The organism is Cytobacillus spartinae (genome assembly GCF_042865285.1).
In the GTDB taxonomy this organism is placed as follows: domain Bacteria; phylum Bacillota; class Bacilli; order Bacillales; family Cytobacillaceae; genus Robertmurraya_A; species Robertmurraya_A spartinae.
Genome location: NZ_JBIACK010000009.1, coordinates 57,672 through 115,342, shown reverse-complemented (window position 1 = coordinate 115,342; position 57,671 = coordinate 57,672). Strand labels below are relative to the sequence as shown.

Annotated in this window: 60 protein-coding genes and 3 riboswitches (2 of these 63 cut by a window edge); of the genes, 13 read left to right on the top strand and 47 right to left on the bottom strand. The window is 37.3% G+C overall.

What is annotated here, in order from left to right; genetic code table 11:
- Nucleotides 1-752: the 5' portion of an NAD(P)/FAD-dependent oxidoreductase gene (locus ACFYKX_RS17315; protein WP_389362328.1), read on the bottom strand. 463 nt of this gene lie to the left of the window's left edge; 752 of the gene's 1,215 nt are visible here — the first part of the coding sequence; it begins with the start codon at nucleotides 750-752; its stop codon lies off the left edge, out of view.
- A 499-nt stretch (nucleotides 753-1,251) separates the two neighbouring features.
- Here ACFYKX_RS17315 and ACFYKX_RS17310 point away from each other — a divergent pair, with 499 nt between their 5' ends.
- Complete coding sequence (locus ACFYKX_RS17310; protein WP_389362327.1) at nucleotides 1,252-2,247, top strand: NAD(P)/FAD-dependent oxidoreductase; 996 nt, start codon at nucleotides 1,252-1,254, stop codon at nucleotides 2,245-2,247.
- Nucleotides 2,248-2,337: 90 nt separating this feature from the next.
- Here ACFYKX_RS17310 and ACFYKX_RS17305 read toward each other — a convergent pair whose 3' ends face one another.
- Nucleotides 2,338-3,309 carry a sodium-dependent bicarbonate transport family permease gene (locus tag ACFYKX_RS17305; RefSeq protein WP_389362326.1) on the bottom strand — a complete coding sequence of 324 codons (972 nt, stop codon included), beginning with the start codon at nucleotides 3,307-3,309 and terminating at the stop codon, nucleotides 2,338-2,340.
- Between the two features lie 190 nt (nucleotides 3,310-3,499).
- Entirely contained in the window at nucleotides 3,500-3,862 is a 363-nt protein-coding gene (locus ACFYKX_RS17300) for a HesB/IscA family protein (protein WP_389362325.1), read from the bottom strand.
- A gap of 264 nt (nucleotides 3,863-4,126) precedes the next feature.
- On the opposite strand from ACFYKX_RS17300, the gene ACFYKX_RS17295 reads away from it, so the two are divergent.
- The gene (locus ACFYKX_RS17295; RefSeq protein ID WP_389362324.1) at nucleotides 4,127-4,837 is read left to right on the top strand and encodes a DUF2225 domain-containing protein; all 711 of its coding nucleotides are present in this window, start codon (nucleotides 4,127-4,129) and stop codon (nucleotides 4,835-4,837) included.
- A gap of 49 nt (nucleotides 4,838-4,886) precedes the next feature.
- Here ACFYKX_RS17295 and ACFYKX_RS17290 read toward each other — a convergent pair whose 3' ends face one another.
- A complete protein-coding gene (locus ACFYKX_RS17290) occupies nucleotides 4,887-5,126 on the bottom strand; it encodes a YuzB family protein (RefSeq protein WP_389362323.1) in 240 nt (79 codons plus the stop codon).
- Between the two features lie 326 nt (nucleotides 5,127-5,452).
- Here ACFYKX_RS17290 and ACFYKX_RS17285 point away from each other — a divergent pair, with 326 nt between their 5' ends.
- On the top strand, nucleotides 5,453-6,520 hold the full coding sequence (locus ACFYKX_RS17285; protein WP_389362322.1) for an NAD(P)/FAD-dependent oxidoreductase: 1,068 nt from the start codon (nucleotides 5,453-5,455) through the stop codon (nucleotides 6,518-6,520).
- A gap of 211 nt (nucleotides 6,521-6,731) precedes the next feature.
- On the opposite strand, the gene ACFYKX_RS17280 is transcribed toward ACFYKX_RS17285, so the two are convergent.
- Nucleotides 6,732-7,055, bottom strand: a complete 324-nt coding sequence (locus ACFYKX_RS17280; protein WP_389362321.1) for a YuzD family protein — start codon at nucleotides 7,053-7,055, stop codon at nucleotides 6,732-6,734.
- Between the two features lie 275 nt (nucleotides 7,056-7,330).
- Here ACFYKX_RS17280 and ACFYKX_RS17275 point away from each other — a divergent pair, with 275 nt between their 5' ends.
- Nucleotides 7,331-7,564, top strand: coding sequence for a NifU family protein (locus ACFYKX_RS17275; protein WP_389362320.1), 234 nt, complete (start codon nucleotides 7,331-7,333; stop codon nucleotides 7,562-7,564).
- Nucleotides 7,565-7,603: 39 nt separating this feature from the next.
- Here the strand turns inward: ACFYKX_RS17275 and thrB are convergent, their stop codons facing one another.
- The 6 genes from thrB to yutH all read right to left on the bottom strand — a co-directional run bounded on the left by thrB (nucleotide 7,604) and on the right by yutH (nucleotide 13,849).
- Nucleotides 7,604-8,521: a homoserine kinase gene (gene thrB / locus ACFYKX_RS17270; RefSeq protein WP_389362319.1), complete on the bottom strand. Its 918-nt coding sequence runs from the start codon at nucleotides 8,519-8,521 to the stop codon at nucleotides 7,604-7,606.
- A complete protein-coding gene (gene thrC / locus ACFYKX_RS17265; RefSeq protein ID WP_389362318.1) occupies nucleotides 8,521-9,579 on the bottom strand; it encodes a threonine synthase in 1,059 nt (352 codons plus the stop codon). Before thrC ends, thrB begins: the two co-directional genes overlap by 1 nt.
- A complete protein-coding gene (locus ACFYKX_RS17260; protein WP_389362317.1) occupies nucleotides 9,576-10,874 on the bottom strand; it encodes a homoserine dehydrogenase in 1,299 nt (432 codons plus the stop codon). Before ACFYKX_RS17260 ends, thrC begins: the two co-directional genes overlap by 4 nt.
- A gap of 230 nt (nucleotides 10,875-11,104) precedes the next feature.
- Nucleotides 11,105-11,755, bottom strand: coding sequence for a Type 1 glutamine amidotransferase-like domain-containing protein (locus tag ACFYKX_RS17255; protein WP_389362316.1), 651 nt, complete (start codon nucleotides 11,753-11,755; stop codon nucleotides 11,105-11,107).
- 19 nt (nucleotides 11,756-11,774) lie between these two features.
- Nucleotides 11,775-12,755, bottom strand: a complete 981-nt coding sequence (locus ACFYKX_RS17250; RefSeq protein ID WP_389362315.1) for a 2-hydroxyacid dehydrogenase — start codon at nucleotides 12,753-12,755, stop codon at nucleotides 11,775-11,777.
- Nucleotides 12,756-12,838: 83 nt separating this feature from the next.
- Nucleotides 12,839-13,849, bottom strand: coding sequence for a spore coat putative kinase YutH (gene yutH / locus ACFYKX_RS17245; protein WP_389362314.1), 1,011 nt, complete (start codon nucleotides 13,847-13,849; stop codon nucleotides 12,839-12,841).
- A gap of 189 nt (nucleotides 13,850-14,038) precedes the next feature.
- Between yutH and ACFYKX_RS17240 the strand changes: the two genes are divergently transcribed.
- Nucleotides 14,039-14,539 (top strand): phosphatidylglycerophosphatase A family protein, encoded by a 501-nt coding sequence (locus ACFYKX_RS17240; RefSeq protein ID WP_389362313.1) that lies wholly within the window; start codon nucleotides 14,039-14,041, stop codon nucleotides 14,537-14,539.
- Between the two features lie 40 nt (nucleotides 14,540-14,579).
- On the opposite strand, the gene ACFYKX_RS17235 is transcribed toward ACFYKX_RS17240, so the two are convergent.
- The 3 genes from ACFYKX_RS17235 to ACFYKX_RS17225 all read right to left on the bottom strand — a co-directional run bounded on the left by ACFYKX_RS17235 (nucleotide 14,580) and on the right by ACFYKX_RS17225 (nucleotide 17,275).
- Nucleotides 14,580-15,344 carry a TIGR01457 family HAD-type hydrolase gene (locus tag ACFYKX_RS17235; protein ID WP_389362312.1) on the bottom strand — a complete coding sequence of 255 codons (765 nt, stop codon included), beginning with the start codon at nucleotides 15,342-15,344 and terminating at the stop codon, nucleotides 14,580-14,582.
- Between the two features lie 173 nt (nucleotides 15,345-15,517).
- Complete coding sequence (hepT, locus tag ACFYKX_RS17230) at nucleotides 15,518-15,955, bottom strand: type VII toxin-antitoxin system HepT family RNase toxin (RefSeq protein WP_389362311.1); 438 nt, start codon at nucleotides 15,953-15,955, stop codon at nucleotides 15,518-15,520.
- A gap of 18 nt (nucleotides 15,956-15,973) precedes the next feature.
- Nucleotides 15,974-17,275, bottom strand: coding sequence for an EAL domain-containing protein (locus ACFYKX_RS17225; protein WP_389362310.1), 1,302 nt, complete (start codon nucleotides 17,273-17,275; stop codon nucleotides 15,974-15,976).
- Nucleotides 17,276-17,560: 285 nt separating this feature from the next.
- On the opposite strand from ACFYKX_RS17225, the gene glpX reads away from it, so the two are divergent.
- From glpX to ACFYKX_RS17210, 3 genes are all read left to right on the top strand, one after another.
- Nucleotides 17,561-18,529 (top strand): class II fructose-bisphosphatase, encoded by a 969-nt coding sequence (glpX, locus tag ACFYKX_RS17220; RefSeq protein WP_389362309.1) that lies wholly within the window; start codon nucleotides 17,561-17,563, stop codon nucleotides 18,527-18,529.
- Nucleotides 18,530-18,615: 86 nt separating this feature from the next.
- The gene (locus ACFYKX_RS17215) at nucleotides 18,616-18,882 is read left to right on the top strand and encodes a DUF3055 domain-containing protein (RefSeq protein ID WP_389362308.1); all 267 of its coding nucleotides are present in this window, start codon (nucleotides 18,616-18,618) and stop codon (nucleotides 18,880-18,882) included.
- 89 nt (nucleotides 18,883-18,971) lie between these two features.
- Nucleotides 18,972-19,277, top strand: coding sequence for a cytosolic protein (locus ACFYKX_RS17210; RefSeq protein ID WP_389362307.1), 306 nt, complete (start codon nucleotides 18,972-18,974; stop codon nucleotides 19,275-19,277).
- Between the two features lie 42 nt (nucleotides 19,278-19,319).
- Here ACFYKX_RS17210 and ACFYKX_RS17205 read toward each other — a convergent pair whose 3' ends face one another.
- Nucleotides 19,320-19,610 (bottom strand): YutD family protein, encoded by a 291-nt coding sequence (locus ACFYKX_RS17205; RefSeq protein ID WP_389362306.1) that lies wholly within the window; start codon nucleotides 19,608-19,610, stop codon nucleotides 19,320-19,322.
- A gap of 116 nt (nucleotides 19,611-19,726) precedes the next feature.
- On the opposite strand from ACFYKX_RS17205, the gene ACFYKX_RS17200 reads away from it, so the two are divergent.
- Entirely contained in the window at nucleotides 19,727-20,473 is a 747-nt protein-coding gene (locus ACFYKX_RS17200; RefSeq protein WP_389362305.1) for a YhcN/YlaJ family sporulation lipoprotein, read from the top strand.
- A 56-nt stretch (nucleotides 20,474-20,529) separates the two neighbouring features.
- On the opposite strand, the gene lipA is transcribed toward ACFYKX_RS17200, so the two are convergent.
- Nucleotides 20,530-21,453 (bottom strand): lipoyl synthase, encoded by a 924-nt coding sequence (gene lipA, locus ACFYKX_RS17195; RefSeq protein WP_389362304.1) that lies wholly within the window; start codon nucleotides 21,451-21,453, stop codon nucleotides 20,530-20,532.
- A 329-nt stretch (nucleotides 21,454-21,782) separates the two neighbouring features.
- Between lipA and ACFYKX_RS17190 the strand changes: the two genes are divergently transcribed.
- Nucleotides 21,783-22,745 carry a M23 family metallopeptidase gene (locus ACFYKX_RS17190; RefSeq protein ID WP_389362421.1) on the top strand — a complete coding sequence of 321 codons (963 nt, stop codon included), beginning with the start codon at nucleotides 21,783-21,785 and terminating at the stop codon, nucleotides 22,743-22,745.
- Between the two features lie 92 nt (nucleotides 22,746-22,837).
- Here the strand turns inward: ACFYKX_RS17190 and ACFYKX_RS17185 are convergent, their stop codons facing one another.
- The 30 genes from ACFYKX_RS17185 to ACFYKX_RS17040 all read right to left on the bottom strand — a co-directional run bounded on the left by ACFYKX_RS17185 (nucleotide 22,838) and on the right by ACFYKX_RS17040 (nucleotide 55,180).
- Complete coding sequence (locus ACFYKX_RS17185) at nucleotides 22,838-22,945, bottom strand: methionine/alanine import family NSS transporter small subunit (protein ID WP_389362303.1); 108 nt, start codon at nucleotides 22,943-22,945, stop codon at nucleotides 22,838-22,840.
- Entirely contained in the window at nucleotides 22,945-24,459 is a 1,515-nt protein-coding gene (locus tag ACFYKX_RS17180; protein WP_389362302.1) for a sodium-dependent transporter, read from the bottom strand. The genes ACFYKX_RS17185 and ACFYKX_RS17180 overlap by 1 nt, the downstream gene beginning before the upstream one ends.
- Before the next feature lie 357 nt (nucleotides 24,460-24,816).
- Entirely contained in the window at nucleotides 24,817-26,373 is a 1,557-nt protein-coding gene (locus ACFYKX_RS17175) for a Na+/H+ antiporter NhaC family protein (protein ID WP_389362301.1), read from the bottom strand.
- A gap of 213 nt (nucleotides 26,374-26,586) precedes the next feature.
- Nucleotides 26,587-26,769: riboswitch (Lysine riboswitch) on the bottom strand.
- A gap of 75 nt (nucleotides 26,770-26,844) precedes the next feature.
- The gene (yunB, locus tag ACFYKX_RS17170; protein WP_389362300.1) at nucleotides 26,845-27,603 is read right to left on the bottom strand and encodes a sporulation protein YunB; all 759 of its coding nucleotides are present in this window, start codon (nucleotides 27,601-27,603) and stop codon (nucleotides 26,845-26,847) included.
- 133 nt (nucleotides 27,604-27,736) lie between these two features.
- Nucleotides 27,737-28,831 (bottom strand): HD-GYP domain-containing protein, encoded by a 1,095-nt coding sequence (locus ACFYKX_RS17165; RefSeq protein ID WP_389362299.1) that lies wholly within the window; start codon nucleotides 28,829-28,831, stop codon nucleotides 27,737-27,739.
- A 431-nt stretch (nucleotides 28,832-29,262) separates the two neighbouring features.
- A complete protein-coding gene (locus ACFYKX_RS17160) occupies nucleotides 29,263-29,565 on the bottom strand; it encodes a YunC family protein (protein ID WP_389362298.1) in 303 nt (100 codons plus the stop codon).
- 81 nt (nucleotides 29,566-29,646) lie between these two features.
- Nucleotides 29,647-31,014: a bifunctional metallophosphatase/5'-nucleotidase gene (locus ACFYKX_RS17155; RefSeq protein ID WP_389362297.1), complete on the bottom strand. Its 1,368-nt coding sequence runs from the start codon at nucleotides 31,012-31,014 to the stop codon at nucleotides 29,647-29,649.
- Nucleotides 31,015-31,026: 12 nt separating this feature from the next.
- Nucleotides 31,027-31,851: a sulfite exporter TauE/SafE family protein gene (locus ACFYKX_RS17150; protein WP_389362296.1), complete on the bottom strand. Its 825-nt coding sequence runs from the start codon at nucleotides 31,849-31,851 to the stop codon at nucleotides 31,027-31,029.
- A gap of 14 nt (nucleotides 31,852-31,865) precedes the next feature.
- On the bottom strand, nucleotides 31,866-32,711 hold the full coding sequence (locus ACFYKX_RS17145; protein WP_389362295.1) for a DUF72 domain-containing protein: 846 nt from the start codon (nucleotides 32,709-32,711) through the stop codon (nucleotides 31,866-31,868).
- 345 nt (nucleotides 32,712-33,056) lie between these two features.
- Nucleotides 33,057-34,454 carry a Fe-S cluster assembly protein SufB gene (sufB, locus tag ACFYKX_RS17140; RefSeq protein WP_389362294.1) on the bottom strand — a complete coding sequence of 466 codons (1,398 nt, stop codon included), beginning with the start codon at nucleotides 34,452-34,454 and terminating at the stop codon, nucleotides 33,057-33,059.
- Between the two features lie 51 nt (nucleotides 34,455-34,505).
- Nucleotides 34,506-34,946, bottom strand: coding sequence for a Fe-S cluster assembly sulfur transfer protein SufU (gene sufU / locus ACFYKX_RS17135; RefSeq protein ID WP_389362293.1), 441 nt, complete (start codon nucleotides 34,944-34,946; stop codon nucleotides 34,506-34,508).
- Nucleotides 34,936-36,165, bottom strand: a complete 1,230-nt coding sequence (locus tag ACFYKX_RS17130) for a cysteine desulfurase (RefSeq protein ID WP_389362292.1) — start codon at nucleotides 36,163-36,165, stop codon at nucleotides 34,936-34,938. Before ACFYKX_RS17130 ends, sufU begins: the two co-directional genes overlap by 11 nt.
- The gene (gene sufD, locus ACFYKX_RS17125; RefSeq protein ID WP_389362291.1) at nucleotides 36,165-37,475 is read right to left on the bottom strand and encodes a Fe-S cluster assembly protein SufD; all 1,311 of its coding nucleotides are present in this window, start codon (nucleotides 37,473-37,475) and stop codon (nucleotides 36,165-36,167) included. Before sufD ends, ACFYKX_RS17130 begins: the two co-directional genes overlap by 1 nt.
- An 18-nt stretch (nucleotides 37,476-37,493) precedes the next feature.
- A complete protein-coding gene (gene sufC / locus ACFYKX_RS17120; RefSeq protein WP_389362290.1) occupies nucleotides 37,494-38,279 on the bottom strand; it encodes a Fe-S cluster assembly ATPase SufC in 786 nt (261 codons plus the stop codon).
- 1,417 nt (nucleotides 38,280-39,696) lie between these two features.
- Nucleotides 39,697-39,933 carry a hypothetical protein gene (locus ACFYKX_RS17115; RefSeq protein WP_389362289.1) on the bottom strand — a complete coding sequence of 79 codons (237 nt, stop codon included), beginning with the start codon at nucleotides 39,931-39,933 and terminating at the stop codon, nucleotides 39,697-39,699.
- Between the two features lie 184 nt (nucleotides 39,934-40,117).
- Complete coding sequence (locus tag ACFYKX_RS17110) at nucleotides 40,118-40,489, bottom strand: carboxymuconolactone decarboxylase family protein (RefSeq protein WP_389362288.1); 372 nt, start codon at nucleotides 40,487-40,489, stop codon at nucleotides 40,118-40,120.
- A gap of 203 nt (nucleotides 40,490-40,692) precedes the next feature.
- Nucleotides 40,693-41,526: a MetQ/NlpA family ABC transporter substrate-binding protein gene (locus ACFYKX_RS17105; RefSeq protein WP_389362287.1), complete on the bottom strand. Its 834-nt coding sequence runs from the start codon at nucleotides 41,524-41,526 to the stop codon at nucleotides 40,693-40,695.
- Between the two features lie 18 nt (nucleotides 41,527-41,544).
- Nucleotides 41,545-42,210, bottom strand: coding sequence for a methionine ABC transporter permease (locus tag ACFYKX_RS17100; protein ID WP_389362286.1), 666 nt, complete (start codon nucleotides 42,208-42,210; stop codon nucleotides 41,545-41,547).
- A complete protein-coding gene (locus tag ACFYKX_RS17095) occupies nucleotides 42,203-43,228 on the bottom strand; it encodes a methionine ABC transporter ATP-binding protein (protein ID WP_389362285.1) in 1,026 nt (341 codons plus the stop codon). Before ACFYKX_RS17095 ends, ACFYKX_RS17100 begins: the two co-directional genes overlap by 8 nt.
- Nucleotides 43,229-43,421: 193 nt before the next feature.
- Nucleotides 43,422-43,533, bottom strand: a riboswitch (SAM riboswitch).
- Between the two features lie 126 nt (nucleotides 43,534-43,659).
- Complete coding sequence (locus tag ACFYKX_RS17090; protein ID WP_389362284.1) at nucleotides 43,660-44,976, bottom strand: O-acetylhomoserine aminocarboxypropyltransferase/cysteine synthase family protein; 1,317 nt, start codon at nucleotides 44,974-44,976, stop codon at nucleotides 43,660-43,662.
- A gap of 100 nt (nucleotides 44,977-45,076) precedes the next feature.
- Nucleotides 45,077-45,180: riboswitch (SAM riboswitch) on the bottom strand.
- Between the two features lie 96 nt (nucleotides 45,181-45,276).
- Nucleotides 45,277-45,627: an SCP2 sterol-binding domain-containing protein gene (locus tag ACFYKX_RS17085; protein WP_389362283.1), complete on the bottom strand. Its 351-nt coding sequence runs from the start codon at nucleotides 45,625-45,627 to the stop codon at nucleotides 45,277-45,279.
- Between the two features lie 309 nt (nucleotides 45,628-45,936).
- A complete protein-coding gene (locus ACFYKX_RS17080) occupies nucleotides 45,937-47,208 on the bottom strand; it encodes an MFS transporter (protein ID WP_389362282.1) in 1,272 nt (423 codons plus the stop codon).
- A gap of 145 nt (nucleotides 47,209-47,353) precedes the next feature.
- Entirely contained in the window at nucleotides 47,354-47,662 is a 309-nt protein-coding gene (locus tag ACFYKX_RS17075; protein ID WP_389362281.1) for a thioredoxin family protein, read from the bottom strand.
- A gap of 4 nt (nucleotides 47,663-47,666) precedes the next feature.
- Nucleotides 47,667-48,032 carry a toprim domain-containing protein gene (locus ACFYKX_RS17070; protein WP_389362280.1) on the bottom strand — a complete coding sequence of 122 codons (366 nt, stop codon included), beginning with the start codon at nucleotides 48,030-48,032 and terminating at the stop codon, nucleotides 47,667-47,669.
- A 172-nt stretch (nucleotides 48,033-48,204) separates the two neighbouring features.
- Entirely contained in the window at nucleotides 48,205-48,444 is a 240-nt protein-coding gene (locus tag ACFYKX_RS17065; RefSeq protein ID WP_389362279.1) for a YusG family protein, read from the bottom strand.
- 108 nt (nucleotides 48,445-48,552) lie between these two features.
- Nucleotides 48,553-48,936: a glycine cleavage system protein GcvH gene (gcvH, locus tag ACFYKX_RS17060; RefSeq protein WP_389362278.1), complete on the bottom strand. Its 384-nt coding sequence runs from the start codon at nucleotides 48,934-48,936 to the stop codon at nucleotides 48,553-48,555.
- Nucleotides 48,937-49,003: 67 nt separating this feature from the next.
- Nucleotides 49,004-49,360, bottom strand: a complete 357-nt coding sequence (locus ACFYKX_RS17055; RefSeq protein ID WP_389362277.1) for an arsenate reductase family protein — start codon at nucleotides 49,358-49,360, stop codon at nucleotides 49,004-49,006.
- 241 nt (nucleotides 49,361-49,601) lie between these two features.
- Nucleotides 49,602-51,386 (bottom strand): acyl-CoA dehydrogenase family protein, encoded by a 1,785-nt coding sequence (locus tag ACFYKX_RS17050; protein ID WP_389362276.1) that lies wholly within the window; start codon nucleotides 51,384-51,386, stop codon nucleotides 49,602-49,604.
- 72 nt (nucleotides 51,387-51,458) lie between these two features.
- Entirely contained in the window at nucleotides 51,459-52,634 is a 1,176-nt protein-coding gene (locus tag ACFYKX_RS17045; RefSeq protein ID WP_389362275.1) for an acetyl-CoA C-acetyltransferase, read from the bottom strand.
- 143 nt (nucleotides 52,635-52,777) lie between these two features.
- Nucleotides 52,778-55,180, bottom strand: coding sequence for a 3-hydroxyacyl-CoA dehydrogenase/enoyl-CoA hydratase family protein (locus tag ACFYKX_RS17040; RefSeq protein WP_389362274.1), 2,403 nt, complete (start codon nucleotides 55,178-55,180; stop codon nucleotides 52,778-52,780).
- A 440-nt stretch (nucleotides 55,181-55,620) separates the two neighbouring features.
- Here ACFYKX_RS17040 and ACFYKX_RS17035 point away from each other — a divergent pair, with 440 nt between their 5' ends.
- Nucleotides 55,621-55,752 (top strand): YuzL family protein, encoded by a 132-nt coding sequence (locus tag ACFYKX_RS17035; RefSeq protein ID WP_389362273.1) that lies wholly within the window; start codon nucleotides 55,621-55,623, stop codon nucleotides 55,750-55,752.
- Between the two features lie 262 nt (nucleotides 55,753-56,014).
- Here the strand turns inward: ACFYKX_RS17035 and ACFYKX_RS17030 are convergent, their stop codons facing one another.
- Nucleotides 56,015-56,932, bottom strand: a complete 918-nt coding sequence (locus tag ACFYKX_RS17030) for a proline dehydrogenase family protein (protein WP_389362272.1) — start codon at nucleotides 56,930-56,932, stop codon at nucleotides 56,015-56,017.
- 259 nt (nucleotides 56,933-57,191) lie between these two features.
- Between ACFYKX_RS17030 and ACFYKX_RS17025 the strand changes: the two genes are divergently transcribed.
- Nucleotides 57,192-57,470: a hypothetical protein gene (locus ACFYKX_RS17025; RefSeq protein WP_389362271.1), complete on the top strand. Its 279-nt coding sequence runs from the start codon at nucleotides 57,192-57,194 to the stop codon at nucleotides 57,468-57,470.
- Nucleotides 57,471-57,483: 13 nt separating this feature from the next.
- Nucleotides 57,484-57,671, top strand: the 5' portion of a protein-coding gene (locus ACFYKX_RS17020; RefSeq protein WP_389362270.1) for a spore coat protein. 160 nt of this gene lie beyond the right edge of the window; only the first 188 of its 348 coding nucleotides appear in the window; the start codon lies at nucleotides 57,484-57,486; its stop codon lies off the right edge, out of view.

Genomic DNA, 57,671 nt, shown 5'->3' with positions numbered 1-57,671 from the left:
TCTACTTCATCTTCGCCTTTTCCTACGATGATACCTGTTTCCGTAGCTTCTTTAATAGCAGTTCCAATCATGAAAGTAACGCCTTTTCTTTCAAGTTGAGCTACCGCATAATTAACTAATTCCGGATCGAAACCTGGTAACACCATTGGCGCAGCTTCTACACAGATAATTTTTACCTTATGAATATCGATATCATATTCACGACATAATTCAGGAACTCTATTTGTTAGCTCTCCAATAAATTCAATACCAGTGAATCCAGCACCACCAACAACGATTGTTAAGCGGTCATCTCTTTTCTCTTCTTCCATATTATACGTAGCGAAGTTATATTCAATATGCTCTCTAATTTGACGAGCAGCATTAACATTAATGATTGAAAATGCATGTTCTTTTAGACCTTTGATACCGAATGTTTCAGGCTCCGCTCCAACCGATACAACTAGGTAGTCATAGCTAATTTCGCCTGTTTCGGTAATCACTTTCTTATCATCTTTATTAATTTCAAGTACTGTGTCTTGAACGAATTCAACCTTGCTACCATCAATCACATCACGAATATCATATCTCACACGGTCATGATGAAGAGTTCCAGCGGAAGCCTCATGCAACCATGTTGTTTCATAATGATAGTCATTTTTATTAACAAGCACGATTTCTACTTCATTTACACCAACGGCCTTTTGAAGTCTTGTAGCCGTCATTAATCCGCCATATCCGGCACCTAAAATAACGATTTTTGGCTTTCTCAAGTGTACCACTTCCACCTTTTTGTATATTTTTTATTTGATCGCTTTTTCTTATCTTCCACAGCTTTATTAATTTTTATCTATGGTAAAGCTGTCTGATGAATATTTGTGTTACCAAAAGTAATGATAAAGAAATACAAACGTACTTTAGGGGGATCTTTTCCTAATTTTTAATAATAACAATAATCTTACATGAAAAGGCCCTAATAGTAAAAAGTATGTGATGTTCTTCACGAAAGAAGACAAAAAAATGTAATAAATTTGACACAAAATATTAACAATAATGCCTACATTCCATAATATTCTTTTTCCCATTCTTTTTCAATACAAAATCTTACTTTAGAAACCTTGTGAAAATTGTGAACTTTTTACGACAATTCTCTAAAATGCATATAAACACCGTTTTGACAGTATTATTAATATATGATTAATGTGAGTATTTTTTTTATTTATGTTAAAATATTAAATGGAATTATAGAGTATATAGTTGGGGGGATTTGGAGTGAAAGAAGATCAAAAGGTTTATGACATAACCATTATTGGTGGGGGTCCCGCAGGATTATTCACTGCTTTTTATGGTGGAATGAGACAAGCATCTGTTAAAATCATAGAAAGCTTACCACAGCTTGGCGGCCAACTCTCTGCACTTTATCCGGAAAAGTACATATATGATGTAGCTGGTTTTCCTAAAATCCGTGCACAAGAATTAATCAACAATTTAAAAGAGCAAATGGCAAAATTTGAGCAAACTGTCTCTCTAGAACAATCTGTTGATAAAATTGAAAAGCAAGAAGATGGTGTCTTCAAATTAACAACTGATAAAGAAATTCATTACTCTAAAGCAATTATTATCACTGCTGGAAATGGAGCTTTTCAACCGCGCAGACTAGAAATTGAAGGTTCTAACCAGTACGAAGGGAAAAACCTTCACTACTTTATCGATGATCTTAATCAATTTGCGGGTCAAAAAGTAGTTGTATTCGGAGGAGGAGACTCAGCTGTTGACTGGGCGTTAATGCTTGAACCAATTGCTGAACAAGTTACCATTGTCCACCGTCGTGATAAATTCCGTGCACATGAACATAGTGTTGAGAACCTTGAAAATTCCAAAGTCGTCATTAAAACTCCATATGTCCCTGCTGAATTAATTGGTGACGATAACGGGATTAAGCAAGTTGTACTAGAAGGGGTAAACGGTGGAGACAAAGAGACACTTGATGTCGATGCTGTCATCTGTAACTATGGTTTCGTATCTTCTTTAGGTCCAATTAAAGAATGGGGTCTTGAGATTGAAAAGAACTCTATCGTCGTAAACTCCAAAATGGAAACAAACATCCCTGGCATTTATGCTGCAGGTGATATTTGTACTTACGATGGAAAAGTTAAATTAATTGCTTGTGGTTTCGGAGAGGCTCCAGTAGCAGTTAATAATGCTAAAACTTATATTGACCCTAAAGCAAAAGCACAGCCACTACACAGTTCTTCTATGTTTAAATAATATTTAAAAGCAAAGTACCAGAAGCGGTACTTTGCTTTTTTGTTTGTTTGACTTGAGAAATTAAGAGTCCTTCTGCACAATTTCCCACGGCTAAATATTATTGGCAAGCCAGAAATAAAAAGGAATCCCCACCACAAGGTTAAATGGCAGAGTTAGTCCAAGTGATGACCCTAGAGCAAGACCAGCGTTTGCTTCTGGAATGGAGTGACTAATGGCAGCTGGTGCAGCGATATAAGAAGAACTCGCTGTTAGGACTCCAAGCATAAATGCGCCACCCGGTGACATTCCAATAAGGCTTGCAACAACAACACCTAATACACCGCCAATAAGCGGTAATACAAATGCGAATGCGAACGAATAAAACCTAATCCCCTTAAAGTTTCGAATTTGTTGAGTGGCAACAATACCAACATGGAGTAAGAAAATACAAAGGATGCCGTAAAATAAATCACCGAAAAACGGCTTAATTTTTAATAGACCTTCCTCATGGGCAATCATTCCGATAATGATACCACCGATTAATAAAAAGATACTCTTCCCAAAAAAAGCTTCCTTCACAACAGCACCGATTTGAGTTTCAGCTGCTTTGTTCTTGTTCATCATTTTATAGATGATTATTGCCACAATGATTGCTGGTCCCTCCATCACGACCAGTATGGCCGAAATGTAACTCTCATAAGAGACTCCCATTTTTTCAATAAACGCAATCCCTGCGGTAAATGTTACTGCACTAACCGAACCGTAATGAGCAGCTGTTGCTAAAGAATCAACTTTAGAATATTTAAATATGTACTTTAAGACAAAATAAGCAATAAATAACATGATAAGACTAAGTAAAATGGCTGTTAACATCGGTATCACAACACTGGATAAGGGGATACTTCGCAATTCTGTTCCACCCTTAATTCCAATGGTAAATAGGATAATCATCGTGTAACCTGTGTAAAATGCCTCTGGAACCTTTAAGTCAGAGTTAACCAAAACAGCAATAATTCCAAGAATAAAAAATAATATCATGGGGGATAACAAGTTAGCGTATACGATGTCTATAACTACATTCATTAGTTTTACACTCCATGTCTATAAATTATTGTTCATACTAAAATCATGAAATGGCATCATAGTTTTAAAAGAATCTAACCTTTGAAATGTTACTTCCTAAATATTTTCTTTTTGGACTCGTAAACCCGTAATTACTTATGTATATAAGAAAAGGACCGAGAATTGCTCCCCTGTCCTTAGAAATCTAATCTTAGCACTCTTCAGGAGTACCAGAATTAGTTGCTGTTCGGAAAGATGATCCACACCCGCATGATGCAATTGCATTCGGATTATCAATAGTAAATCCGCCGCCCATCATTGACTGTTTATAGTCAATTTTAGTGCCTTTTAGTGCAGGGGCACTTTCTTTATCTATTAATACTTTAATGCCATGTAACTCAAGCTCGGTATCCCCTTCTTCTAGTTCATGTGCAAAGCCCATTCCATAGGATAAGCCACTACACCCTCCACCTTGAATGGCTACTCGTAAAAAGGCGCCCTCTTCTTCGTTTTCTTTCATCATATCTTTTATTTGAAGAGCAGCCGCTTCAGTAATCGTAATAATTTCTTCCATTCTCTTCCCTCCTAACAAGAATTCTTTTACTACTTCTATAGAGTATCTTAGAAGAGCTTTAATTATAGTATATACAGCACGTTCTTTTTACTCAACTGAACAAACTCAATTTAATACCTTTAGTTCTATATTCACGAATTAACCACATAATTATAATAATAATAGTTCTTTATTCACAAAAATTACGTTATAATTATAGTAATTATACACTAGTACCAATAAAAAATATCGTGCCATATTTCCTATGTGTAGAGGTGAAAAAACATGACCGAACTAACACCACTATTTGATAAAAAGTATGAATGTTTAATATGTAAGAAAAGCTTTACGTCAAAAAAAATTCGATCACGTTTTATTAAGGTGATTGATTATGATAGTGATTTTTGTCCAAACTATTCATCTGATGAAAACAATCCTATGTTATATCATGTAAATGTATGCCCTCATTGTGGCTATTCATTTTCAGATGATTTTAATCCTTACTTTCCACCTAGTAGCATCGAAGCTATTAAAAACAAGGTTTGTGAACAATGGGTACCTCATAATTTTAGTGAGACTAGAACGAGAGAAGATGCAATCAAAACATATAAAATTGCAGTATATTGCGGGACATTAAAGAAAGAAAAGCATATCTCAATAGCTGGTTTATATATGAGACTAGCGTGGATTTACCGTTCTCTTAAAAATGATCAACAAGAGATTAGATTTCTAAAGCTTGCAGCCCATGAGTACATGGAATCGTATATGGCTGATGATTATCGTGGAACACAAGTCTCTGATGTTAGAATTTTGTATTTAATTGGTGAAGTATCTCGAAGAATTGGAAATACGGAGCAAGCAGTCAAATACTTATCTAAAGTAATTGAAAAACAAAGAAGTACGGTTGAAACAAAAATTGTGGAAATGGCTAGGGAAAGCTGGTACGAGATCAGAGAAGCTCAAAAAGTGGAAAGTTCAATGACAGAAGCAACATAAAAGGGGCCATATATGGCCCCTTCTTTTATTTGCAAACTTTTACTTTTTCTTAGAACATAGGGTTTTCTTCAAGGTATTTATACACATTTTCTACTAATTCATCAGGAGTGTTTCCTGTTACGACCTCGCCATTCACCAGAACATATAGGGATGCAGCACATTTTCCACAGTATCCGAGGCAACCATATTCAATGACATCAAGATCATAATCTTTTTCAAGTTGCTCCTTTGCTCTTTGAGCTCCACTTGCAAGATTACTTATACAAAATTCAACTATTGGTTTAATCATGTTCTCACCTCTTACTAATTGTCTATCCTACCTTGTTTGTTTAAAATGTGCAAGCATCATGTACAGTTTAAACGAATTGTGTCTAAAACTTTATTCTTAGATGTAAAATACGAATAAATATCACTTCTATTTATGTTTTGTCAAGTTTTTGACTTGAATGTGTTGTGATTTTGTCACAATTTCGTTATACTTTTTTATGGTGTTTTACTGATATAACTTTTGTTATTTATGATGTTTATTTTGCTGTCTTTTTATCGTTAGTATCAAAGACTTAGATATAGATGTACTTTACGGAAATCGAGTGAAATTAAAAGGGGAAATCCATTATGAAAAACCTAGTGATTTTAGGTGGAGGTTATGGAGGTATGCGCATACTTTCCAAACTTTTACCAAATGCACTACCTGAAGATGTTTCCATTACGCTGATTGACAGAACGCCTTACCATTGTTTAAAAACCGAATACTACGCTCTTGCTGCCGGGACTATATCAGATCAACATATTCGTGTAGCGTTCCCTGAGCATCCTAGATTACAGATTAAATATGGAGAAGTTTCAGGAATTGATCTAGAAGCAAAGAAAGTTTTAATGAAAGAAAATAGCTTTGTTTCTTATGATGATTTAATTATCGGTTTAGGTTGCGAGGATAAATACCATAACGTGCCTGGGGCTGAAGAATTCTCTTACAGTATCCAATCGATTGAAAAGTCACGAACTACTTATCAAGCTTTAAACAACCTAGCACCTGGTTCTGTAGTAAGTATTGTTGGAGCTGGTTTAAGTGGAGTGGAACTTGCAAGTGAACTAGTTGAGAGTCGTCCGGACCTAAAAATTAAGTTATTTGATAGAGGCAATCACATTTTATCAGCTTTTCCAGTTCGTTTAAGTACCTATGTTGAAAATTGGTTTGACAATCATGGTGTTGAGATCATTAATAATTCTAATATCACTGCTCTTGAGAAAAGTACGATATACAATCATAATAATCCCATTCATAGCGATGCTATTGTATGGACTGCTGGGATTCAACCGAATATGGTTGTACGTGAGATGGACGTAGAAAAAGATCCACAAGGAAGGGTCGTGTTAACGATCCATCATAATCTTCCAAATGACGAGCATGTTTATGTGGTTGGTGACTGTGCGAGCTTACCTCATGCACCAAGTGCTCAATTAGCTGAAGGTCAAGCAGAGCAAATTGTTCAAATCCTTTTGAAACGTTGGAACAATGAACCACTACCTGAAAGCTTGCCGGCTATTAAGCTAAAGGGTGTACTTGGATCACTAGGTAAAAAGCATGGATTTGGTTTAGTTGCTGAACGACCTATTACAGGACGTGTAGCTAGACTACTAAAATCGGGTATTCTTTGGATGTATAAGTATCATAATGGGTAATTAGAAAAGCGCAAGCGCCTTGGTCAGCTCCGTATAAACTGGAGCCCCATCGTATGAGATAAAGGAAACACGAAGAGCGTAGCGATTCGATGTTGACTTATCGTAAGGAGATGGGGTGAAGTTTACTAGGTGCTAGGCGCTGGAGCTAGACACCTCTCTAACTTCTAGAAGCAAAGAAGGAAGCGTGCTAAATTTAGCAGCTTCCTTCTTTCTATTCCGCCTTATAACCGTATTTCTCTAATTCAGCATAAATCGTTTTTAACTTTGGATTTCCTTCGCCAACAACTTCTTGCTCTACTAATACGACTGGATAAAACATATCTTCCTCAATTACCCTTTCAGCAAACAACTTTTTATCTTCATCATTTGGAGGGTTGTATATATCAATATAAGATATCTTAAACGGTTGATTTGGAAACTTCCTACTGATAGCTGCCTCAAGCCATTCAAAAGTTTCTTTTGATGATGGGAGATTAACACAGCTTGGACAGAGTACTTCTGCCCCATAAACACTTACTTCTACTTCTTTTACCATTATTTAAATTCCTCCCCTTTATTCCTAATTTCATTTTACAATACAAAGACGGTAAAAATAAATAAAGTGAATTGAGATGAAGTGTTCACAAAATTTACAATTAGAAAATTGTCCCATCGCTAGTGGATTCATTTGCAATTTAAAGTCCAAAAGCCTATACTGATAAGCGTTCTCACTTGTATTTTGTCTGAATCTCGATTGTTGAGAATCAGATTCAAACAATAGATTTTTCTGACGAATATGATTATAATAAGGATAGGAAAGGAGCGATTTAGATGGCTGAAGATATGAAAGTACAAGTTCAAGAAGTATTAAATAAATTACGTCCATTTCTTCTTCGTGATGGAGGGGACTGTGAATTAGTAGATATTGAAGAAGGTATCGTAAAGCTACGTTTATTAGGTGCTTGCGGAAGCTGCCCAAGTTCTACTATCACTTTAAAAGCAGGTATTGAGCGTGCTTTATTAGAAGAAGTACCTGGCGTAGTTGAAGTAGAGCAGGTATTCTAATAACTTACTTAAAAAGCGATTCCACCTTTGGAATCGCTTTTACTTTGTTAATTCGGAGTGTACTTTGACCGTACTTCCTACTTGATCAATCCTCAAACGAAAAATATTCATTTCTGGAAGCTGCTGTGTAAGTGCCTCTAATAAATTTTCTTCATAATTATTTTCTACACAGCAAATAACTGTTGGGCCTGCACCACTAAGTGCAACACCAAATGCACCATGTTCTTCTGCAAACTTTTCAAGGAATGGTAGTTGTGGCACAAAATGCTTCCGGTAAGGTTGGTGAAATAAATCTTTCTTCATTACTTTTCCTGCTAAGGGATAGTTTTTGCTTAGTAAAGCAGCAACAAATACATTAGAAACTGCACTAGCTTTTACAGCTTCATCAGAAGAATATTGCTTTGGCAAAACTTCTCGTGATTCTTTCGTTAAGAGCTCTTGATGGGGCACAACTGCTACAACATCAAAATCAAGATTGTGGTAAACAATCGCTTCCACTTCTCCGTCCATTTGGCTTCCTATGACTAACCCCCCATATAACGAAGCACCGACATTGTCCGGATGTCCTTCGATTTCGGATGCTACCTTAAACTTTTCCTCATTTGTTAGATTAAGATTCCCAACCACGTTAGCTAGTTCAATTCCAGCAATAATAGCGGCCGCACTTGAACCCAGCCCCCTTGCGAGCGGAATGTCACTTTTCATTGTAATTTTGCATGGAGACAAGGATTTATTATACTTATCAGCTGTTTCTATTGCGACTTTTATAATAAAATTGGTTTCATCCGTTGGAAAAGCACGCAACTCCTCTGACTGCATAACCACTTCCCAGCTGTCGGATATTTCAACATCTAAAGTAAGATAAAGACTTAAGGCTAGCCCAAGCGAATCAAACCCTGGGCCTAAATTTGCTGTACTTCCCGGAACCCTTATTTGGAGCATGTCCCCTTCGATCATTAATGTACAACTCCCTTAATATGTTCAGCAACCACACGCTCATCATTCGGCAATAAAATGGGTTTAATCAAACTACAATCAATAGCCGTGTTCGGGTCTTTTAAACCGTTACCTGTTAAAATGGCTACGATTCTACTTCCTCGTTGTATTTGTCCATTTTGAATTTGTTTATATACTCCTGCTAGAGATGCACAGGAGGCAGGTTCAGCAAAAATTCCTTCCGTCGAAGCGACTTTTTTATAAGCAGCTAAAATCTCTTCGTCGCTGACCTCGTCAATTTTCCCTCTTGATTGTTCTACAGCAGCTGTAGCTAAATGCCAGCTTGCCGGGTTGCCGATTCGAATAGCTGTTGCAATCGTCTCTGGATTTTCAAAGACCCGGTTATGCACGATTGCAGCTGCCCCTTCTGCTTCAAAGCCATGCATTTGAGGTAAACCTGTCTGCTTCATATCATTATATTCTTTAAACCCTTTCCAGTAAGCACTAATATTTCCCGCATTTCCGACTGGGATAGCTAAAATATCAGGTGCCCCACCTAGTTGATCACAAACTTCAAATGCTGCCGTTTTCTGCCCCTCCAAACGGTATGGATTCACAGAATTCACGAGAGTGATCGGTTCTGTTTCGCTAATATTTCGTACCATTTTTAGCGCCTCATCAAAATTCCCTTCGATGGAAAAAATCTCTGCTCCGTACATGACTGCCTGAGCAAGCTTTCCCATGGCAATTTTGCCTTCTGGAATTACAATAATACTCTTTAAGCCAGCCCTTGCTGCATAAGCAGCTGCTGCTGCAGAAGTATTACCCGTTGAAGCACAAATAACGGTGTCGCTTCCCTCTTCTTTCGCTTTCGCTACAGCCATAACCATCCCTCTGTCCTTAAAGGAGCCAGTTGGATTCGTCCCCTCTGTTTTTACATATAATTCTACTCCCCATTCCTCTGAAAGACGATCTAACTTTATTAGAGGTGTATTCCCTTCATTCAAGGTAAGCAATGGTGTCTTCTCATTAATTGGTAAATATTCTTTATATGCTTTTAGCAGACCTTCCCATCTCATACTCTGCTACTCCCTTCAACGCGATAAGAGCTTTTTAGTTCTTTAACTGCATGTAAATCTCTAAGTTTCACTAAAATATCTTCATAGTCTTGTAAAGATGCGTGGTGAGTAACCAATACAATCTCAGCAGTTCCCTTTTCTTTTACAGGTAGTTGAAGGATTTTCTCAAAGCTTACCCCATGTTCAGAGAAAATCGTTGTAATGTTAGCAAATACTCCAACTTCATCCTTTACATGAAGCCTCAAGAAGTATTTAGAGTTAATTTCACTAGGCTCTTTTAATTTCTTTGGATACTGAGGCGTAACTGCACTTTTTCCGTTTACGCCAAGGCGCATATTTTTCATGACACCCACTAGATCTGATACTACAGCTGTTGCAGTAGGGAGGCTTCCAGCTCCTGGACCGTAGAACATCGTTTCTCCTACTGCTTCTCCATAAACATAGACAGCATTGTATTCATCGTTAACTGCAGCAAGCGGGTGCGAGTCAGCTAACAGAGTTGGCTGGACACTAACATCAACCTTTTCTCCCTCACGATGAGCGATTCCAATGAGTTTCATTGTGTACCCAAGCTGTTTGCCATACTGCAAATCCTCTTCAGTAATTTGCGTAATTCCTTTTACTTTCACATCATCTAAATCTATTTTCATCGAAAAACCAAGAGTTGAAAGAATCGCCATTTTCCTTGCCGCATCCAAGCCTTCAACGTCGGATGTAGGGTCAGATTCAGCATATCCTAGTTCTTGAGCTTCTTTTAATACTTCCTCATACGCACTACCTTGCTTACTCATTTTGGTTAGGATAAAGTTCGTTGTTCCATTTACAATCCCCATCATTTTTGTAATACGGTCTGAAGCTAACCCATCTACTAAACTTCTAAGAATCGGGATACCACCTGCTACGCTTGCTTCATAAAATAGATCACAGCCGTTCTCTGATGCGACTGTTAGCAGCTCAGAGCCGTATACAGCCATGAGATCTTTATTGGCAGTTACAACATGCTTTCTATTTTTCAAAGCAGCTAAAAGGTGTTTACGAGTCTCTTCGACTCCCCCCATTACCTCAATAATGACATCGATCTCAGAATCGTTAATAATATCCTCTGCATTAACAGTGAGCTTTTCTGGGTGAATGTCAACCGCTCGCTCTTTATTTAAGTCTTTTACAAGAACTCTTTTAACTTCTACAGGGCAACCAATTTGATGCATAAGCTTATCTTGATGATTTTCAATAATCTTTACAACCCCAGAGCCAACTGTCCCTAATCCTAATAGTCCTATTGAGATAACTTCCATCTAAATTCCCTCCCGAACACTTCTGTTGTTCTCTCTAAATGAACAAATGTTTTTGTATAGTAGACATTATAGAATGCATACCTCATTTTTACAATAGTAAAAATTTATAAAACTTATATTGGAAACGGTTACTCACTTGCTATAACAGGGGTAGTTAATCGGTAAAAAAATTTATAAGCTTCTGTATATTCATAAGCCTATAGAAAAAAGGTAAGCGATCGCCTACCTTTTTAGGTTAAGTGTTTTTTGATGTTCCCTGCATTTATTTCGTGTATCTGACCATAAACTTCTACTTTATGATCGGTAACAACAATCCCATCCCCATCCTGACAAGTATAGATCTTCTTATTCATCGCTTTTGAGTAGATCATGAGTTCATCCAAACTAAAATGTTCTTCCCAGTGGGGCATAAATTCAAACTCAACTAAGTGTAGAGCTTTTAAATTATCAAGCTCTACCTCATTTTTATCGATTAGTTCTGCCATCTTAATAGTCTCTGACATCATAATGCTTCCAGCACTCAAGCCAATTAACAATTTTCCAGCATGAACCATCTCTTTAATTAACGGGATAATGTTTCTTTTCTGGAGGTTTTTCAAAAAGTAGAATGTGTTCCCCCCTGATAAATAGACAACATCACAGTTCACAAGCTCCCTTTTAGCACGCTCATCATAATCTTCATCTACATCGAAATATACATATTCCTTAAAGCCTAACTCGTCAAAATAGACCTTTGACTTTTGAAAGTACTTTTTTTCCTTGTCTAATTGAGAAGGGATATATCCAAGCTTCGGTGACCGCCCTTTTACAAAGGTGCGTATTTTCTCTTGAAGGTGGGGATGATTGTTATTTGTAAAATTACTTAGTAGTACTAGATTCATGTTATGATCTCACTTTAAATTATTTTAGTACCCACTGTTTGTTCACTAAAGTCTTAGGTTCTTTTCCTGATAGGATTAAGTCTATATTCTCTACACATAGTTCCATCATTTTGCTACGAGAGTCTACACTAGAGCTACCTATATGAGGAAGGGCAACCACATTTGGCAATGTTAAAAGAGGGTGGTCTGCTCCAATCGGCTCTTGGACAAATACATCTAACCCAGCTCCCGCTATATCTCCATTTTTCAAAGCACGGTATAATGCTTCTTCATCGACAAGAGGACCTCTTGATGCGTTAATAAATATCGCAGAACGCTTCATTCTTTTAAATACATCTTTCGTAAAAATATTTCTAGTTTCATCTGTTAATGGAGCTAAACAGACGACAAAATCAGATTTTGCGACTAACTCATCAAATGTACAATACTGGGCTCCTAACCGTTCCTCAGCACTCTGTTTACGCGAACGGTTATGATATAGGATGTTCATATCAAACCCTGTCGCTCTTTTCGCTACAGCTTCGCCAATACTCCCCATTCCAAAGATCCCAATGGTTTGATGGTGGATGTCATGGCCAGCAAGAAGAAGTGGACTCCAACTCTTCCATTGCCCCTGTTTAACAAACTCTGCCGCCTCAACCACTCTGCGTGCAGTAGCCATTAATAAAGCAACTGTTAAATCTGCCGTTGAATCTGTTAAGACATCTGGGGTATTGCAAATAGCAATTCCTTTTCGCGTTGCTGCATCGACATTTACGTTATCAAATCCTACAGCTAAGTTAGCAATAACCTTAACATTTTCCCCTACCTCAATGACTTCCTCATCCACTCGCTCAGAAAGCATCGTTAGTAGAGCATCTGCTTTTTTCGCTTCTTCCAAAAGGGTCTCCCGAGGTACAGGTACGTCCTCTCTTTCCCACATATGTACCTCATACTTTTGGGATAATGGTTCAACAATATGATCTGGGAGTTTTCTCGTAATATAAATATAGGGCTTCATGTGGGACTCCTTTTCTTTATTAAGCTTGCTCTTTTTTACCATTATAAAAAAAGAGCCTACATATTTAAAGAAATTTAGAATGTTCAGGCTTTTTTTAGCCACTCTGGCTGGGGAATTTTATATCTGCGAACAGGAACCTGTGCCAGTTGATAAAAGTTTCCTAAGAAGTGCTCATGTTCATTGGTTTGATGAAGGAACTTGTTAAAACGATCTTGAAGTGTATGTTTGTGTTGCTCAGAGTTTGTAATGTAGTAGCTTTCTATACAATCAAAGTAGTGTAACGGAAAAAGGATACGAGCATACAGCAGTCGCCACGAAAAAGATGAAAGTGGAGTTACACTTTCATATTCCGAGAAAAATCTAGTTACCTCGGGCTCATAGGTTTGGATATTCCGGAAATACCTCTCTCTAGTCCATTCCGCTAAATCTCGACTACAATGGTCAAATACCCAATCAAAGGGGTTTTTCAAGTAATACTGACTTCCCCATGTCCCTGATTGAAAGCGCTCATGACAAACGGTACCGTAATCAATGGACCCTGGATCGTCATCTAGTTCCGTATCCACTAAGTATTGAATAGAGTTCTCTGCTAACCCCATATAGTATGGAAAAGATTCTATAAACATCCTTTCGAACTCGTTATCAGGCTTCTGATAAAGCAAATCGGTCCAAACCTTTTCCATTTGATCAAGCCTTTGTTCCCAAAGCTTTTTCCACTGACCAATCCGACCAATTTTTTGTATCTGAAAAGAAACGAGTCTTCCCCTATAGTGAAACTTTGCTAATTTCCTTCCTAGTTTATGGTCAGATGGTGCACCTGCCTGCGATTGTGTTAAAACACAATATTTAGATTCCTTCCAATCAACAACTTGCTCACCTTCTTTTGTGGTTAAAACCTGCGCTACATGCCTATCACCGTTATTCATAAGATGCTTTGCAATTTGTGCTCGTTCATAAATATCATCACTTTCCATATTCCCCACTGGAACTAACGAATATAATAACCCATTTGCTTTGCAGGCTTCGTATTTTCCCAGGTTAAGTGCTTCTTCTGCTTTAATTCCAAATTTCTGTTGGAGCAATTGCTGAATCATTTTCCCACCTCTTTTTACACTTTTTTTCATATATATGATAAGTCGAAGAAAAACTTGTGTTTTTGTTGAATAACAGCCTTTTTCGAGGAAATGATGAAAAGGTGTAGGGTGTAGCAGATAGGAGTTATCAGCATATTTTTATTAGTAGATGTATATATATAGTGAAAATAAGAAGAAAAGGTGAAGTGAATGTCTGAAGACAAAAAAATGGATCTTACAGAGGAAACAGCTCGAAAATGGTTACATGAACGAGGCGTAGAAATTCAAGATATTGCAGATTTAGTTTACTATCTTCAAGAAAAATACCATCCTGACCTACAGATGGAAGAATGTGTGCTGAACGTAGAGCGAGTTTTATCCAAGCGAGAAGTACAAAACGCTATCTTAACTGGCATACAATTGGATATTTTTGCAGAGAAAGGTCTTATGGAAGAACCACTTCAGTCTATTGTAGGTTCAGATGAGGGGTTATATGGAGTTGACGAAGTATTAGCATTTTCCATTGTAAATGTATATGGATCGATTGGTTTTACCAATTACGGATATATCGATAAAATGAAACCTGGCATCCTAAAGGACTTAAATGACAAATCTTCTGGTAAATGCCATACGTTTTTAGATGACATTGTTGGTGCCATTGCAGCAGCAGCATCGAGTCGATTGGCTCATAGGGTAGCACATACTGAATAAAAACTAAAGGATGGGGCTTCCCCCATCCTTTTATCTTATGTTAAAATTCCCATTGGTCTAATGAATCTAATACATACGTTGGTTTCTTCTCATAGCCCTCTAGTAGCTCTTTAGTCGTAACACCAGTATGTACTAAAAGAGTGTCCATGCCCGCATTCATTCCTGCTAAAATATCTGTATCATAATAATCCCCTACCATGATGGTTTCTTCTTTTTTTGTTCCTAGTACCTTCAAAGCTTGATTCATGATGATGGATTCTGGTTTTCCAATAAAAATTGGTTTTGTTTGGGTCGAAACGGCAATAACCGAGGTTAAGGATCCATTTCCTGGTAGTAACCCTCTTTCTGTTGGGATAGCTATATCTCCATTTGTTGAGATAAATGTGGCTCCATTTCGTACAGCAAGGCATCCAACAGCAAATTTTTCATATGAAATAGACCGATCAATGCCGACCACAACAAAGTCAGATTTCTCCTCACCAAACGTTAATCCCTTTTCTTCAATAGCTGTTCTGATTCCTTCTTCCCCAATTACATAAACTGAAGCATCATTTTTCTGCTCATAGATGTAATTTGCAGTTGCTTGGCTTGTTGTAAAAACCTGCTCCTCTGACGTGGGAATACCAAATTCATTTAGTTTTTCTGCAACCTGAGCTGGAGTTCTTGACGAATTGTTTGTTACATATAAGTAAGGAATGTTTAGTTCTCTTAATTTTTTAACGAAATCAGCGGCTTCTTTTATTAATTCTGTTCCACGATACATCGTACCATCAAGATCAATTAAATAACCTTTATATTTTTTCATGCTTATCACTCCTGAAATTTGTACTTTCCCAAACAATATTATATAAACTGTCTTATTTGTGCAAATATTCACGTGGATAAAAGATCAATTTTAACACCATTATCCTAACCAAAGTTCCATACTTACATTTAAGATAAAAATAAGCGCCCTTAATAGGACGCCCATAATAATATTTAGTTCTTAAATGCTGTAACTGGTCCAAGCTCTTTGACTAAATAATCTCTGACACTTGGTGCAAATTGTTTTAGTAACGTTAAATGCTCCTGAAAAGTAGTAAAAACATCTTTATGATCGATGTCTGTGTATGATTGAACAAGAATTTTACGATACTTAACAATCGTCTTGTAGCCTATACTCATTTCCTTTGTTATCACTTTTTCATCATCTAGAATATCAATAATGTCGTCATAGCTACCAGGGTCTCGCATGATAAATCCGTCTATCATAGCGTTTCCAACGTCCAATATAGACTCAATCATGATGTGCGTGATTCTTTCTAGTGCAGCTAGCTCAATGGGAGTTTCCCACTTCTCTTCTTTCTCAAACAAAGAAATTTGACCTTCCAAAAACTTTAAAGTTTCCTCAATCTTTTCTCTATCTACGAAGTACATACGAGTTTCCATCCTTTCTTAGGACGAGGCCATACTTTTTTGAAGAACTCCGGGTCTTGCAAAGTAATAACCCTGCGCTAAATCAACTTGATTGCGATGCATGACCAAAGCTTCCTCTTTGCTTTCAATTCCTTCAGCAACGACTAATGAACCCGTTTCACGAGCCACTAATAAAAGACCCTTTAGCATAGATTCTTTTACAGAATTTTTATCTATGTCCTGAATAACTGAACGATCAATTTTAATTATATCCGGCATAATTGCACTGATGGTATTGAGACTTGCATAACCTGAGCCTGTATCATCAACCGCAATTCGGAATCCTAAGTTTCGTAAGATTTTTATATTCGATAAAAAGTGCTCTATTCCCTCAATCGAATCGCGCTCTGTAATCTCTATTGTAATTTGCCTTGGCGGAATATTTTTATACTTCAACATTAACTTTTTCAAATCAGCGATAAAACGTTGATTTCCCAAAGAAATAGGTGTGAAGTTAATAAATATATCCTGCATACAGCCTGTATAATTAATTTGTTCTAGTGTTTTCTCTAGTACAATAAGTTCTAAATCATATAGGAATCCGGTTTGACGAGCAACAGAAAATAGCTGTAATGGACTTTCGAGTGAAGTCCCCTTTGGACCTCTAGTGAGCATTTCCCAAGCCCGTACTTCCTTCGTTGCCACATCTAAAATAGGTTGTGCCAATAGACTGATGTTCCGCTGTGAGACGATTTTATTTACGGAGTATAGCATTTCATTAAACTCAGATTGTACACGTTTTTCAGCCATGGCCAACGCCTGTTGATGAGCTCGACTAATCGCTTCTTGGACGGAGTAGTGCTTTTTTTCAACAAACATATAACCTGATGCAAATTCAGCATAACTAATTGAGAACTCTTCGTTTAATTTCGATTCTGACTCCTTAAGAACTTTTTTCATAATGGAATCAATCTCTGAAACACCTGAACGTTCGTGGTCTATTCTTAAAAACAAAGTGAGACCATCACTATAATAGTCGTGGAGAACAAGTACATCATCCTGCTCTAGTTCTTTTTCAATCACTAGACGAAAATGTTTTTTTAAACTCTTAATAAAAAGAGTGTAGTTGTGCTCACCTAAATAGTCACATACTTCCCTCAAATTATTTATATTAAAGACTACAATGGCAACCTCATAACCCTCTTTAAATGCCTTATTAACCACTTCAATGACAGGATTTCTAATAACAAATTGTGGTGGATAATACCTTATTTTATGTAATGGAAGAACAATCTTCGCCCAATTTATAAGGTTGCGTAAAGGCTGCATCTGACGTATCATACATAGTTCCTTCCTCTCAGGAGTCCACGATTAAAATGCATTTTCATTCGATAATTTTCAAAAAGCGTAAATCAGCATTTTCAAAACGTATCTACCGAATTTTTTCTAGAAGTAGCTAAGGCAATAAAAACTACCTACAATTATATCACAAAATGTAGAATTACGTATTTTTTCCTGTATATCTATTATCTTCTTTTTTCTTTTAAAAAAATGTAATCATTTAGAAACGTTCATGATTCTGTTAAGATAGATAGAGGAAAAGTGTCGATTTTGGAGGGGAATCCAATGGAACGTGAACTTGCACTAGAAATTGTTAGGGTTACAGAAGCAGCAGCACTAGCCTCTGCACAATGGATGGGAAGAGGCAAAAAAAATGAAGCTGATGATGCAGCAACTACTGCCATGCGAAAAATGTTTGATTCTGTTAATATGGATGGAATTGTTGTTATTGGAGAAGGAGAGTTAGATGAAGCTCCTATGCTATATATAGGTGAAAATCTTGGAACGGGCATGGGACCTAAAGTGGATGTTGCGGTCGATCCACTAGAGGGAACCAATATCGTTGCAAAAGGACATAATAATGCTATGGCTGTAATAGCTGTCGCGGATCGTGGGACACTCTTGCATGCGCCTGACATGTACATGGAAAAGATAGCAGTAGGAAAACATGCAGCAGGAAAAATTAGTCTACTTGATCCTATTGAAAAAACGATCGATATTGTTGCAGAAGCCAATAATAAAAGAGTACAAGACCTAACCGTTATTATCCAGGAACGAGATCGCCATGAAGAGCTTATTTCTCGTGTTCGAGCAAAAGGATCACGTGTAAAACTATTTGGAGATGGAGATGTTGGAGCCGCAATCGCAACAGCACTTCCTCATACAGGTGTTGACCTGTTTATTGGAACTGGGGGTGCTCCTGAGGGTGTGATATCTGCAGCTGCACTGAAATCTCTAGGTGGTGATATGCAAGCCCGACTAGTTCCATCTAGCAAAGAAGAAGAAGAACGCTGTATTCAAATGGGACTAGCTGATCCACGTCAACTATTGATGCTGAATGATTTAGTATCTGGGGATGATGCCATTTTTGCTGCTACCGGAGTTTCTAGTGGTGAGCTACTGGATGGGGTTCGTTTCCTTGGGGGAGACTTAGTAGAAACACATTCTATCGTTATGCGCAGTAAAACAAAGACCGTGCGCTACATAACTGCCCACCATCACCTTGATCACAAGCCTCACTTAATTATGAAATAAAAAAGGCAAAATCGAGATATAATCTTCGTTTACCTAAAGCGTTAATATCTCAATCACTACTATACATAAAGGGGATTTATCTTACCATGACTGAACGTTTCTTTTTATATGATGACCTAGTTGATACAAAGACAAGATTTGTAAGTTTTATGGGACAAAATACTCGGTTTGATTTAGCTATTGTGATGTCAGACCGTTACTACGGAAAACATATCGTTCTTGATATTCAAGGAAGTCGATTTGCCATTATTGGTCCAGATGATTTAAAAGAAGAAGGATATTTAGAATATGCTTTCCAATTATCAGAAGAAGATGCTGAGGAGCTTCGTTCTTTTCTATATGAATTAATATAGGTATAAGTCTTCTTTCAATGTCGATGCCTGCTTAACTTTATAGATTGAATTCAAGAATTTTTACAAACAATAAAGTTGAGGTGATTAACATGGATGACAAAGATAGAAGCGAATACACAGATTTTTCGAATGTAGAAACACAGCGAAATTTCTTAACTCCAGAACAACTTCCTGAAGGGCCTTATGGATCTCCACGTGGTGAAAATGAGCCTGTTGAAAATAAAAGCACACCTTGGCGTGAAGGACAACGCTATTATAGTGCATTTAATTATGAGAATAAGACCTTACATGAGGATCTACCTCGTCATGTTGCACCTGCACATCCGCCGCATGATGATCCAAATAAGTCGGTAGAAACTCCATATAACCCAACAAAAACAGCTAGAAAAAAATAAGTCAAAGGGGGCAGTGCTGATTAGCGTGCCCCCTTTACTTGCTTAACTATTCGCTGCCGGATTTTTCACACGTTTAACTACAAAGTAAGGACAACCGAAATTACAGTACTCATACAAGTACTCGGTTAAAGTACTAATTTTTGTATCAAACGTAGCTTTTTGATTTTGATCATCAAAAAATCCTCTTAATCGCAATTGACCATAACCCCAATCGCCTACTATATAATCATATTTCGTTAAAATATCGCTGTATCTTGCTCGGAAAGCTTCTTCATTAAAGCCGTCCCTTCTCTCTTCAACAACCTCATAGCAAGTATTGTTAATGCAAATCATTATTATCACCTCTTTGCACACGCTAATTCTTATTTTAAATTATAACTGATTCCCCATCAATTACTAAGAGAAAAAAGTATCTTCATGGTCATCCTATAATTGAGGGGGTGTAAACAATGAAAAAAGCGATGATGATATTAGGTATTTGTGGGCTTTCTGCCTTAACAGCTTGTCAAAATCAAGCAGGTCAAGATGACTTTTTAAATGAAACAGGCAACACCATCAACGTTAACGACCAACGTGCTGAAATTTATAACCAAGAACATGATAATGTGAGTGAGGACTTTGGTTATGTCCGTCACCAGAAAAGCCCTATTCCCGGTAATAACGCCTCAGCAAACCATTATGCAGCTATTGACCGCGAGCAAATTGCAGATATTATCGGTAAATACTGCACAGAAGTTCCTAATGTAGACGATATTTCAACTTTAGTAACAGATGAAGAAGTTTTAATTGTTTACGAAACGAATTCGCAAGATCGAAATGCGACAGCTGACCAAGTTAAAAGGATGGCAATGTCAGTTGTACCTAGATGGTATCACGTTTATGTAAGTGATGACACTTCTTTAAGAAAAAATGTTGAAAGCTGGGCTACATTAGACTCAGACAGCCGAAATGTAGAATATGGTATCGATTCATTGATCCAAGAGATGTTAGACTCACCACAGGGCCGTAAAATGAACAACGGTGAGAATGCCAACGGTGAAGAACAAGGTGAACTAAATGATAATTCGGATCGTGATGACATTAGTGAAAGAAAGAAAAACAATGGTAGCCAAATGAACAATACCAAACGTACTACAAATATTAATAACAATCGTCCTAATGCTGACGAAAAGATAAATGAATATGGTGGCTACTAATATAAAAAAGAGTTCAGCAGTATGGTGCTGAACTCTTTTGACGTTTAACGAGAAGATTAAGCTTCCTTAGCTTCACTTTCTGCCTTTTCTAACATCATTTGCTTATGTTTCGTAGCTTCATTCACTTGCTCATCTGCATGGTATGAGGAGCGTACTAAAGGACCTGCCTCGCAATGGCTAAATCCTTTGCTTAATGCAATCTCTTTAAGCTCTTGGAACTCATCCGGATGGTAGTATTTTTTTACATCTAAATGCTTTTTAGTTGGTTGTAGGTATTGACCAATAGTCATAATATCAACGTTGTTTGCTCTTAAATCATCCATCGTTTCAATAATTTCTTCTTTCGTCTCTCCTAGTCCAATCATGAGACTGGATTTAGTTGGAATGTCTGGCTGCATTTCTTTTGCACGACGTAAAAATTCCAGTGAACGATCGTATTTTGCACGTGCACGAACACGATCAGATAATCCTCGAACGGTCTCGATATTATGGTTTAAGATATCTGGTCTTGCATCCATTAGGGTCTTAAGATTGTCATAAACTCCACCCATATCAGAAGGAAGGACTTCAATGCTAGTGAAGGGACTTTTCCTACGAATAGCTCTGACGGTTTCAGCAAAGACTGCTGCTCCTCCATCTTTTAAGTCATCTCTAGCGACAGCAGTAATGACTGCATGCTTAAGATTCATTAATGCGACCGAATCTGCTACTCTTTCTGGCTCTTGCAAGTCTAATTCTGTTGGAAAACCTGTTTTAACAGCACAGAAGCGACATGCTCTCGTACATATATCACCAAGAATCATAAATGTTGCTGTTCTTCTTACAGCCCAGCATTCATGAATGTTTGGACATCTAGCTTCCTCACAAACGGTATGAAGGTTTTTCTCCCTCATCATCTTTTTGAGTCCTGTGTAATTTTCATTTGTATTTAATTTAATTTTTAACCACTCGGGTTTGCGTAAGTATTCTTTTTTACTCAATCTTTCCACTCCATCCTTAACTGATAAGTGTTGGCACTAATTCTATAAATATGAATTAGATTGCGTCTGTTGTCACTTTAACACAACCTATAATGAACGACAAGCCGAAGATATTGGGATTACCATTAATTGATATTTATTAATTTTACCAAATCTCACAAACTAATCATGTGAAACGAGCGAATGTGAAAAGAGAACTTATGAAAACTCACTATTTTAAATAAAGTTGTGCAAGTGGTCACTAATATTAAAGGTGTTAAAGAATTCTCTAAAATCCAAAAGGGGGGAGTATTTTGCGACTTTTTCGAATTACTTCTTTATTTATTTGTATTTTCTTAATTACCAGTAGTGTTAAGGTACACGGTGAAAGTGAAAAGTCGGACATATATAAACAACGGATGGAACTTTATACGAAAGTAGAGGCAGTAACCAATATTCCTTGGTACTACTTAGCTGCCGTTGACCAGTATGAACGAAATATCCGCTCGGCTAGAAGAGATCTCCCTAAAGCGGAGGGACTTACCGGAATCTATTTTAAGCCTGAAGAATGGGTAGGTTTACTTAATCCAAACCCTGATGATGAGAATCCAACATCCATTAAATTCTTTAACGGAATTGGATTTGATGGAAATGGTGACGGGAAAGCAAGCTTAAAAAATGACGAAGATGTTCTACACGCTTTTGCAAATTATCTCCTGTCATACGGTGTCGATCATGACAATATAAAGATTGGTCTTTGGGATTATTACAAACGTGATAAAACCGTTGGGATTATTATAGGTAAAGCTTCTATATACAAGCACTTTAACCGGTTAGACTTAGACGACCATGCGTTTCCGGTCCCTCTCAGAAATAATTACAGTTATAAAAACACATGGGGAGATGCTCGTGGATGGGGCGGTCGGAGAATTCACGAAGGAACCGATATCTTCGCTAATTATGGGGTACCAGTTAGGGCTACCTCCTATGGAATTATTGAAATGAAGGGCTGGAATCGTTACGGAGGTTGGAGAATCGGAATCCGAGATATAAATAATAACTACCACTATTTCGCCCATCTGAGTGGATTTGCAAAGGATTTAAAAGCAGGTCAAATTGTTGAACCTGGCATGTTAATAGGCGGTGTTGGAAGCTCTGGCTACGGTCCTCCTGGAACGTCAGGCAAATTCCCTCCACACCTCCATTATGGGATGTACAAGGATAATGGATATACAGAATGGTCTTATGATCCATACCCACATTTAAGGTTATGGGAGCGACAAGAGCGTCAAAAGGCTAGGAAGAAGAGGTAGTTAAAAATGTATAGGAATAATAATAGCCTACACAACACTTAAAGCTAAAAAGGACTACCGACTCTTTGTCGGTAGCCCTTTTAACATTTAGATTAGTTTGCTTTCTTAGACTTAGAAACTGCATTGATAATACTCGCAGCAAGTCCTCCCCAAATGATAACCATCCCAATAAGCATCATTGTAATTGCACTTCCAGACATTATTGAGATACCTCCTTCTTGTCAGTGACTTCAAGTGTGCCTTTATCCCATTTGAATTTCATGAAGACAAATCCGAGGATAATTGCTCCAATTGCTACACCCCATCCGGAGTATAAAAGGAAGCTAGTTGGATATCCTTCATAATTATCTTTAATGTTAGTGATAATATTTTGAACCATCATGTACCCTAACACAGCAGGTGTAATGAATCCTAAGCAAATTCTCCACCAAGCGCCAAGCTTAATATCAGAAATGCTATCAGCATGAGATTGTAAGTTCTTTAATTCCCTTGATCCCCAAGCAACTAGAACTACTGATACAAGACCTGCTAATGCTACACCAAATTGGTTAATAAAGTAGTCTGCAGCATCTAGGAAATATAATCCACCTTTTGTAGCAAACAGGATAGAGATTAATGCAGATAGACCTCCACCGACAGCTACTGCTTTTGTACGTGAAACTTTAAACTTATCTTGCACCCCAGCTACAAATGTTTCTACGATTGATATTAATGAAGATAATCCAGCTAAAACTAGACAGATAAAGAATAGAGATCCGAAGAATCCATTTAGTGCAGGGAACTCATTAATAATTTGCGGGAATACCACAAAGGCTAATCCAACACCTGCAGTAACAACTTCATTTACAGGTACTCCAGCTTGGTTTGCCATAAATCCTAATGCAGCAAATACCCCAATACCAGCTAAAAGCTCGAAACCAGAGTTTGCAAAACCAGTAATGAATGCATTGTTTGTTAAATCTGTTTTCTTCTTTGGAAGGTAACTAGAATACGTAACCATGATAGCGAATGCAATAGATAAGCTGAAGAAAATCTGACCGTAAGCTGCTACCCAAACTTTTCCATCTGCAATTTTGCTCCAGTCTGGTTTAAAGAATGCATCTAGACCTTGAGCGGCACCATCAAGTGTTAAAGCACGAACAACGATAACTAAGAATAAGATTACAAGTGCAGGAATAAAGATTTTGTTCGCAACTTCAATACCTTTTTTAACACCTTTGAATAATACACCTAAAGTAATAACCCAAACGAGAATTAAAGGAATAAATACACCTGGAACGATTCCTCCAACTTGACCAGGAGTTTCAGCTAACTTCAAGTAGCTTCCAAATAAGAATCCACTTGGATCGTCACCCCATTTAAGGTTGAACGAAAATACTGCGAATGACATAGCCCATGCGATAATTACCGCATAATAGGTTGAGATGACAAATGAAACAGCTACTTGCCACCAGCCAAGCCATTCAAACTTTTTGTTTAGACGTGCATACGATAATGGAGCTGAACCACGGTACTTATGACCAATTGTAAACTCCATAATTAGAAGCGGAATCCCTGCTGTTAAAAGTGCAAACAGATAAGGGAAAAAGAATGCTCCTCCTCCATTTTCATAAGCTACTGCCGGGAACCTCCAGATATTTCCTAGACCTACCGCTGATCCAACAGCTGCTAGAATAAATCCTGCTCGTGTCCCCCACTGTGGACGATTTTCCATAGTAAATCCTACCTCCTACTTTAGTCTCTTCATCTCCTGTAATTAAAAGAAGAATTGAAACTTTTTTTATTTTCTGATTTTTTAGTATAATATAAAATTAGTATAGCTAGTTTTTTTTCATCTGTCAAAACATTATTAGTAGAATAGTAATCTTTTTTCCATCAAGCATTCGGCTATGGATAACACATTATTTTCTAACGCTTTACCACTTTAAAATATTATACTAATAATTATTTGCACCTCCTTTTCTAAAGCTTATTCAATAAATAGTCGAAAAATTTCTTCTATTATAAAAAAGAAGACAAGAAATTTTTCCTTGTCTTCAATAAACATTCTATAGTATTTATTTCTTATCATTTAAACATTCTTTTTTCTACTAAATACAAAGATGAACATTAATAACAGTACGATAATCATCAACCAGGCAGGTACCATACTTCCAGTTAATCCAAAAACAACATAACCGGCAATAGCTATTACTGCTGATATAAGGGCATATGGTAGCTGAGTCATCACATGATCAATATGGTTACATCCAGCACCTGTTGATGAAAGGATTGTTGTATCTGAGATTGGAGAGCAATGATCTCCAAAAACGGAGCCTGCTAATACAGCTGCCATAGCAGGTAATAGCATGCTTATATCTGTCACTGCAGATATTTCCCCGGCTATCGGAAGCAAGATTCCAAATGAGCCCCAAGAAGTTCCTGTAGAGAAAGCCATAACTCCAGCGATTATGAATAAAATTACTGGTAAATAGGCTGTGTTTAGATTAGAATTTTCTACGAATTGTGCTAAGAAAGCCCCTGTTTCTAACTGACCAATCAAATCAACGATAACCCACGCAAACATTAAAATATAAACGGCTGGTAACATTGATTTAACTCCTTCGATTAACCCAGTAACCATCAAACTTCCGTTAACACCCTTAAATATAAATACTTGGCGGAAAAATAACACCATTGTAACGGTCAATCCTACTAAGCCACCTAGGATTAGGGACTTCGCTACATCTGTATTTTCAAAAATAGCAAGAAGAGTTGCTTTCCCTTCAATAGCTGTATAGCCTGTCCATAACATTGATCCTACTGTCCCAATGACCAACGCTAAAATAGGCCATGTTAAATCACCTACTGTACCCTTATTACTCGTCGGTAGGTCCTCTTTTAATTCACCTGGAGCAGGTTTGTTAGAATCTAACACTTGTCCTTCAAAAACCGCTCTTTCTTCATGAACTCTCATTGCTCCGATGTTTATATTTCGTAACGCGACAATAAATACCATCGCAATTGCGGTCCATACATATAGGTTCATGGGAATCATTTGAATAAAAGCAGAGAATGCTGATGTTTCCGTTACATTGTGTGCCACAAGAATTGGAGCAATCAGAGCAATGATGTATGCACCCCAGCTTGATATTGGTGACACAACACATATTGGTGCTGACGTTGAATCAATTATATATGCGAGCTTTGCTCGTGATACTTTTTGGCGATCTGTAATGGGTCGTGATACTTGTCCAACAGCCAGTGCATTAAAATAATCATCAATAAAAATAATAATACCAAGAAACGCTGCAACCATTTGAGCACCAGCACGTGATTTAACTCTCTTCATCGCCCATTCACCAAAGGCACGACTTCCACCTGATATAGAAATGAATGCAGTTATTACACCTAATACTAGTAAGAACAAAATAATATATACGTTCCAAGTATTAAGCTCTCCATCTGAGATAAAAATTCCTTTTGTAGCTGTGAGAATAATGGAAAATGTTTTTGATATATTAAACTCAGACAACAAAACTGCTGCTGTTAAGATTCCCACACCTAAAGATAGTAGGACTCTTCTCGTAAGAATAACCATTAATATCGCAATTAATGGAGGTAATAAAGAAAATACTGTGTTAATCATCTTTTGTTGCTCTCCTTCTATTTTTACTAGATAGTAGGAGCATAAGAAAACGGTGCGCTATTAAGCAATAGAGGCGTTGTCGATTCTTTTAAGCGCATTATTTAATAATGAATGCCTCAAAAGCCTAGTTAGCGCGAAGGAGAAAATAAACAAGGAGTAATGATAGAGAAAAATCTATCATTACTCCTTGTTAAAGTAATTAGTTTCTCCATCCTGATCTGTAGCTCCCCATTATAGAAAAGTTTCTATAATGACAGTGATACTCTTGTTAAAAGTATCCCCAGCAAAATAAGTGTTGACATACTTAGTCTGCTTCGGCGGCCTTCCCTTTCGGCTATGATCAACGTTGTCATCCTCACATAGCGTACTAATAATGGTCGCACCTCTACCCCATCGGACATGATAAGGTTTTATTAAATTATTTTTTTAGTATAGCAACTTATTTTATAATAGTCGAGAAGTTTCTTACATTTAATTAACTGGTAATTCTAAGGAAGGTGTTGATCCTTCACCCGGACCATAAAACTGAGGAACCTCTCCAGGAACTAATCCCATTGCTACCGGGATATCTTGTTTGACTGTAGTAATTTTTGTAGCAAACGGAATAATAATTTGGACATTCACTTCAAGATGAATAAATACCTCAACATAGGCATTGTTAATTCCATATTCTGTAACTTTAGTTTTAACATCTGAGCGAATATCTCCAATGGCATTAAATCGAACAGGGATTTGCGGACCTAAGTTCCCCAATAACGCATTGTTTGTCGCTTGCCCTAAAGGAACATAATAGACAATTCCCTCTTCACTTTTAGTATCATCCATTTCAATCTCAACATCTGTCAATAATTCTAGTGAGGATAAATTTCCTCTTTCAGCTTCTTTAATGTTCATCTGTACAAGATTTGTAGTTTCAGCTAACACACGGTTAATAATCTCTGTGTTAAACTTGATCATCCCTGAGCCGCCATTTTCAGCTGATGATTCTTCTATAATTTCATTTATATCCATTACATTAGCTACTTTTTTGTTAATGGCCTTACTTATCACTAGAGTGGCAATTTTTCTAGTTTGTGAGTCTGCATAGCTTATAAGAGTAGGCTTTAACCCCTCATTAATGATCCATAAGCCCGCTGCTGTCGAAAAGGAAAAAAAGACGAATGTAAGTAAAAATACATACCTAAACGGCAAAGGACCTCTCCGCGGCCGCGGACCGCGAAATTTTGGCAAGACAAATCCCCCCTTTACAAGCTATATGTATGCTGAAAAGAGGGGAACTAGCGCAAAATTTTTAAATTTGTTTTCTTTTTTATTTTTTTGGTAAAGTGATTTTTAAGAAGATACATTATGGATTTCTGTTTTTCTATTCTTTAGGGAAAGTTGTATCACACCCAGTAATAACCACTGTTAACTCTGCACACATATCTAACTCATATGGCTCAACCGTCTGACCATTTTCTTCTAAAATTCTAACGAAAGGTCTGTCACTCACACCAACGTTTTGTTTGGATACTACACCTTTACGTCCATCATTTAATTCAACGGTAATCCCCACTGGATAAATGGCCACTGCACGTCGAAACGCTTCTACCACTTTTTGATCAAATAGTGACCCCACTCCAGCAAATAAGATTTCTAGCCCGTCATGTGGTAACATGGCTCTTCTATATACTCTGTTAGAAGTAACAGCATCAAACACATCCGCCACCGCAATAATTCTTCCATACTCATGGATATCTGCACCTTTAATTCCTCTAGGATACCCTGATCCATTCATCCGCTCATGGTGCTGGTACGCACAATGTGCTACTAACAATGAAATGGTTTGAACATTTCTTAGTATGTTGAATCCTTCTTCAGGATGCTTTTTTACTTCAAAAAATTCTTCTTCAGTAAGTTTTCCTGGCTTTAATAGTATTTCTGCCGGAATCTTCATCTTACCTACATCATGCAAAATAGCCCCCAGCCCAAGTAACTCTAATTCTCTTGGACGCAGTTGTAGCTCCATGCCGATTGCTAAGGAATACATGGTTACATTCAGAGAGTGGGTAAAAATATAATTATCGTATGTATAAACATCCGATAATAATGTAAGCAAGTCACGATTATTTTTTATTTCACTTAGTAAGTGTCTGATAACCTCCGTAAAGCGCTGTGAAGCTTTTTCGATCACAAATGAGCTTGATATTGAGCTTTCTTTTTGTACCTGAGCAAAAGTAGACTCAATAGTGTTCATTGCTTCTTTTCTTAATTCTTCAGAAATCGCACTTTTAAAGCTTATATCAGCAGTAGCTTCATCTTTAATATAAATATATGAGATTCCTTTCTCTTGAAGCCGCTGGATGACCTTTTCCCCTAGCTCTACCCCTTCATTAAGTAGAACTTGTCCTTTGTCATTCAATATAGCTTTTCCAAGAATTGAACCCGGTTCTACAAATTCGGTTGCAACTAGTCTCATGAAGAATAACTCCCGTTTCTTAAGTGTAAAAATATGATTATCTGAACCAATAATTTAAATAGCTACAAATTCTAGTAAAATTTGATAGTAAATATTACATATTTCAACAAAAATTTCTATTATTACCTACAATAACTTTATCTATTATACTAATTCAACAGACTTTTGTACCTTATTTATTGATTAATTTATCTAAATAGACAAACTTCTGTCACTTTTCACTACGTTTCTACCATATTAATTCCATTATATGGGCATTAATGGTGCTTACACGAGTTTTCAGCTGAAGATGGACCTATAAAGCTCTTATTGAAACTCAGTCAAAATCTATCGTTAAGGTGTACTAACTACTTTTAATATATATTATGTTTTAGAGTTGTATAACCTTTCTCTAAATTAAAATAAGGCCGCATTGCAGCGACCCTTCTACTTTATATCATTTTAAGCATTGCATCTTTACCCTTCATCCCTTTATGGATACCTAATGCCTCTGCTTCATAAGTGACTGATTCTAGAGGAGCTTCTAAAAGCTGTTCGATCGTTTTTACACCTACAGCTCTTCCTGCTATCACTTTCCGGTCCTTTAACTTTTCGTTTAGCAAAGCAACGTCAAGTGCTCCACACATTATATATCCTTTATCACTGGTAACCACCAGTAGATTTGTTTTCGGTAATACTACAGATACGCTTAAAAATGTATGCCCGTTAATTTCGATAGGCGATAAATTCATCATTTTTTCCACGCTCCCTTCCCTATATCATTATGAATGGAAGGGAAAAACGTGTATGTTTCGTTTGCCCTTTTTACACACTTTTTATGAGCAATCCTTTCCAGACTTTAGCTTCCATTCGATAAGGTCACGGAGAAACTCTGGAAGGTAATAGGTTTTATGCTTAGCTCTATGGATCTCCGGGAAAAAGCGTCCAAAAGTAAACATGTCTGGTATAGCCAATCTGTAGATTTTCTCTCTAACAAGCTCCTCATTGTTAATCTTAATATTTAGGCCCTTGCTTCCTTTAAAGATTGTAATTCCCGCGTATACGATACTCCCCATCACTGTCCCCCTGAACCCTAAGCCCTTTAATTGAAGATCTGCCCATTTCTCATTTAGAGTCTGTGTTAATACTTCTTTCAATTCTACTCCTGAAAGTTCCACTACACATGGATTAATCGGATGAGGACATATACTAAGCAAATCGTAAGGAGTGACAACGTCTTTTTCAAGATCCTTAAGGATTAATCCTTTATTTAAAAAAGCACAATCTGCCTCACACCATTCCATTAGTGCCGAACATAACATGGCTGCCATATCATGCTTATTCTTAATCTCTTCTGGAACTTTCGCAATTTCCTTACTTAATATACTTTTACCATTTTCATATAACTCGGAGATCATTACATCTTCATTATCTAAGAAAGGAAGTTTATTCGAATCATAAAGAATTGCTTTTTTATGAATTAATTGCTTCGTAATAGGGTCTACCTGTAACCTTACGTGCCCCACATACATACCAAACTTCCCAGCAGCACCTAGAAGGCTATTATTTATTAATTTTCCCTCATGTAAAATGTGATGGGTATGTGCTCCTAGAATAACATCGATCTCAGGAAACTGTTCAGCAATCTGTTCATCCTCATTAATTCCAAGATGGGATAATAAAATAATAATGTCTGCCTTTTCTTTGAGATTCTCTAACTGGGCTGATAACTCTTCTAGCGGATTTGTCAAACGCCAACCTAGTAGATGATAGAAGTGAGAAAAGTAAGCTGTTAGTCCAATGACACCAAGTTTGATTCCACTCTTTGTTTTGTATATGGAATAAGGTTTTACCCATTGTGGATGTTTTCCATCCTCTGTATAAAGATTAGCTACTAAAACCTGAAAGGTAGCATCGTCATATAATGTGTTTAAATCTTTAAAGGGAAGTGTTATGCCCTCGTTATTTCCAATCGTAGCCGCATCATAACCGGCTTTGTTTAAAAGGGTAGTATTCCCCTTCCCTCTAGTGCCATCAGATAACGGGTGCCACCTGTCCATATGGTCACCAATATCAAACATAAACACGTCTTCCCCAACTTCTGTGTGCCATTTTCTCCGACTGACTAGAAGTTCATGGATTCTAGGCCAATGCTCGAAATGGCTATGTAAATCATTCGTATGATAAATATGAATTTCTTCCATCTTCCACTCCCCTTATCCCATTATCCCTTGATAAATAAGTCGTAGCCCTACAAAGATAAGGATTAATCTTAAAATCTGTACGACCGTATCACTTTTTATTTTTGTGTTTACGACTGCACCAAGCCTTGCTCCAATCCATGCTCCAGGGATCAGAGCCGCTGCATAAGCCCAGTCCACGTTACCAAAACTAATGTGAGTAACAGAGCTTAAAATCGCTGAAAGAAAAATCATGAACATAGAAGTAGCAACAGCTACATGTGGTGGGAATAAGAATAGCAGTATCATAGCTGGGACCAGAAGTGATCCTCCACCAATACCAAAAATCCCTGATAAAAAGCCCACGAAAAAGGCAATACATAATCCTAAGAGCAGTGAATATCCATACTCATATGTTTTCCCACTCTGGTCGGTAAAGGTTCTCTGAATGTTTTTCCCTTTTAGTATTGGCATTGGCTTTAATTTATTCCTAATCATTAAAATAATAGAGACAACTATCATAAAAATACCGAAATAAATATTAAAAGTTTTCATATTTAACGCTTGATTGACCCATGCTCCTACAATTCCACCTGGTCCACTTCCAATAAAAAATATCAGTCCACTCTTATAATCAACTGTTTTATGTTTCAAATACGTTAAAGTAGATGATAAACCGGTAAATATCATAATTAGAAGAGATGTCCCCACTGCAACTTGCGGCGATATTCCTTTTAAAAGGCTTGTGTATGTGCCAAAGAAAAGCAATGCTGGTACTACAATAATTCCACCACCAAGGCCAATTAGAGCACCTAAAAAGCCTGCTGAAAGTCCAATTAAAATTAACACAAGCCATTCCATCTTTTATCCCCCTGTTAAAACAGATCCAATTGTCGCGGCGCTAATTGATCGTATTCGATATTCAACATTTCAATAAGTTGCTTAGCATTATCGGCTGCATCTCCACCAGAGTTGTTGTTAAATAGGACGTACACATCCTTACAATCTTCTTGAAGTGCTTTGATGTGAGCAACCCATTCAACCAGCTCCTGGTCGTTGTATCTGTATAAATATCGTACTTCACGCCAATTTTCTGCATTTCTCTTTTGCCATCCATATACATTTCTACCGTGAAATCGAACGAGCAGCTTATCAGGAGTGGTAATCTCAAGCACTGTAGGAATCGAACCTTCCCCTGATTGTGGTTCATCACAAATACTATGAATCCATTTTTCTTCTTTCATAAATCTTATCGTTTTATCATAGAAAGCTGGCCGAAACCAAGACTGATGCCTAAATTCTAAGGCACAAGGAATCTCACCCATTTCTTCCTTACACCACCTCAAATAGTCAACATTTTCCCTCTTACAATCAAACCAAGGAGGAAACTGAAACAAAACCATGGCAAGTTTACTTCCTTCTATGTAGGGTTGTAGGGATTCCTTGAAGGCTTCAAACATTTCTTTCTGACTTTCAAATGGTATATCTCCACGTTGATGGCCAGTCATGCCTTGATATGCTTTTACAATAAACTGAAAGGATGACGGAGTGTCTTGCACCCATCTTTCAGAATTCTTTTTTGGCTGTATCGCATAGAATGACGCATCTACTTCAACGGTTGGAAAATAGCCCGAGTAATCCTTTAACTTATTTCTTGGAGACGGGTTTGGGCCATACAAACTATCATGGTCTCCCCATCCGGTTAATCCAATATAGATCATGGAGTCTCCTCCTTTAGATACGAACTTTAACTAAATATTATGGTTCATTTTATAATAAAAATTGGTCTTTTACAGAAATTTTATAAAATTTATTTTAGCATATCAAAGAAGAAGGGTTGAACTAGCTTAATTTTACAAATTTACAATGGAGCTCCTGGAATTTTTGCATGTGAAGAATAATTTTATTGCTGCATAGTAGTTCATATTTGCACCTGGAAAGAGCACATATGCACGCCTCTCTACATATATGCACAGTTCTCACACGTTTGTCACAGATACACTTAAAAACTATTTGAGACACAAAAAACCGCTCACCCTAAGATGAACGGTTTTGACTTATCGTTATTAACCAATTGAACCTTCCATCTCGAACTTGATTAGACGGTTCATCTCTACTGCATATTCCATTGGAAGCTCTTTCGTAAATGGCTCGATGAAGCCCATTACGATCATTTCAGTTGCTTCTTCTTCAGAAATTCCACGGCTCATTAAGTAGAATAATTGCTCTTCAGATACTTTAGAAACTTTCGCTTCGTGCTCTAAAGAGATATTGTCGTTAAGAATTTCATTGTATGGAATAGTATCAGAAGTTGATTTGTTATCCATGATTAGTGTATCACACTCGATGTTTGAACGAGCGCCATCTGCTTTACGGCCAAAGTGAACGATACCACGGTATGTTACTTTACCGCCTTGTTTTGAAATTGATTTAGAAACTATCGTTGAAGAAGTGTTTGGTGCTAAGTGAATCATTTTTGCACCAGCATCTTGGTGTTGACCTTTACCCGCTAATGCGATAGAAAGAGTCATACCTCGAGCGCCTTCTCCTTTTAAAATAACAGCTGGATATTTCATCGTTAATTTAGAACCGATGTTTCCGTCAATCCATTCCATAGTAGCGTTTGCTTCACAAACAGCACGCTTTGTAACTAGGTTAAATACGTTATTCGCCCAGTTTTGAATCGTTGTATAACGGCAATAAGCGTCTTTTTTAATGATGATTTCAACAACCGCACTGTGAAGTGAGTTTGTTGTATAAACAGGAGCTGTACACCCTTCAACATAGTGAACATGTGCGCCTTCATCAACGATGATAAGAGTACGCTCGAATTGTCCCATGTTTTCAGAATTGATACGGAAGTAAGCTTGTAGTGGAGTCTCAACCTTAATTCCTTTAGGAACATAGATGAAAGATCCACCAGACCATACAGCTGAGTTTAACGCAGCAAACTTATTGTCTGTTGGTGGGATTACTTTACCCCAGTGCTCACGGAAAATATCTTCATTTTCTCTTAAAGCAGAGTCAGTGTCTTTGAACACAATTCCTTGTGCTTCAAGATCTTCTTGCATATTGTGATAAACAACCTCAGATTCGTACTGTGCAGATACACCAGCAAGATATTTTTGCTCTGCTTCAGGGATTCCAAGCTTATCAAATGTTTGTTTGATTTCTTCAGGAACTTCATCCCAAGAACGCTCTGTCTTCTCTGATGGTTTTACGTAATAGGTAATCTCATCAAAGTTTAACGCCATTAAATCTCCGCCCCATTGCGGCATTGGCATATTGTAAAAGTGCTCCAATGATTTCAAACGGAAGTCAAGCATCCACTGAGGCTCTTGCTTCATTTTTGAAATTTCTTCAACGATTTCACGTGTTAATCCACGCTTAGATCGGAATATGGAAACATCCTTATCGGCAAAACCATATTTATAATCACCGATTTCAGGCGCTTTTTTAGCCATCGTCGAGTTCCTCCATTCATAGAGGACACTAATTAAAGTAAGTGCCCACTGTTATTGTTGTTCGTCTTCCTTAATCCCCTTCTCCATTGCCTTCCAAGCTAATGTTGCACACTTGATACGAGCAGGGAATTTTGATACTCCTTGAAGTGCCTCGATATCACCTAAGTCGATATCATCATCATAATCTTTCCCTTGCATCATATCAGAAAAAATCTGAGAAAGCTTTAGGGCATCCTCTACACTCTTTCCTTTGATTGCTTGGGTCATCATTGAAGCTGATGACATTGAGATTGAACAGCCTTCTCCATCAAATTTAGCATCTACAACTTTTCCGTCATTTAACTTTAAATTTAATTGGATTCGATCACCACAAGTAGGGTTGTTCATATTGATCGTTAAGCTATCATCCTCTAACACGCCTCTGTTTCGAGGATTTTTATAATGATCCATAATCACTTGTCTATAAAGGGTATCCAAATTATTAAAAGACATCGCTAAAATACTCCTTTGTTTTAACAAGCCCTGCTACAAGCTTATCAATGTCATCTTCTGTGTTGTATAAGTAGAAGCTAGCACGAGCAGTTGCTGAAACCTTTAACCACTTCATTAACGGCTGAGCACAATGATGGCCCGCGCGAACTGCGATTCCATCTGCATCCAATACAGTTGCTACATCATGTGGATGCACATCTGAAATGTTAAATGTGACTAAGCCAGCGCGCTTGTCAGGATCCTTAGGACCGTAAATCGTCATTCCTTCAACTTCAGACATTCTTTGAAGTGCATAGGCTGCTAACTTATGTTCATGGGCTTCGATATTTTCTAGACCTATTTCTTGTAAAAAGTCTATTGCAGCACCTAAACCGATAGCTCCTGCAATAATCGGTGTTCCCGCTTCAAACTTCCAAGGTAGTTCTTTCCAAGTCGATTCTTGCAATCCAACAAAGTCAATCATTTCTCCCCCGAATTCAACGGGCTCCATGTTCTCTAGCCATTTCTTTTTGCCATATAGGACTCCGATTCCTGTTGGTCCACACATCTTATGAGCTGAAAAAGCTAGAAAATCACAGTCTAAATCTTGGACATCAATTTTCATATGCGGTGCACTTTGAGCACCATCCACCACCATAATTGCACCATTTTCATGAGCAATCTGTGCGATTTCTTTAATAGGATTCATGACTCCAAGAACATTAGAAACTTGCATGATTGAAACAATTTTTGTATTAGAAGTAACAATCTCTCTAATATCATCAAGAGAAATCGTACCATCTTCCTGAAGGTCTACATACTTAAGTATTGCACCAGTTGCTCTCGCAATTTGCTGCCATGGAATTACATTTGCATGGTGTTCCATGTATGAAATAACGATTTCATCACCTTCGCGAAGGTTCGCGCGAGCATAACTTTGCGCAACTGTATTTAGTGCAGTTGTTGCACCTCGAGTAAAGATAATTTCTTCAGTTGATTTAGCGTTAATAAACTTTCTTACTTTCTCTCTAGCTCCTTCGTAGCCATCTGTAGCTTTTGTACCTAGAGTATGAACACCACGGTGAACATTAGAGTTGTATTCGCGGTAGTACTTATCAAGAGCTTCAATTACTTGAACTGGCTTTTGAGAAGTCGCAGCACTGTCTAAATAAACGAGTGGTTTCCCGTTTACTTCCTGATCAAGAATCGGAAAGTATTGACGAATATCTTTGATATTCATTATTTTACTTTCCTTTCAATCACTTCAACTAGTTGCTTTTTAACTCCTTCAATTGGAAGTTCATTAACTACTGGTGCTAAGAATCCGTGAATAACTAGACGTTCTGCTTCACTTTGTGGAATTCCACGACTCATTAGATAGTAAAGCTGTAATGGATCAACACGTCCCACTGATGCAGCGTGTCCAGCTGTTACATCATCTTCATCAATTAGAAGAATTGGGTTGGCATCTCCACGAGCTTTTTCACTTAACATAAGAACACGTGACTCTTGCTCAGCATTTGATTTTGAAGCACCATGCTCAATTTTACCGATCCCATTAAAGATGGAAGAAGCGCTATCCTTCATAACACCATGCTTTAAGATATAGCCTTCGCTGTTCTTTCCAAAGTGGACAACTTTTGTTGTGAAGTTTTGAATTTGCTCTCCACGACCAACAACAACTGTCTTTGTATCACCTAAAGAGCCATCACCCATTAAGTTTGTTACATTTTCAGAAATGGTGTTTCCATCATTCATTAAACCTAGTGCCCATTCAATACGTGCATGTCTACCTGCAACACCTCGACGGTTCACATATGTTGTTGTACCTTTTGCGAGTGTGTCCACTGCACCATATTGTACTCGAGCATTGTCATTAGCAATTACTTCTGAAACAATATTAAAAATACTGTTCGCAGAGTCAACCGTTGAAATATAGTTTTCTACATACGTAACAGCTGAATTTGCTTCTGCTACGACTAATACATGGTTAAACACGTTCGCTTCTGCATCGTCATGAATAAATACAGCTTGAATTGGGTTTGTCAGTTCAACGTTTTTCGGTACGTATAAGAACATTCCACCGTTGACTAACGCTGCATGTAGAGCTGTTAATTTATGCTCATAAGGTTTTACGCCATCCTTCATAAAATACTTTTGAAGAAGGTCCCCGTGCTCACGAGCAGCTGTAAACATATCAACAAATACGACGCCTTTTTCTTGAAGCTCTGCAGAAACAGAAAGAATCGTAGGGCGGTTATTACGTTGAATATATAAATTTTGATCACTTGAATCGGCGTTAATAAGAGATCTAACTTCTTCAGGAAGATCATTTAACGTTCCATAATCATCACTTTTTACAATATGTTTATCAAATTGAGTGAAATTCCACTTATCAATTTTTGTTTTATCTGGTTTTGGAAGCGGCAATGTCTCAACATTTGCAAGCGCTTCTAAACGGAGCTCTGTTAACCAAGCTGGCTCGCCCATTTCTTTCGAAAAAGAGCTAACATACTCCTTATCAAATGGTAATTTTGTTTCAGTAGTCATACTTGATCCTCCTAACGCTTACGCTTCTTGGCCAACTGTTTCGTCTTCAATACCTAGTTCTTTCTTGATCCAATCGTAGCCTTCTGCTTCTAATCTTTGTGCAAGCTCTGGTCCACCTGATTTTACAATGCGGCCTTGCATCATAACGTGAACATGGTCAGGAGTAATGTAGTTTAAAAGACGTTGATAGTGAGTGATAATTAAGCATCCAAAGTCTTCTCCACGCATTTCGTTGATTCCTTTAGAAACTACTTTTAACGCATCAATATCAAGTCCAGAGTCGATTTCATCCAGAATAGCAATTTTCGGCTCAATCATCATTAACTGAAGGATTTCGTTACGTTTTTTCTCTCCACCAGAGAAACCTTCATTTAAATAGCGTTGTGCCATATCTTGATCCATTTCTAAGAAGTCCATTTTTTCATCCATTTTACGGATAAATTTCATTAATGAAATTTCATTTCCTTCTTCTAAACGGCTGTTAATAGCTGAACGTAAGAAGTCTGCGTTTGTAACCCCACTAATTTCACTTGGGTACTGCATAGCTAAGAATAGACCAGCACGAGCACGCTCATCTACTTCCATCTCAAGTACATCTTCACCGTCTAAATAGACGCTTCCGCTTGTCACTTCGTATTTAGGGTGACCCATAATAGCTGAAGATAAGGTTGATTTACCGGTACCATTAGGTCCCATGATTGCGTGGATTTCTCCACCTTTAATCTCAAGGTTAACACCTTTTAATATTTCTTTATCTTCAATTTTTACATGAAGATCTTTAATTGATAATGTAGATCCTGCCATAATTATACCTCCATAATTAAAAGAAAGTTTGTATCTTGTTGGCAAATAGCCAAAAACAATTCTCACTTTATTCTCATTACAATCTTATAACAAATGAAAAATGATAGCAACTCTTATACAGTGATAACCTATCTTTATGTATTTTTAATTACTCTAATGAAACCGCATGAATTCTAAGTATTTTGAATTCATTGAGCAAAAATGGTTTAAAGTGGCTAAAACATGTCCTATATATTTTTTCCTTCATTTTTCTTTATATGTATTCATATGTAATTGAGAATGACCATACCATTTTCCCATTGTTTGAAGAAAAGTGCAAGCGACTCGCCCAGCCTTGACAAGCAAATGTTCTTCGGCGGGAAAAGTCCGCTTTTTGACTTTTTTTGTAAAAGGTTATTTGACCTTGAGGGGCTAGTCGCTGGAACTAGACAAAGAAAAGTGCAAGGTGCATGCTTAGTACTCATATTACCACCATTCAATATTTTAAATTGAATCTTGCCCTTGAGGAGTGTTCTAACTCACACTTGCAAAAAAATGCGATGATAGTAAGAACCTTTTTTGTGAATTCTAACTTTAAGAAATACGGTAACTTAGGATATCAAGTTGGGTTTGTTAGTAGTTGGCACCCAGACTATAGAAGCGTGTCATTTCTATTTCTCTTCGGAAGTCATACCAACTTCTGACTATGGATGAATGTATATTTACAATCCTGTCAGAAGTCAGGCATTCTTCTGACTATAGGGGCCTGGATTTTATACTATCCTGTCAGAAGTTAGAGCAACTTCTGACAATGGAAGCCCTGGATTTTTACTTCCTGTCAGAAGTTAGAGCATCTTCTGACTATGGAAGCTCTGGACCTTTACTTCCTGTCAGAAGTTAGAGCATCTTCTGACTCTAGAGACCTGGATTTCTTCTCTCCTGTCAGAAGTCACACCATCTTCTGAATCTAGATGCCTGGATCTTTACTCTCCTGTCAGAAGTCACACCATCTTCTGACTCTAGATACCTGGATTTTCACTCTCCTGTCAGAAGGCATACCATCTTCTGACTATAGAGACCTGGATTTTCACTCTCCTGTCAGAAGTCATACCATCTCCTGACTCTAGTTGCCTGGATTTCTTCTCTCCTGTCAGAAATCACACCATCTTCTGACTCTAGTTGCCTGGATTTCTACTCTCCTGTCAGAAGTCACACCTTCTTCTGACTATAGATGCCTAGATTTCTACTCCCCTGTCAGAAGTCACACCATCTTCTGACTCTAGATGCCTGGATTTCTACTCTCCTGTCAGAAGTCAGGTCTTCTTCTGACTCCAGAAGCCTTAATTTTATTTTCCTGTCAGAGGCCAGTCCTCCTTCAAAAGAACACTCTATACATAAAAGAAACCAGTGCCATCTGACACCGGTTCTACTTTTGCTATTATGAATGAACTCTTCGATCAAGATCTGCAATCATTCGTTGACTTTTTATATAGTTTCTTTGGCGTTTTTCTTCAATTTTCATTCTTACCTCATGTTTAAGACTATACAAGGCATAACCAACCCCATGAGCACTGTGCATTGCTTTTTCCATTTCACTCGTATAATTCAGTTGCAATTGACTGATAACGAATCCTTCCTTTCGGTTATAATCGCTTTTAGCGACTTTTTTTAACACATCCCTATGTTAACATCTACAAAAAAAGTGCTCAAAGTCGAAAAAGGAGAGGAATAGACTATTTACTTGAGTGAAGCGCCGTACGGTAAGTTCAAGTCTTTTTTTCTTACTATTCAGCCAATTTGCTCTTAATACGTAGGAAGTACTCTTTTTTCGTGACAAAAAACCATAAAAAAATTTATCTTTATTGCTTAAGTTGATTAAGATCTTGAACGGCTTCTTGGACCAACGTAACTGCCTGGCTCATAGCAGCTCCTCCACCAAATGCTGCGGTAACACCTACAGCCTCGAGAATTTCTTCTTCAGATGCACCTTGGTCTAGGCATCCTTTTACATGATAAATAATACAGTACTCATCTTGAGCAAAAATGCTAATACCTAAGGCAATCAGGTGTTTTTCTTTTTGGGATAGAGAGCCTTCCTTAAAGCATGCCTCTGTAAAAGCATTATAATGGCGAGCAATTTCAGGCATTCTTTGTGTAAACGTCCCTAATCCTGCTTTATATTCATGAAGTGCCTCTTCTGTTGAATTCCTTGGTTCAAATTGATGTTCCATAGTGATCATCTCCAGTCTAAGTAATGTATTTACTTTCCCCTAAGAAATTACTCATATATGTATAACAGCTCATTGGTAATCTATAGGGTTTCAAAATCACCATATTGGGTGAAGTATCAACGTTAGTATGTTAATTTATAGAAAAAACTATTCTCATCAAAAACATGAAAAAGGGCGCTGAATATCAGCGCCCTACACATTTATTACTGTACAGAAAGAACTGCACCTTGGTATTTTTCTTGGATGAAGTTTTGAATTTCTTCAGATTTTAAAACCTCAACTAGAGTTTTAATCTCTTCACGATTTTCGTCTTCACTGCGAACAACGATTAGGTTAGCTGGAACAACATCATTGCCTTCAAAAGCAATTCCATCTTCCTTAATATTAATTCCACCCTCTAAAGCATAGTTCGTGTTGATCGCTACAGCATCGCCTTCGCCACTTTCAAAAGAAGATGCTAATAATCTTGCCTCAATTAGAGTTGAGAAATCTAAGTTCTTAGGATTTTCAACAATATCCTCAACTCTTGCATTAGCACCAACGCCTTCTTTAAGCTTAATCACACCTGCTTTTTCGAAGATAGGTAAAATACGACCGTGGTCACTAAAAGAATCACTCATGATAATTTTTGCACCATCTGGAAGATCAGCAAGACTGTCAAAATCTTTAGAGTAGATACCAATTGGCTCTTGGTGAATTTCACCTACACTTACAAAATCAAAATCTTTATTCTCCTCCATTTGTAGAGCAAGGTAGCCAGGAGTTTGGAAGTAGTTTGCATCAATTTCTTTATCTCTTAAAGCGATATTTGGTAAAACATAATCTGTAAATACTTCTACCTCTAAATCAATCCCTTTATCTTTAAGCAATGTTGCTGCTTCTTCAAGAACTTCAGCATGCGGGACAGCAGATGCGCCTACAACTAGTTTGACATTTCCTTCTTCACCGTTTGCTGAATCATCGTTAGCAGCACCGCCACAAGCAGATAGTACCAATGTAAGTAGTGCAATTATAAATACTGTTAGCTTCTTTTTCATTTGTGAAAATTCCTCCTGTTATCGTTTGTCTGTTTTTTTTGTAAAATAATCTCCAACAAGTTGGATGATAAAAACTAAGATTAAAATGGATACTGTTGCAACTAAAGTTACGAATGAATTATTGCGTTGGAAGCCCTCAAGGTAAGCAAAGTGACCTAATCCCCCTGCACCAATTACTCCAGCCATCGCGGTAAAACTAACCAGTGAAATAGCGGTAACGGTAATTCCTGATATTAACGCAGGCAATGACTCAGGAATTAAAACTTTAAAAATAATTTGACTGTGCTTTGCGCCCATAGATTGAGAAGCTTCAATGACACCTTTATCAATCTCTCTTAAAGCAATTTCAACCATACGAGCGTAAAATGGAGCTGCTCCGATAATTAAAGCAGGTAATGCAGCATTTGCTCCAAGCATCGATCCTACTAGATACTTTGTAAAAGGAATTAGTAAAACAATTAAAATGATGAATGGAATTGACCTAAATATATTCACAATCGCTGCGATGACGATGTTAATCGGTTTGTTTTCCCAAATGTTACCTTTATCAGTTAGAAAGAGTAATAATCCTAGCAGTAAGCCTAAAATAAAGGTGGCAATTACAGAAATTGATGTCATATAAATGGTTTCTTGTGTAGCTACGATTAATTTTTCCCATTTAATTCTTTCCATGAAATCAACCATTTGTCATCACCTCCACTCCAACTTGCTGGGAATGGATAAAATCAATTGCTTTTGAAACTTCGCTCTCTTCTCCGTCTAAGTGAATAAATAAAGTTCCATATGACCCATCTTGCGTTTGAGATATTTTCCCTTGCAAGATATTAACCGTCACATCGTAATGACGTATTAAGTTAGTAATGAGAGGCTGTTCTGCTGCTTCTCCTACAAACCCAAGTTGTACGACCTTACCATGCGGATATTGTTCTAATAGATGCCCCACTGTTTCTTTCGTTTCTTCTGGCTCTGTTACTTGCTGTACAAAGCGTTTTGTTATTTCTTGCTGAGGGTTCTTAAATACTTCTAGGACAGGCCCTAATTCAACAATCCTTGCATTTTCCATTACGGCTACTCTGTGACAAATTTTTCTGATGACATGCATTTCATGTGTGATAAGGACAATCGTTAATCCTAATTGTTTGTTAATATCAACAAGTAACTCCAATATAGAGTCAGTAGTCTGTGGATCTAATGCTGAGGTTGCTTCATCACAAAGTAACACCTTTGGGTTATTGGCAATCGCTCTTGCAATCCCTACCCTTTGCTTTTGACCACCACTTAATTGGGATGGATAGGCATCCTCACGTCCCTCTAGTCCTACGAGTTTAATAAGCTCATCGACTCTTTTTAATCTTTGAGTTTTATTAACCCCAGCAATCTCCAATGGGAAGGCGATATTTTCTCTAACGGTTCTAGACCAAAGTAAATTAAAGTGCTGAAAAATCATGCTAATTTCTTGTCTAGCTTTTCTTAGTTCACTGCCTCTAATTTTAGAAACCATCCGATTGGCAACTGTTACTGAACCTTCAGTAGGAATTTCTAGTCCGTTCAACATTCTAATTAGTGTACTTTTACCAGCTCCACTATAGCCAATTACTCCGAAGATCTCTCCTTCGGTTATTTCTAAATTCACTTCATCAACAGCAGTTACTTTCCCCTTTTTGGAAGGATAAATCTTCTTAACATCTTTAATTGAAATCATCTATTGTCACCCCTTTTACCCGATTTTTCGGATAAAACTACTCAGATATATAAACAAGACTTATTTATTAGCTTTAACTCCCTTAGGCATGTTATTCCCTTTTTTTATACTAAGAGTAACCATTTGGGTGTTTGTAAAAATAATAAAAGCCTTTCTGCAAATAAGCAGAAAGGCACAATATTTATCGTCCTTTCTCTCATCTGCCAAAGCATATGCTTTGTGTGAATTGGCACCATTTCAATCAACGTATGATTGACGGTTGCCGGGCTTCATAGGGCACTTCCCTCCACCTCTCTTGATAAGAGCAAAAAAGTCTTTATTAAGTTAATAGGTTAATTGAATAAGTAGTTTTATTCACGAGTGCTATCGTATCACGGATAAAATAGGGTGTCAACGATAATTATTAGAAAAATTTAAATAGAAAAAACTGGTTAAACGTTTGTGGTTAATGACACAGAACCGGTAGCGGCCTCAATGGCTTGCTCAAGATCTTCAATTAAATCTTCTACGTTTTCAATACCGACGGATAGACGAATTAAGTCTTCAGGCACTCCAGCCTTCTTTAGACCCTCACTGTCTAATTGCTGATGAGTTGTACTTGCCGGATGGATGATTAAACTTTTTGCATCCCCGACATTTGCAACATGAGCCCATAGCTTTAAGTTGTTAATTAAAGCTGCCCCTGCTTCTCTTCCACCTGCAATCCCAAATACAACAACAGCTCCTGCACCCTTAGGGAAATATTTTTCCGCAAGCTCTTTGTCTGGGTGTTTTTCATGTCCAGGGTATAAAATCCAGTTCACAGCAGGATGTCCTTCTAAATATTCGATAACTTTTTTAGTATTCGCTATATGTTCTTTCATTCTTACATGCAATGTCTCTAGCCCCAATGTAAATTGGAACGCATTTTGTGGACTTAAGGAAGGACCTAGGTCTCTCAATAACTGAACTCGCGCTTTAATGATGTATGCAACAGGCCCAAGGGCTTCACTATATACTAAATTGTTATAACTTGGATCTGGCGTAGTAAAGCCAGGGAATTTAGGTGAATTCCAATCGAATTTCCCACCGTCTACAATCACCCCACCAAGTGTCGTACCATTTCCTAGCAACCATTTTGTAGCTGAATGGATGACAATATCTGCCCCGTGCTCAATTGGTCGACAAAGATAAGGTGTTGCAAATGTATTGTCAATAATCAGAGGCACTCCTGCCTCGTGCGCTATTTCTGCTACTTTTTCTATATCTAGTACACGTAAACTAGGGTTTCCAATCGTCTCAGCAAAAACTGCTTTTGTTTTTTCCGTGATTGCTTCCTTAAAGTTTTCCGGGTCGGTTGAATCGACAAATTTAACCTTAATTCCGTACTTTGGAAGGGTGATTGCGAAAAGGTTATAGGTACCTCCATATAGATTAGATGCTGTAACAATCTCATCACCTGCCTCTGCTATGTTTAAAATAGCCAGTGTGATAGCAGCCATTCCACTTGATACTGCAAGTGCACCAACCCCACCTTCTAGAAGGGCAACCCTTTCTTCAAATACAGTTACTGTAGGATTATGAATTCGAGTGTATATGTAACCAGGTTCTTTTAGTCCAAAAAGGTTCGCAGCATGTTCGGTACTTTGAAATTGATAGGCATTATTTTGATAGATTGGGACTGCTCTCGCACCTGTTGTAGGGTCAGGACTTAGTCCACCATGCACACCTAATGTTTCTAAACGATAACTTTTCTTTTGTTCACTCATTTTCTCGTCTCTCCTTTTCAATTTATAAATGGTTTTACTATTCTAAAAAGAAGAGTTGAAAAAACCCCTCTTCATAAGAAGAGGGGTGTATACTCATCTCTTCTTATCTTCCAGAGCAAAGTTGCTCCGCTGGAATTAGCACCGTGTATCTTAACCGGTTGCCGGGCTTCGTAGGGCCAGTCCCTCCGCCTCTCTTGATAAGAACTATTAAGTTGATGTTTACCATGAGCCTAAATCTTGTATTGATAATATCATGGGCTTTTTAAAATAGTCAATATATTTTTTGAAATTTCTGATACATTAATTAGCATAGGAAATCTTTTCATACGGTTTTGATAATAAAAAGAGAGTTTCTAAATAAAGCGTTGTTCTGAAGTTAGTATTTACATGTAGGTTACCTAGATCAATGGCCTCACGAAGACGAATTTCCCCCATTAGCAAAGCACTTATATGCTTGTCTTCTCCAGTTATAGAGACAGCAGATTCATGGTCGATATGGTCTCTACATTCAATTACTCCGTCCTGAATACTTAAATAAAAAACTTCCTTATCGGTGTTTATTGCCAATTGAATTGATACCCCTTCAAAAAATCTAGCTAAATGTCCCCTATTATTTGCTTCTTGTACAAATGCTAAGAAGTGATCCTTCACAGACGTCCCCCCTGCTCAATTGTGACATTGGTGTGACAACTAAACGTTTATCGCTTCAGTTTGCAAATATCTACTTGATTCCTACAAAAATATCCTTTATATCTGCAAAAAAATAAAAAAACGTGCAAATATCTCTATGTGCCTATATGAAACGGTTATGATGTCAAGTAAGTAGCTATATAATATATTCCCTTTTTCCTTACTCAATCCTCTATCTTTTGTTCGACAAAATCATAGGAACAGTCAGAAAAAAAGACAATGCTTGGCATTGTCTTTCATTTCCCGAGAAATATGTCATTTATTTGGATGTTAACTCGCTTGTACAGTTGAAGTTGTCGGTTTAGGTCGGTTGATACTTTTAAATACGATAAAGAAGTAGATAGAACCCACCAAATATAGAGTGGCCGTTATCGTAAAGACATACGCATACCCCCAATATGAACCGTACATGAGTACAATTCCTGTCGAAACTGGCCCCATCAGAGCCCACCCTAAATTGAATACCATTTGGTTTACCGAATTGGCTAAACCTTTCATAGAATCACCAACTTTAGACATCATGAGCGACATCTGAATCGGATTTCCCGCATTCATTAGTGCTTGTCGGAATAAGAAGCCGATTGCTGCCAACCATATGCTTTCGGTATAGGCTGTTAATAACAAGAACGGCAAAGAAAGAAGTTGAAGGATTACAACAGCTTTTACCTCTCCAAATCGGCGCACCATCATAGGTCCAATAATCATGGCAAATGCTGTTGCTGCCTGACCAAGAGAAATAATGAATCCAATCAAAGAATTAGAAGCAGCAAATCGATCTGCAAAGTACAAGTTTAGGTAAGGGATAACCAACCCCGCACCAAAGCCAATAATTAACTGTGCAATAGCAAAAAAAGCGATTATTTTTAAACTATCACGATGGGTGTTAACTTTAGTTCTAAAAGGCACTTTAAGAGCCTTTTCACTTTTCTTTATTGCTTTCTTTTCATCAAAACGAAGTATAGGAAATATTCCTGCTAGAAAAATAATACTACCAATCATTAAAGTAAGTCGAATACTTACTAGTTCTGAAAAAAAGATGGAGAAAAAGTCAGTCATGAAGCCACCACTAAGGCTACCGATTACATTAGCGCCAGTCATAATGGCAAAATGAATACTAAACAAATGTACCCTTTGCTCGGGCTTTGAATTTTCAGCTAACCATGGAATCTTAGAAACTTGTAAAAAGGCGGTTGCAAGTCCAGTAGCAAAAGCAAATGTAACTAATAACCCTTGAACCTCGACCACACTTCTAAAGAGTAAAATAAAGCCTGCGACTAGACCACCAAATAGCATGGCGTTTTTTCTACCAATTCTGTCACTTAGTAAACCAGCAGGTATAAGGATGATAGCCGTTGCTAGTGCCGTCATGGATATAATTTGTCCATTAACCTGCTCCGAGTACCCTAATTCGCGTATATAAAAATTGTAAATAACCATAAAAATCCCTAAGCCTATTTGAGCAAGGACTGTTGCGTACATGGATAGCATAATATTTCGATTGTAACTTTTAATTTGAGCTGCCCATTCCCTATATATTGCCATTATGTAAACTCCTTAATATTTCGCATTTACAAATATTTCGTCACCCTAAATAATCATAATCTTATTTTAAAATAAAGTAAATATATAATTTTTTGACAACTTTAATTTCCCAAAAAAAATCAGACCCCTTTTTGAAAAGGTCTGATTAGGAAATACTTCTTATAGTCTCATATAAGTAGGGAACTGAATGAAAGGCGTAGATTTTTTGTTCAATATTTGAACCTCTAAAAATTAGAAGACACGGAACACTCTCAACAGACCACTTCTCGGCTAAGTCTGGAATATAATTTAGATCTATTTTTCTAAAAGTCATGTGTGGAGTAAGTTCTTGTACAATGGTTAACATTCTCCCCGCTACTTGACATGTGCCACACATGGGAGTGTATAAATATAAAACATTTATTCCTTCTTCCCCTAGCATTTCTTCTATATCTTTTTTGGAGCAGTCCTGCATGGTATCATCCTCGATCTAAAAACTGGGTATAAACGTCGATATTTGCACTTAAAAGTACTGTTGCCAGATGATTCTCTGGGGCCGTTGCAACCTCACGATACATTTTATCAATATATAAGTGTTCTGCTTCTGGAAACTCCCTGATAAACTGCTTTCGTAATTTTTCACCTGAATCGTCAGCATCCACTAATATATATACTTCTTTTCCATACAAAGTTTCGATTAACTCATCTAATTTAGTAATGCTAATCGTACCATTTGTACATATGATCTCAACATCTTCTTTAACAATCATAGCTACTTTCTTTTTATCAGATTTACCTTCTACAATAATTACTTTATCTACATTTGGTTCATTGAATTGATTCATTTTAATCACCCTATGAACGAGTTGTCTTTACTTACTTTATTCAATATTCGATTTAGTGGTGTTTAATTCCTTTAATATAGTTAATAAAATGGTTTTAAAGGAAGCTATTTGTATTTCACAAATTCAGGATTATTGATTAAAAAATAAACAGCGGTTTTAAGACCGCTGTCAACTAACACCAACCGCCTTCATCACAATCCGTATATCTTGGTTCTGGATCTGTGGGAGCAGTGACGTGCTGGTAGATCTTCTCTTGATTCCCTTCAAAATGATGATCCAACTCTATCTGACAACCAGTTGGGATGGTCATTTTACCGATTCGCTCATTCTCTAAGAATAATTCAATTTCCCCGTTTTTTAATTTACCCACTACTCGATCTGTAACATCTATCTTTTGTTGCTTTAAGCTCATGTTGGCACAGTCCTTTCATATACAGAATAAGAAGGTCTGTTTATAGCTTACCCAATAATGTTCAAAAAAACGAAAAAAAGCGCCCATATTGGACGCTGTTCTTTAATATTAGTCTTCTTTAATCATTTCTTCGTATTGTTCTGAAGTCATTAAGTTTTCCACTTCAGTCATATCGGAAACTTCAACTACAATCATCCATGCTTTTTCATATGGAGATTCATTAACAAATTCAGGGCTATCATTTAAATCTTCATTTATAGCAACTACTTTCCCACTAACTGGGGCATAAAGCTCAGAGACTGTTTTAACAGATTCAACGCTTCCAAATGGCTCGTTAGCTGTTATCTCATCGCCAACTTCAGGAAGCTCAACGAAAACGATATCTCCTAGTTCTGACTGTGCAAAGTCAGTAATCCCGATACGTACAGCTTCTCCTTCAACTTTTACCCACTCATGTTCTTTAGAATAACGTAAATCTTTTGGTGTGCTCATCGTAATCCCTCCATAAATTCATCAATATCTATGATCTTTTAATTGATCTCTAACAGTTTTTTGTAACTCATTTCCATGTGTTTGCATAATCTTCTTCTTTGAAACCAACTGTCACTTTATCTCCATCTGTTGCAATAGGACGTTTAATGAGCATCCCATCAGAAGATAGCAAATTTAGCAATTCATCTTCAGGAGCAGAACTAACTTTATCCTTTAACCCAAGTTCTCTGTATTTTTGGCCACTTGTATTGAAGAACTTTTTCAATTCTAACCCACTATTTTTATATAGTTGCTCAAGTTCATTCCGAGTAGGAGGATTTTCAACAATATGTACTTCTTGATACTCTACATTATGTTCGTCAAGCCATTTTTTCGCTTTTCGACATGTACCACATTTAGGGTACCAATAAAACGTTAATGCCATTATTCCACCATCCCAATTGTTATCTTATCCAAGTTTGCATAATATTTGCAATGCCTAATTGAATATTAACATAACAAATTTGAAAAACATAACATGAGTTATGATTTTTACTACCAAAATGAACATAGTTCATTATCTAATTCGACATTTTTGGCGCATTTCCTCTTTTAAAAGTTGTTCATTTTTAATAATGAGTAAAGCCCCCCTCAATAAATTGAAGGGAGCATATTTACTTTTACTATTATAGAACGTATTTTTCTGCTGCGATAATTCTGTCAGCAGCTTCACGTTTCTTCGCGATTACGTTGATTGGAGTGTGACGAGTAAATTTACGTAATGCAGACATCATCATACGTAAAGTGTCACCTTGTTCAACTGCAACTAAAGTTTCTTTAGCATGCGCTTCGATTTCGTTGAACGCTTCTTGACAGAAGATTTGAGTATAAAGAAGCTTTTGACTGCTCTTCTCTAAACCGTCTTTTGCAATTGCTTTTTCTGTACGTAATACAACAGATTCCATTGCATAAGCGTTTGATACGATATCAGCGATATTTGCAAATAACTCTTGCTCTTTTTCAATTGCTTTACCGTATTTTTGAACTGCTAAACCAGCTGCAAGTAAACCGATTTTCTTAGCGTTTTTAACTAGGTATTTTTCTTGTGCTAACGGCTCATCACCTGGCTCTTCAGGCATAAGCATCATTAGCTCTTCTTGAAGTGCTTGAGCTTTTTGGAATAATGGAAGTTCACCTTTGAATGCTTTACGTAGGTAAGTTCCAAGTACTAATAGACGGTTGATTTCGTTTGTACCTTCGAAGATACGGTTAATACGAGAATCACGGTATGCTCTTTCGATTGGATACTCTTGCATGAAGCCGTAACCACCGTGGATTTGAACACCTTCGTCGGTTACATAGTCTAATACTTCACTTGCAAAGAATTTATTTAATGAACACTCAATTGCATATTCTGCGATTGAATTTGCCACTAATTTAATGTCTTTTGCTTCTTCAAGAGAAAGTTGACCCATATTGTCTTCGTATAGACCAACAGTACGGTATACAGAAGTTTCAGCTGCATAGATCTTTGAAGCCATTGTTCCGAACTTTTCTTTTGTTAAGTTAAATTGAGAAATAGGTGTCTTGAATTGTTGACGACCGTTTGCATATTTAACTGTCATTTCGAATGCATTTTTAGATCCACCAACTGCTCCAATACCTAGCTTGTAACGCCCAATGTTTAGGATGTTAAACGCAATTACGTGACCTTTACCAAATTCACCTAGTAAGTTTTCCTTTGGAACCGCAACATCTTCAAGAATTAATGTACGAGTTGATGAGCTCTTAATACCCATTTTCTTTTCTTCTGCACCTGTAGAAACTCCTGCTAAGTCTCTATCAACGATGAATGCTGTGAAGTGCTCGCCATCTACTTTTGCGTAAACTACGAAAACATCAGCAAAACCAGCGTTTGTAATCCATTGTTTTTCACCGTTTAATACATAGTGAGTTCCTTCTGCATTTAATTTTGCAGTCGTTCTCGCACCTAGTGCATCTGAACCTGAACCTGGCTCAGTTAACGCGTAAGCAGCGATTTTTTCACCTGAAGCTAGAGCAGGTAAGTATTTTTTCTTTTGCTCTTCGTTACCGAATAAAACGATTGGTAGGGATCCAATTCCTACGTGTGCACCATGAGATAGTGAGAAACCACCTGAACCAGCCATTTTTTCTGTAATTAATGAAGAGCTGATTTTGTCTAATCCTAAACCTTCGTACTCCTCAGGAACGTCAGCACCTAGTAGACCAAGCTCTCCAGCTTCTTTTAAAAGCTTAACCGTACGATCGAACTCATGGTTTTCTAAGTGTTCAATTTGTGGACGAACTTCGTTTTCAACGAAATCTTCTGTTGTTTTAGCAATCATTTTATGCTCATCAGAAAAGTCCTCTGGAGTGAACATTTGATCAAAAGTTATATCTTCAATTAAAAAGCTTCCGCCTTTAATAAATTTCTTCGTTTCGTTTGCCATCTTTTAAATCCTCCATTCTATTTGTAGGGAAGCTTAGAATGCTTCCCACTTTTTTATAATTTAATGTCAATTTTATAGTAATTCGAATACTCCAGCAGCACCCATGCCGCCACCGATACACATCGTTACTACACCGAATTGTTGGTTACGACGCTTCATTTCGTGGATAAGAGATAATGTTAACTTAGCACCTGTACATCCAAGTGGATGACCTAGAGCGATAGCTCCACCGTTCACATTGACTTTCTCTTCATCTAAGCCTAGTTCACGAATAACTTGGATAGATTGAGAAGCAAATGCTTCGTTTAATTCAAATAAACCGATATCAGATAGTTCTAAACCTGCTAGTTTAAGAGCTTTAGGAATCGCTACTACAGGGCCAATTCCCATAATTTCTGGTGGCACTCCACCTACAGCAAATGATCTGAACTTCGCCATTGGCTTAAGTCCTTGAGCATCAGCTTTTTCACGGTCCATAACCATTACTGCTGCTGCCCCGTCACTTGTTTGTGAAGAATTACCTGCTGTTACTGATCCTGCAATATTGAAAGCAGGTCGTAATTTCGCTAATGTTTCAATCGTAGATTCAGCACGGACTCCCTCATCTTGACTAAATTTAATGACTCTTTCTACTAACTTGTTATCTTTACCTACAGAGCGAAGTTTTACATCAACAGGTACAATCTCGTCAACGAATTTACCTTCTTGAATCGCTCTTGCAGCTCTTTGATGACTGCGTACCGCAAATGCATCTTGATCTTCACGAGAAATGCCAAATTTCTTAGCAACCGCTTCTGCTGTATGACCCATTCCCATGTAATATTCTGGTGCCGTTTCAGCAAGCTTCGCGTTTGGACGAACAACGTGGCCCATCATCGGTACCATACTCATGGACTCTGCTCCACCAGCAATGATGGTATCAGCATGACCAATCATAATCTTTTCCGCTGCATAAGCAATCGTTTGTAGTCCAGAAGAACAATAGCGGTTAATGGTTACTGCTGGTACAGTATCTGGAAGTCCAGCTAATGCACCAATATTTCTAGCCATGTTTAACCCTTGCTCAGCTTCAGGCATCGCACAGCCAATGATTAGATCATCGATATTACCTTCATAATTTCCAGCACGTTTTAACGTTTCTTTTACAACTAGTGCCCCTAAATCATCCGGTCTTACGTTTGCTAAAGTACCCTTTTTAGATTTACCAACAGGGGTACGGGCTCCTGCTACTATTACCGCTTCTCTCATCTCATTCCCTCTCTTTCCGTATATCTAGAAAAGGGGAGGAGCTCAAGCTAGAATTCTTACTTGGCTTCTCTCCGTTCGTCGTTTATGTTATTTCAGCTAGGTAATTGGTTAAGTTATGACCTATCTATCATTCTACAAATCTATTAGTTACGTAATGGTTTTCCTTTTACAAGCATATGTTGCATACGTTGTTGTGATTTTGGTTCTGCTACTAAGCTTAGGAATGCTTCTCTTTCTAGGTCTAATAGATATTGCTCATCTACTTCCGTTCCATAAGGTACGTTTCCACCAGCGATGACATAAGCTAGCTTCTTAGCAATCTTTAGATCGTGCTCAGAGATATATCCTGAATACATCATTGCTTGAGCACCTAATAGTAATGTCGCATATCCTGGCTCACCAACAACTGGTACTTTTTTACGAACTGGAGGTGTATAACCTTTTTCAGCAAGAGCTAATACTGCTTGCTTTGCATCATATAATAGGTGATCGCCATTGATACTAATTCCATCTACTTTATTTAAGAAGTTATTATCACGAGCTTCTTCTCCTGATGTTGATACCTTTGCCGTTGCAATTGATTCAAATACTTTGTTAGCTACTTTTTGTAGGTCAAATTCTACTCCGTTCGGAAGGTTTTCAAGATGCTTAATGTAAAGCTCTTTATTTCCTCCACCGCCAGGGATTAAACCTACACCAACTTCTACTAAGCCCATGTATGTTTCAGATGAAGCTTGAATGTGAGCTGCAGGTAAACATACCTCTGCTCCTCCACCAAGTGTCATACCGAATGGAGCTGCAACAACTGGTTTTGAACTGTACTTGATTTTCATCATTGCTTGATGGAAGTGTTTCACTACCATATCTAGTTCAAAAATATTATCATCTTGAGCTTCCATTAAAATCATTCCAAGGTTTGCACCTACGCAGAAGTTTTTACCTTGGTTACCGATGACAAGACCTTTAAAATTCTTCTCTACTTCATCAATCGCAAAGTTAATCATTTGGATGATATCTAAGCCGATTGCATTGCTTTGAGAATGGAATTCTAGTAAAGCTACTCCATCACCAAGGTCAACTAGGCTTGCACCACCATTTTTCTTAATAACACCTTTTTTCTTCTTAAGTGTCTTAAGGTTTATCACTTTTGGATTTTCTTCAATTAATTTATATTCACCATTATGATAGAAATATTGATCACCATCTTCTTCTTTATAGAATGATGTATGACCATTTGCTAGCATTTCTTTAACCCAAGCTGGTACCGTTAGGCCATCCGCTTCCATCTTAGCAACTGATTTTTCTACTCCAATTGAATCCCAAGACTCAAATGGTCCTCTTTCCCAACCGAATCCCCATTTCATCGCACGGTCAATTGCAACGATATCATCTGCGATTGTTCCTAGAAGTTCAGCAGAGTAAGCAAGGGCAGGACTTGTAATGTTCCATAATAATTGTCCAGCACGATCATCTGCATAAACAAGCGCTTTCATTTTATTAGCGCCTTTTTCTTGCTTCGCCATTTCTGTAGAAGCTGTTTTAAGTTTCTTACGTGGTTCATATTCTAAAGTAGTTGGGTTAAGTTCTAAGATTTCTTTTCCTTGTTTTAAGAAGAAACCTTGACCTGACTTGCTTCCTAACCAGCCTTTGTTAAGCATCTCTTGAAGGACCGATGGAATTTCAAATACTTCTTTTTCTGCACCTTCTACTTGGTCATATACATTTTTTGCCACGTGAGCAAATGTATCTAAACCTACTACATCAAGAGTTCTGAATGTTGCACTCTTAGGTCTACCGATTAATGGACCAGTAACAGAATCAACTTCTCCTACGCTGTATCCACCTTTAAGCATTTCACGAACAGTAACTAGTAAACCATAAGTACCAATTCTATTAGCAATGAAGTTTGGTGTATCTTTTGCTTCTACTACACCTTTACCAAGTACATCCTCACCATATTGCTTCATGAAAGCCAATACTTCAGGAGAAGTGTGTTTTGTAGGAATAACTTCTAATAATTTTAAGTAGCGAGGTGGGTTGAAGAAGTGAGTTCCAAGGAAATGCTTTTGGAAATCCTCTGATCTTCCTTCTGCCATCGCTTCTACTGAAATACCAGAAGTGTTCGAGCTTACAATACTTCCAGGTTTACGGAATTGGTCAACCTTTGCAAAAACTTGTTGCTTAACAGCTAAGTTTTCAACAACTACTTCTATAATCCAGTCAACATCTTTTAAGCGCTCCATATCATCTTCAAAGTTTCCTGCTTCGATTAACGCAAGATTCTTTTTAGATGTTAGAGGTGCTGGCTTTTGCTTTAAAAGCTTTTGTAAGTTTGTCGCGCTTATACGATTACGAACTTGCTTATCTTCAAGGGTTAATCCTTTTTGCGATTCTGCTTCAGTTAATTCACGAGGTACGATATCAAGCAACAGTGTAGGTATTCCAATGTTTGCTAAGTGAGCTGCAATTCCAGATCCCATTACGCCAGATCCAAGGACAGCTGCTTTTTTAATTTGTTGGTTCAACTTGGTCTCCCCCTTTAACATTTGAATGAATACTCATTCATTTTTCACACAAAAATTTTTTGCTCTTACGAATGAGCTATTACTATAACTATAAAATATTTAGATATTTTACGCAATAATTAGATGCGGAAATTTAAATAATTTTTTGAAATTTACATTTTCTTTAATTTAAATTGTATTAGCCTTAATAAGATAATGTTTATAAGATAATAAAGTCTTTTGTTGAGGATTGTCGGAATTTAGTTAATCAAACGTTTGATTGAAAATAAGGCATAGGTTGGTCCATAGCTGTGTTGCTATTCATTATTCTAAAAAAATTGTCGATGAGATGATTTCTTGGATTTTTATATACTAATACCTTATGAACAAACCTCCTAGGGACAATTTTCTTTAAAATTAGCCTAATAATACATAGATTGGGCATCCTAAACGAGATGCTAAATAGGTGGAGGTGAAACCAAATGGCAAGACTAAAAAAAGATCCCTCTAAAGCAGGTGTGAGTGCAGCCAGTGTTAAAGGAGATGCTGGGCCTGGTGGAGAGAGAGCTCATAAAAATAAGAAGAATAGTCAGAATAACCAATTCAAAAGATAGGTTATAACAATATTAAGGGAGTATTGGGCTGTCTCCATATAAGCACCTCCTAGAAGACGGGGGTGCTTCGATTAAAATGCGGGTATTTCCGCGGTTAACTAAGATATTTCCGCGCTCAATCTATTTTTCCCGCGGTTATCCCCATTATATCCGCGATAATCCCATTTTTTCCGCGAATCTAACATGCATTTCCGCGTTTCAATAAAAAATCTACTAAAATAAACAGGCCACCCTTTTTAAGAGTAGCCTGATAAAATCATTATTATTTTTTAACCATTCCTTTTAACACAAACGCAACATTCGCTGGGCGTTCTGCTAAACGACGCATGAAATACCCATACCAGTCAGTCCCATAAGGAACGTAAACTCTCATTTTATATCCTTCTTTAACCAACTCTAGTTGTCTTTCTGTGCGGATTCCATATAACATTTGGAATTCAAATTGGTCATTCGGTATATTATGCTCTTTTACAAGCTGCTTTGTATATTCAATCATAGCATCATCGTGCGTGGCAACAGCGGTATAGTTTCCATTTAAAAGATGCATCTTGATAATCTTCTTAAAGTTTTCATCTACATCTTTCTTTTCAGGGAATGCCACCTCTGGAGATTCCTTATAAGCTCCTTTTACAAGTCGGAGATTCGGATTGTATTCATTTAAATCCGTCATATCCTGTTCTGTACGATAGAGATATGCTTGGATAACGGTACCAATGTTGTCATACTCGGATTTTAGCTGTTTAAAGATATCAATCGTTTTTTGACAACGCGAATAATCTTCCATATCAATTGTAACAAAAACATTATTTTTCACAGCTGCGTCAAGAATTCTACGCATATTCCCTAAAACAACGTCATCAGAAATATCCAACCCCATTGAAGTCATCTTTAAAGAAAGCTGAGATTTTAACTTTTCTCTGCCTATTGCCTCAATCGCCAATATCGAGTTGTCAGCCATTTCCTTGGCTTCTCTCTCGTTATCGATGAATTCTCCTAGGTAATCAATGGTTACAACTAAATTCTTACTATTTAAGTCCTTGATCACATTTACAGCCTGCTGAATTGTTTCCCCAGCAACAAATCGAGCCGCCCCAAAGCGCAAACCGTACTTTTTCGCTAATTTTGTCAGATATTTATTTTTTGATAAGAAGAGAAAGAAATCTCTCATTAGTTGTTCCATGCTGACTCCCCCTTATGAAAACGCATACATCATATATATTTCAGTACTTTTTATAGCGTGAATTCAAACAAAATTATTTTATCATCTTTCTATTCATTTGGATATATATTTGTGAGAATATACTCGATTTTTGTCGGTAATGAATCGTATAAAGTAATTTACCCAGAGGAAGGATATATTCGTACTGTCATTTTTCTATAAACATACGGTTCAAAATACACTTATAGTTTTAAATTTCCTTAACTATTGGAGGGATATTATGCAACAACAACAAAATATGAATAACCAATTTCAACAAGCTCAGCAAGGGATTATGCCTCAACCTCCTGCTGTCGTTTCATCAAAAGACTCTCTATACTTATCAGACATGCTTTCATGGAATTTACTAGCTATGAAAAAAGCCCATTTTTTTGCACAACAATGCCAAGATCAACAATTAAAAATGGAATTTGAAAAATGTGGTCAAATGCACCAACGTCACTATGAGCAGATTCTTTCTCACCTAAACACACAAAACCAAACATTCATGCAACAGTAAGGAGGGAAATAGAATGAATCAAAATCAGCAGAAAATACAAAATCCTGAATCACCCATTGCTAAAACACCCCAAATGAACGATCGGGATTTTACGAATGACATATTAGCAACAGAAAAATATATGACCGATTCCTATTGTACGTATTTAAATGAAGCAAGCCACCAAGCACTCTATCAGGATATCTTGACTATTTTTAACGA

Coding starts and splice junctions, on each gene's coding strand:
- ACFYKX_RS17055 (WP_389362277.1), bottom strand. CDS start 49,360: ATGGCATTAACGTTTTATTGGTACCCTAAATGTGGTACATGTCGAAAA.
- ACFYKX_RS17290 (WP_389362323.1), bottom strand. CDS start 5,126: ATGATTAAACCAATAGTTGAATTTTGTATAAGTAATCTTGCAAGTGGA.
- thrC (WP_389362318.1), bottom strand. CDS start 9,579: ATGAGATGGGAAGGTCTGCTAAAAGCATATAAAGAATATTTACCAATT.
- ACFYKX_RS17030 (WP_389362272.1), bottom strand. CDS start 56,932: ATGGAACAACTAATGAGAGATTTCTTTCTCTTCTTATCAAAAAATAAA.
- ACFYKX_RS17105 (WP_389362287.1), bottom strand. CDS start 41,526: ATGAAAAAGAAGCTAACAGTATTTATAATTGCACTACTTACATTGGTA.
- ACFYKX_RS17155 (WP_389362297.1), bottom strand. CDS start 31,014: ATGGAAGAAATTCATATTTATCATACGAATGATTTACATAGCCATTTC.
- ACFYKX_RS17150 (WP_389362296.1), bottom strand. CDS start 31,851: ATGGAATGGCTTGTGTTAATTTTAATTGGACTTTCAGCAGGCTTTTTA.
- sufC (WP_389362290.1), bottom strand. CDS start 38,279: ATGGCAGGATCTACATTATCAATTAAAGATCTTCATGTAAAAATTGAA.
- ACFYKX_RS17025 (WP_389362271.1), top strand. CDS start 57,192: ATGCAACAACAACAAAATATGAATAACCAATTTCAACAAGCTCAGCAA.
- ACFYKX_RS17260 (WP_389362317.1), bottom strand. CDS start 10,874: ATGGAAGTTATCTCAATAGGACTATTAGGATTAGGGACAGTTGGCTCT.
- ACFYKX_RS17035 (WP_389362273.1), top strand. CDS start 55,621: ATGGCAAGACTAAAAAAAGATCCCTCTAAAGCAGGTGTGAGTGCAGCC.
- ACFYKX_RS17215 (WP_389362308.1), top strand. CDS start 18,616: ATGACTGAACGTTTCTTTTTATATGATGACCTAGTTGATACAAAGACA.
- ACFYKX_RS17300 (WP_389362325.1), bottom strand. CDS start 3,862: ATGGAAGAAATTATTACGATTACTGAAGCGGCTGCTCTTCAAATAAAA.
- ACFYKX_RS17040 (WP_389362274.1), bottom strand. CDS start 55,180: ATGTTAAAGGGGGAGACCAAGTTGAACCAACAAATTAAAAAAGCAGCT.
- ACFYKX_RS17160 (WP_389362298.1), bottom strand. CDS start 29,565: ATGATGAATTTATCGCCTATCGAAATTAACGGGCATACATTTTTAAGC.
- ACFYKX_RS17110 (WP_389362288.1), bottom strand. CDS start 40,489: ATGGAACATCAATTTGAACCAAGGAATTCAACAGAAGAGGCACTTCAT.
- ACFYKX_RS17255 (WP_389362316.1), bottom strand. CDS start 11,755: ATGAATCTAGTACTACTAAGTAATTTTACAAATAACAATCATCCCCAC.
- yutH (WP_389362314.1), bottom strand. CDS start 13,849: ATGATTCAGCAATTGCTCCAACAGAAATTTGGAATTAAAGCAGAAGAA.
- ACFYKX_RS17210 (WP_389362307.1), top strand. CDS start 18,972: ATGGATGACAAAGATAGAAGCGAATACACAGATTTTTCGAATGTAGAA.
- ACFYKX_RS17100 (WP_389362286.1), bottom strand. CDS start 42,210: ATGGTTGATTTCATGGAAAGAATTAAATGGGAAAAATTAATCGTAGCT.
- hepT (WP_389362311.1), bottom strand. CDS start 15,955: ATGTACTTCGTAGATAGAGAAAAGATTGAGGAAACTTTAAAGTTTTTG.
- thrB (WP_389362319.1), bottom strand. CDS start 8,521: ATGATCGAAGGGGACATGCTCCAAATAAGGGTTCCGGGAAGTACAGCA.
- ACFYKX_RS17095 (WP_389362285.1), bottom strand. CDS start 43,228: ATGATTTCAATTAAAGATGTTAAGAAGATTTATCCTTCCAAAAAGGGG.
- ACFYKX_RS17235 (WP_389362312.1), bottom strand. CDS start 15,344: ATGAAAAAATATAAAGGTTATTTAATTGATCTTGATGGTACGATGTAT.
- ACFYKX_RS17090 (WP_389362284.1), bottom strand. CDS start 44,976: ATGAGTGAACAAAAGAAAAGTTATCGTTTAGAAACATTAGGTGTGCAT.
- ACFYKX_RS17080 (WP_389362282.1), bottom strand. CDS start 47,208: ATGGCAATATATAGGGAATGGGCAGCTCAAATTAAAAGTTACAATCGA.
- ACFYKX_RS17285 (WP_389362322.1), top strand. CDS start 5,453: ATGAAAAACCTAGTGATTTTAGGTGGAGGTTATGGAGGTATGCGCATA.
- ACFYKX_RS17075 (WP_389362281.1), bottom strand. CDS start 47,662: ATGCAGGACTGCTCCAAAAAAGATATAGAAGAAATGCTAGGGGAAGAA.
- ACFYKX_RS17145 (WP_389362295.1), bottom strand. CDS start 32,711: ATGATCTATATTGGATTAACCGGATGGGGAGACCATGATAGTTTGTAT.
- gcvH (WP_389362278.1), bottom strand. CDS start 48,936: ATGAGCACACCAAAAGATTTACGTTATTCTAAAGAACATGAGTGGGTA.
- ACFYKX_RS17250 (WP_389362315.1), bottom strand. CDS start 12,755: ATGAAGCCCTATATTTATATTACGAGAAAACTCCCAGATCATATTGTT.
- ACFYKX_RS17175 (WP_389362301.1), bottom strand. CDS start 26,373: ATGATTAACACAGTATTTTCTTTATTACCTCCATTAATTGCGATATTA.
- ACFYKX_RS17070 (WP_389362280.1), bottom strand. CDS start 48,032: ATGAATCAATTCAATGAACCAAATGTAGATAAAGTAATTATTGTAGAA.
- ACFYKX_RS17240 (WP_389362313.1), top strand. CDS start 14,039: ATGTCTGAAGACAAAAAAATGGATCTTACAGAGGAAACAGCTCGAAAA.
- ACFYKX_RS17130 (WP_389362292.1), bottom strand. CDS start 36,165: ATGAATATCAAAGATATTCGTCAATACTTTCCGATTCTTGATCAGGAA.
- sufU (WP_389362293.1), bottom strand. CDS start 34,946: ATGTCTTTTAATAATTTGGATACCCTTTATAGACAAGTGATTATGGAT.
- sufB (WP_389362294.1), bottom strand. CDS start 34,454: ATGGCTAAAAAAGCGCCTGAAATCGGTGATTATAAATATGGTTTTGCC.
- ACFYKX_RS17050 (WP_389362276.1), bottom strand. CDS start 51,386: ATGGCAAACGAAACGAAGAAATTTATTAAAGGCGGAAGCTTTTTAATT.
- ACFYKX_RS17205 (WP_389362306.1), bottom strand. CDS start 19,610: ATGATTTGCATTAACAATACTTGCTATGAGGTTGTTGAAGAGAGAAGG.
- sufD (WP_389362291.1), bottom strand. CDS start 37,475: ATGACTACTGAAACAAAATTACCATTTGATAAGGAGTATGTTAGCTCT.
- ACFYKX_RS17225 (WP_389362310.1), bottom strand. CDS start 17,275: ATGATACGTCAGATGCAGCCTTTACGCAACCTTATAAATTGGGCGAAG.
- ACFYKX_RS17275 (WP_389362320.1), top strand. CDS start 7,331: ATGGCTGAAGATATGAAAGTACAAGTTCAAGAAGTATTAAATAAATTA.
- ACFYKX_RS17045 (WP_389362275.1), bottom strand. CDS start 52,634: ATGAGAGAAGCGGTAATAGTAGCAGGAGCCCGTACCCCTGTTGGTAAA.
- ACFYKX_RS17165 (WP_389362299.1), bottom strand. CDS start 28,831: ATGAGACTAGTTGCAACCGAATTTGTAGAACCGGGTTCAATTCTTGGA.
- ACFYKX_RS17065 (WP_389362279.1), bottom strand. CDS start 48,444: ATGAGCTTAAAGCAACAAAAGATAGATGTTACAGATCGAGTAGTGGGT.
- ACFYKX_RS17185 (WP_389362303.1), bottom strand. CDS start 22,945: ATGTCTGGAAGTGCAATTACAATGATGCTTATTGGGATGGTTATCATT.
- ACFYKX_RS17295 (WP_389362324.1), top strand. CDS start 4,127: ATGACCGAACTAACACCACTATTTGATAAAAAGTATGAATGTTTAATA.
- ACFYKX_RS17180 (WP_389362302.1), bottom strand. CDS start 24,459: ATGGAAAATCGTCCACAGTGGGGGACACGAGCAGGATTTATTCTAGCA.
- ACFYKX_RS17200 (WP_389362305.1), top strand. CDS start 19,727: ATGAAAAAAGCGATGATGATATTAGGTATTTGTGGGCTTTCTGCCTTA.
- ACFYKX_RS17280 (WP_389362321.1), bottom strand. CDS start 7,055: ATGGTAAAAGAAGTAGAAGTAAGTGTTTATGGGGCAGAAGTACTCTGT.
- ACFYKX_RS17305 (WP_389362326.1), bottom strand. CDS start 3,309: ATGAATGTAGTTATAGACATCGTATACGCTAACTTGTTATCCCCCATG.
- glpX (WP_389362309.1), top strand. CDS start 17,561: ATGGAACGTGAACTTGCACTAGAAATTGTTAGGGTTACAGAAGCAGCA.